Source organism: Labrys sedimenti, assembly GCF_034424805.1.
GTDB classification, from domain to species: Bacteria; Pseudomonadota; Alphaproteobacteria; order Rhizobiales; family Labraceae; genus Labrys; species Labrys sedimenti.
Genome location: NZ_JAXOUF010000007.1, coordinates 114259 through 171230, shown reverse-complemented (window position 1 = coordinate 171230; position 56972 = coordinate 114259). Strand labels below are relative to the sequence as shown.

The window sequence follows — 56972 nt, the reverse complement described above, 5'->3', positions numbered from 1 at the left end:
GTCGACATGAATTCGATTTCATCGCTTGCAACCTCGGAAGACGGTCGACTTGTCACCGAAGCTCTCGTGCCGGCCTGCGTCCGGAATGAAACGCAACAGCTGGGCGCAAAAATCGACGACGATGCCTACCGGAGCGGACAATTCCCGCTGCGATCAGACTGTTCGAACAGCCCTGCCTGCCTCCAGAGTTTCCCGAGTTTCCGACTATTCCCGCCTATCGGCTTATCCAGACAGTAGGGATCGCGCATGAGCGACGAGATTAAGGACACCAATCCGGCCGAAACCCGAGAGTGGCTCGAGTCGCTTGACGGCGTCATCGAGGTCGAGGGCCCGGACCGAGCCCATTTTCTGCTCGACCAGGTCATGGCAGGCGCCCGCAAACGCGGGACACCGGTGCCCTATTCGGCTAACACGCCCTATCTCAACACCATCCCGGCCGACAGGCAGCCCGCCCATCCCGGCGACCGGGCCATCGAGCACCACATCCGCTCGATCATCCGCTGGAACGCGATGGCGATCGTGCTGCGCGCCAACAAGACCTCGTCCGAGCTCGGCGGCCATATCGCCAGCTTCCAGTCGTCGGCGCTGCTCTACGACACCGGCTACATGCATTTCTGGCACGCGCCGACCAAGGATCACGGCGGCGACCTCATCTATGTGCAAGGCCATGTCTCGCCCGGTATCTACGCCCGCTCCTTCGTGGAGGGACGCCTCAGCGAGGAGCAACTGCTTGCCTTCCGCCAGGAGGTCGACGGCAAGGGGCTGTCGTCCTATCCCCACCCCTGGCTGATGCCGGAATACTGGCAGTTCCCCACGGTCTCCATGGGGTTGGGGCCGCTGATGGCGATCTATCAGGCGCGCTTCCTGAAATATCTCCACAACCGCGGCTTTGCCGACACCGCCCCGCGCAAGGTCTGGGCCTTCCTCGGCGACGGCGAGATGGACGAACCGGAATCGACCGGCGCCATCTCCCTCGCTGCGCGCGAGAAACTCGACAACCTCATCTTCGTCATCAACTGCAACCTGCAGCGCCTCGACGGGCCGGTGCGCGGCAACGGCAAGGTGATCCAGGAGCTGGAGGCCCAGTTCAAGGGCGCCGGCTGGAACGTGATCAAGGTGATCTGGGGCTCGGGCTGGGACGATCTTCTCGCCAGGGATACCAGCGGCGCGCTGCTCAAGATCATGAGCGAGACGGTCGACGGCGAATATCAGGACTACAAGTCCAAGAACGGCGCCTATGTCCGCGAGCATTTCTTCGGCAAGTCGCCGGAAACCGCCGCCATGGTCAAGGACTGGACGGACGACCAGATCTGGGCGCTGGTGCGCGGCGGCCACGATCCCCTCAAGGTCTACGCCGCCTACAAGGCCGCCAGCGAGCACAAGGGCCAGCCGACGCTGATCCTGGCCAAGACCGTCAAGGGCTATGGCATGGGCGAGGCGGGTGAAGGCCAGAACATCACCCATCAGCAAAAGAAGATGGGCGAGCATTCCCTCAAGGAGTTCCGCGACCGCTTCGGCCTCACCGAGATCACCGACGAGAAGCTGGCCGAGATCCCCTTCATCCGTTTCGAGGAGGGCAGCAAGGAGCTCGCTTATCTCAGCCAGCGCCGCGCCGCGCTCGGTGGTTCCCTGCCTTCGCGCCGGGCGAAATCGACGGCGCTGGAAGTGCCGCCGCTCTCGGCTTTCGATGCACAGCTCAAATCCACCGAAGGCCGCGAAATCTCGACCACCATGGCCTTCGTGCGCGTGCTCAACACGCTGCTGCGCGACAAGCAGATCGGCAAGCGCGTCGTGCCCATCGTGCCAGACGAGAGCCGCACCTTCGGCATGGAAGGTATGTTCCGGCAATTCGGCATCTTCAGCCAGGTCGGCCAGCTTTACCGGCCCGAGGATGCCAATCAGCTGATGTTCTACAAGGAGGACAAATCAGGCCAGCTCCTGCAGGAGGGCATCAACGAGGCCGGCGCGATGTCGTCATGGATCGCGGCCGCAACGTCCTATTCGACCTCGGACGCGCCGATGATCCCCTTCTACATCTATTACTCGATGTTCGGCTTCCAGCGCATCGGGGACCTGGCATGGGCGGCCGGCGACATGCGGGCCCGCGGCTTCCTGGTGGGCGGCACCGCCGGGCGCACCACGCTGAACGGCGAAGGCCTGCAGCATGAGGACGGCCATTCGCACCTGATCTCGGGCACGATCCCCAACTGCCTCTCCTACGATCCGACCTTCGCCTATGAGGTCGCCGTCATCGTCCAGGACGGCTTGCGGCGCATGTATGCCGAGCAGGAAGACGTCTTCTACTACCTCACCGTGATGAACGAGAACTACGAGCATCCGGCCATGCCTGCCGGTGCCGAGGAGGGCATCGTCAAGGGGATGTACCTGTTCAGGCAGGCTCAGAAGCAGACGCCCTTGCGCGTCCAGCTCCTGGGATCGGGCACGATCCTGCGGGAAGTCATCGCCGCGGCCGAGCTGCTCGCTGCCGATTTCGGCGTGGAGGCCGATATCTGGAGCTGCCCGAGCTTCACCGAGCTGCGGCGCGAGGCCGTCGCGGTCGAGCGCTGGAACCTCCTCAATCCCGAGGCGGCGCCGAGGAGGAGTTATGTCGAAACCTGTCTGGGGGACCGGCAGGGACCGGTGATCGCCGCCACCGACTATATGCGCCTGTACGCCGACCAGATCCGGACCTGGGTGCCCGGCCGCTACCGCGTCCTGGGCACGGACGGCTTCGGCCGCTCGGACTATCGTCGGCGCCTGCGCCACTTCTTCGAGGTCGACAGGCATTGGATCGCGGTCGCCGCGCTCAAGAGCCTGGCCGAGGAGGGGGCGGTGAAGCCTGCGCTCGTCGCCGAGGCCATCCGCAAATACGGGCTCGATCCGTCCAAGGCCAATCCCGCCACCGTCTGAGCCGGGCGCGCGCCGAGACCTGGCAGCCGCACAGGTGGCCGCCAGATCCCGGGTGCACCGCACGCCACTTTGCCGACCCATCACGCGCATCAGCCCAAACGGGCCAACCGTCTTCAGGAGGAACTCCCGTGCCCACCGAGATCAAAGTTCCAGATATCGGCGACTTCAAGGACGTCCCTGTCATCGAAATCCTCGTCAATGTGGGCGACAAGGTGAATGTCGACGACCCGCTGGTGTCGCTCGAATCCGACAAGGCAACCATGGAGGTGCCCTCGACCGCGGCCGGCATCGTCGAGCAGATCCTGGTCAAGCTCGGCGACAAGGTCAGCGAGGGCGCGCCTCTCGTCGTGATCCAGGCCGGGGAGGGGGGGATGGCTCAGCCGCCGTCCCTCGTCGAACAGCAAGAGCCGGCGCCTGCCGCCGCGCCTGCGCCAGCAGCGGCGGCTCCGGTGTCCGCTCCCGCGCCGACCCGCGGCGCCATCGCCGATTTCTCGGGCGTGCATGCCAGCCCTTCGGTGCGCCGCCTGGCGCGCGAGCTCTCGGTGGACCTCAACCAGCTCAAGGGTACCGGCGAGAAGGGACGCATCACCCTCGAGGATGTGCGCGCCTTCCTCAAGGGACCGGCCCCGGCCGCTTCGGCACCGGCGGCGGCCGGTACGGGCATCCCCGAAATCCCCGCTGTCGATTTCTCCAAGTTCGGCCCGATCGAGACCAAGCCGCTCTCGCGCATCAAGCGGCTCTCAGGCCCCCATCTGCATAGGGCCTGGCTCAACGTGCCCCACGTCTCCCACAATGACGAGGCCGACATCACCGACATCGAGGCCTATCGCAAGGAACTGGACACCGCAGCCAAGGAGAAGGGCTTCCGCGTCACCCTGCTGGCCTTCCTGATCAAGGCCTCGGTTTCGGCCCTGCGTGCCTTCCCGGAATTCAACGCCTCGCTATCGCCTGAAAAGGACGCCCTGATCTACAAGAAGTTCTACAATATCGGCATCGCCGTCGACACGCCCGATGGCCTCGTCGTTCCGGTGATCAAGGATGCCGACCGCAAGGGCATCCACGAGATCAGCAAGGAGATGGGCGACATCTCCAAGAAGGCGCGCGACGGCAAGCTCGGCCCCGCCGACATGAGCGGCGGCACCTTCTCGATCTCCTCGCTGGGCGGCATCGGCGGCACCGCCTTCACCCCGATTGTGAATGCGCCCGAGGTGGCCATCCTGGGCGTGGTACGCTCGAAGATGGCGCCGGTCTGGGATGGCGCCGAGTTCAAGCCGCGCCTGATGCTGCCGGTCTCTCTCTCCTATGATCATCGGGTGATCGACGGGGCGCTTGCGGCCCGCTTCGCCCGGCATTTGTGCACCTCGCTCGAGGATGTTCGACGGCTGATCCTCTGACCGGCCGGATTTCGCAACACTCGGGAGAGACAAGATGAGCAATGGAAACGAAGTCCGCGTCCCCGACATCGGCGACTTCAAGGGCGTGCCTGTTATCGAGATCCATGTGAAGCCGGGCGATCAGGTCCAGGCCGACGATCCCCTGGTCTCGCTGGAATCCGACAAGGCGACGATGGAAGTGCCCGCACCGGCGGCGGGCACGATCGCCGAGGTCACGGTCAAGATCGGCGACAAGGTCAGCGAAGGCGACGTCATCGTGACGATGGCTGGCGCGGCGACAGCCGTTGCCCCGGCGGCGGCTCCCAACGAGGTGCCGAAGGCGGCCGCGCCCGCCGCCCAACCCGCCAGCGGCGGCAAGGGCGACATCCATGGCGAAGTCGTCGTGCTGGGTGGTGGTCCCGGCGGCTACACGGCTGCGTTCCGGGCCGCCGACCTCGGTAAGCAGGTGGTGCTGATCGAGCGTTGGCCGCAGCTTGGCGGCGTCTGCCTGAATGTCGGCTGCATTCCCTCCAAGGCGCTGCTCCATGCCGCTAAGGTGATTTCCGAAAGCCAGGAAATGGGAGCCCACGGTATTACCTTCGCGGCGCCCGAGGTCGACATCGACAAGCTGCGCGGCTGGAAGGACAGCGTGATCAGGAAACTGACGGGCGGCCTCGGCGGCCTCGCCAAGCAGCGCAAGGTCACAGTCGTGCATGGCACCGGCCGCTTCACTGCGCCCGACCGCATCGAGGTGCAGGGCGAGGAGGGCACCAAGTCGGTCAGCTTCGAGCATGCCATCATCGCGGCCGGTTCGGAGCCGGTGGTGCTGCCCTTCATCCCGCAGGATGACCGCCGGGTGATCGATTCCACCGGTGCCCTGGCGCTTGATAACGTTCCCAAGCGCCTGCTCGTCGTCGGCGGCGGCATCATCGGGCTCGAAATGGCCACGGTCTACCAGGCACTGGGATCCAAGGTCACCATCGTCGAACTGATGGACCAGATCATTCCCGGCGCCGACAAGGACATCGTCACGCCGCTGATGAAGCGCGTCTCCAAGCAATTCGAGGCGATCCATCTCAAGGCCAAGGTCACCAAGGTCGAGGCCGGGCCGGACGGGCTGACCGTCTCGTTCGAGGGCGGCAGCGCCCCGGCGACCGATCGCTTCGACAAGATCCTGGTCGCGGTCGGCCGCCGCCCGAACGGGCGCCTGATCGGTGCGGAAAATGCCGGCGTCGCCGTCGACGAACGCGGCTTCGTTGCCGTCGACAAGCAGATGCGCACCAACGTCCCGCACATCTTCGCCATCGGCGATGTGGTCGGCCAGCCGATGCTCGCCCACAAGGCCGTGCATGAAGGCAAGGTCGCGGCCGAGAACGCGGCGGGACACAAGGCCTTCTTCGACGCCAAGGTGATCCCCTCGGTGGCCTATACCGATCCCGAGGTCGCCTGGGTAGGCCTGACCGAGAACGAGGCCAAGGCGCGCGGCGTCAAATATGGCAAGGGCGTCTTCCCCTGGGCTGCCTCCGGCCGCGCCCTGTCGCTCGGGCGGGACGAGGGCATGACCAAGGTGCTGTTCGAGGAGGGCTCGGAGCGCATCATCGGCTGCGGCATCGTCGGCACCAATGCGGGCGATCTCATCGCCGAGGCCGCGCTCGCCATCGAGATGGGGGCGGATGCGGTCGATATCGGCGCGACGATCCATCCCCATCCAACCCTGTCGGAAACGATCGGGATGGCCGCGGAGGCCTTCGAAGGCACGATTACCGACCTCTACATGCCCAAAAAGCGCTGAGACCATCGCAGTTGAAGCCAAGCCGGGCGTCCTGACCATGTCCTGACGGCCCGGTTCCCGCGCAAAGGCCCGCCTGAAAGGCGCCCGCTTGGGCGTCAACGGCGGAGTGCGCCCTGAAGACAAGGGCGGGAGCGGGCCGCAAGGCCCTTCCTGCCGAACGCATCGAGTTCAATCAATCGGAGGACGTCGTGGACGAGCAACTGGTCAAAGCTGCCCTGGATTACCATCGCTATCCCATTGCCGGAAAAATCACCGTCCTGCCGACCAAGGACATGACGACACAGCGCGACCTCGCTTTGGCCTATTCGCCCGGTGTCGCGGCGGCGTGCCTCGCCATCAAGGACGATCCGCAGGAAGCCGCCAGCCTGACGGCGCGCGCCAATCTGGTGGCCGTCATCTCCAACGGTACGGCCGTGCTCGGCCTCGGCAATATCGGGGCGCTCGCCGGCAAGCCGGTGATGGAGGGCAAGGGCTGCCTGTTCAAGAAGTTCGCCGGTATCGACGTGTTCGACATCGAGATCGACGAAACCGATCCCGACAAGCTGGTCGACATCATTGCCAGCCTCGAACCGACCTTCGGCGGGATCAATCTGGAGGATATCAAGGCGCCCGAATGCTTCATCGTCGAGACGAAGCTGCGCGAGCGCATGGGGATTCCGGTCTTCCATGACGACCAGCATGGCACGGCCATCGTCGCGGCCGCCGCGATCCTCAACGGCCTGGAAGTGGTCGGAAAGAAAATCGAGGACGCCAGGCTGGTCTGCTCGGGCGCCGGGGCTGCGGCTCTCGCCTGCCTCGATCTGCTCGTCCATCTGGGGCTGCGCAAGGAAAACGCCTTCGTCACCGACAGCAAGGGCGTCGTCTACAAGGGACGCACCGCCTCGATGGACGAGAGCAAGACCCGCTATGCCCGCGAGACGCAGGCACGCACCCTTGCCGACATCGTGGAAGGCGCCGACATCTTCCTCGGCCTCTCGATGGCGGGTGTCCTCAAGCCGGAAATGGTCGCGGGCATGGCCGAGCGGCCACTCATCCTGGCACTCGCCAATCCCGAGCCCGAAATCCGGCCCGAACTGGCCCGCGAGGTGAGGCCGGACGCCATCGTGGCGACCGGGCGGTCGGACTATCCCAACCAGGTCAACAACGTCCTGTGCTTCCCCTTCATTTTCCGGGGCGCGCTGGATGTGGGCGCACGCACCATCAACGAGGCGATGAAGCTGGCTGCCGTCCGCGCCATCGCCGAACTCGCGCGGGTCGAACAGTCCGATGTCGTGGCCGCTGCCTATGGCACCCATGATCTCGGCTTCGGTCCGGACTATCTCATTCCCAAGCCGTTCGATCCGCGGCTGATCGTCAAGGTGGCCTCGGCGGTGGCCGAGGCCGCCGTCGCCAGCGGCGTCGCGGTCAGGCCGATCGAGGATTTCGACGCCTACCGGCGTTCCCTCGAGCGTTTCGTCTACACGTCCGGCACGGTGATGCAGCCGGTGTTCGCGGCGGCGGTCGAGGCCGGCGCCAAGCGCATCGCCTATGCCGAGGGCGAAGATGACGGGGTGCTGCGCGCGGCCCAGATCGCCCTCGACGAGCGTATCGCCTCGCCCGTCCTGATCGGGCGGCCCGATGTCATCGCCCGCCGGATGCAGGAACTGGGCCTGCGCATCCGGCCCGGCAAGGATGTCGAGGTCGTCGATGTCGGCGACGATGCGGCCATGGGCGGTACCTCGACGGCGGCCCGGCTGCTGGCCGCCGGCGAGGTCGAGGGCATGTTATGCGGCATCGCCGGTGCCTATGCCGATCACCTTGCCCCGATCGACAAGATCGTCGGCCTGCGGTCCGATGCGCATGCCTTCGCCGCCATGGGCCTGCTGCAGCTGCCGCGCCACACGGTGTTCGTCTGCGACCCCTTCATTCATCGCGATCCCTCGGCGGACGAAATCGCCGAGATGACGGTGCTTGCGGCCAGGGAACTGCGCCGTTTCGGCCAGGTGCCCCGTGCGGCCTTGCTGTCCCATGCCGATGACGGCGGCAGCGACGACCCGTCGGTGCGCAAGATGCGGGCGGCGCTCGCGCGCATCCTGGAACTCGCGCCGGAACTGGAGGTGGAGGGCGGATTGCAGGCCGATACGGCTCTCAGCCGCGCCGCCCTGGCCAGGGTCCGGCCCGACACGCGGCTGACGGACGCTGCCAACCTCCTGGTCATGCCGAACCGGGATGCGGCCAACATCACCTTCAACGCCTTGAAGGTGATTGCGGGGCAAGGCGTCTCGGTCGGCCCCATCCTGCTGGGAGCTGCCAAACCTGCCCATATCCTCACGCCGGCGACGACGGTGCGCGGCATCGTGAACATAACCGCGCTGGCGGCGGCTGCAGGGTAGGGCGCCACGCGGTTATCGCAGTCTTTCATCCCCTCATCTCGCCCGAAGGTTGGGCGAGATGAAAGCTTCGAGAAGCAGGCGCAACGTCTGCGCCCCCTGGCCCCGCTGCCTGCGGGGCGAGGGTAAGGGTGACGGTTGCCGCATCTTTTTTCGAAAACAGGTACCCACTTTTCGGCGCGGCCCGTCGCTACAGGCGGCACATTTCCCGAAAAACGAAGCCTCCCGTCGCGGGCAGCGGCGGGAGGCCTGGAATTCAGTCGATCCACGAAAGATCAATCAGGGCAGGCGGATCTCGTAAGGCTCGGGGAAGTGGAATTCCTCGAGATTTCTGCCGTCTCCCGCCCGGTCGACGACGAGGAAATCCTGCGGCTCGCCGAGTGGCGTCAGCACGCCATGCCAGAGATTGGCCGGATAGTTCACGCCCTGGCCCGGACTGGTCAGGAAAGCGCGGGGCGCTCCCGGCCGGCCGCCCTCATCCGGCGCGACGACCACCAGGAAAGGGCGCGGTGACAGGGGAAAGAAGGCTTGGCTGCCGAAAGGATGACGTTCCACCATCGTAAGCTTCAAGGGCAGGGCATAGGGCGTGCCCTTGAAGATGTTGATGATGACATGGCCGCCCGGCCCCTTGGCTTCGGCCCGGGCGAGGGCATGATAGCGCTCGCAACGCCCGCCATTGATCGGATAATGCGCGGCACCGTCGGTCTCGATCACCTCGCCGAAGGACGCGAAGGTCTCGCGAGTGAGGGGCTCGACGAGAAGGATGCTCATCGCCGCAATTCCCCACCGAGCTTCATGTGCCGGTTGACGTCCTTGTAGAGCAAATAGCGAAAATTGCTGGGGCCGCCGGCATAGCAGGCCTGCGGGCAGAAGGCGCGCAGCCACATGAAATCGCCGGCCTCGACCTCGACCCAATCCTGGTTGAGCCGGTAGACCGCCTTGCCTTCCAGGACGTAGAGCCCATGTTCCATGACATGGGTCTCGGCGAACGGAATGACCGCGCCGGGCGCCAACGTCACGATGGTCACATGCATGTCGTGGCGCATGTCCTCGGGATCGACGAAGCGTGTGGTCGCCCAGCGGCCCTCGGTATCCGGCATCGGGCTGGGCGCAATATCGCGCTCATTGGCAAAGATCGGCTCGGGCTTTGCAATGCCGGCGACATGCTCGTAGCTCTTGCGGACCCAATGGAAGCGAACGAGCCTGTCGCTCTGGTTGCGCACGCGCCAATCGCTGCCGCAGGGAATATAGGCATAGCCGCCGGGCGTCAGCGTATGCGCCTTGCCGTCGAGCGTAACCGTCAGCTCGCCCTCGACGACGAACAGCACGCCCTGCGCACCCTCGTCCAATTCCGGCTTGTCGCTGCCGCCACCCGGGGTGACTTCCACGATGTATTGGGAAAAGGTTTCGGAGAAGCCGGAGAGCGGGCGAGCGATCACCCAGCAACGAGTCTTGTCCCAAAGCGGCAGATAGCTCGTCACGATGTCGCTATAGACACCTTTTGGGATGACGGCATAGGCCTCCGTGAATACGGCACGGCCTGTAAGGAGTTGAGTTTGGGGAGGCAGCCCGCCAGTCGGGGAAAAATACGATCGGACTGTCATTATTCTATCCTTAGGCCCATTAGTTGATATTTTTTATACTTCAGTACTTGCATCACTTGGGAACGATATCCACCGGTTATGCTTTGAACTACGTTCAGAGCATCTTGATCGCGGACGCGTAAACAAGCGCATACCAATGGTTCGTAATCCGAATATCGGGCAAATGCGAGTCGTCCGTTGCAAAATCCCGACGAATTTCACGATGTGGAATCTGCAAGATCAGGCGAAGTCGAACCCTTTTCTAATGAAGCATTCTGAGTAAGCATAATAGAAATCAATAAGCTCGACTCACAGCATCGAGCGTATTCCAACGTTGGGAGGTTGGGCCGTCGCAGCCGATCGTCTGTCTGCCGGTATATCGGCGTCCATGAAGAGGCGCGGCAGGCCGGCATCTCTTGCCCATGCAGGGCCGGCAATTCCGACCAGTAATCGGTGTTCGTGGCCGACATGGAGCGCACCTTGCGCTACCAGGACATCTCCATGCTGCATGAGGGCGACTATTTCCTCAACGGCAAGCTCTATGACGCCAAGGGCAGCGAGGTGAAGGTCGAGGGCCCGAGCCGCTACTGATGCCAAAGAAAAGTGCCGCCTCTGGTCGCATGCAGGCCAGGGGTCGACGCCGTCCCTTTCAAGGCGGCGCGGTCGCAACGGCTTGATGAATGGCGTTTTATCGTGAAATCCATTTCCTCTCGCGTCCGCGTCGAAGTGTGCTCGACGCACGGGGCGAAGCAGCCTTCTCGGAGGCCACCATCAATCCCTCACCTCGGCACGCGGCGATGGAAGGGGCGGCCGAAGCCACGGGACGTTCGGAGCGGCCCTGTTTCCTATCAAGGGCCGCTTGCCGCAGGGGCCGCAACCCGCCACCCGAGCCTGGATCTTCGACCACCCGAGCAAACTCGGCGCTGGATAAAACCTGGAGGTAACGTCACCGGCCGCATAGTCAAACTTGCTATGCTTGCCTTTCCGCCAGGCGGCAACTCGCGGTCCAAGGCGACGGCTAAACGATGTTTGTCTATCTTTATACGAGCACTTTGGAGAGAAAGGCTTGAGTCTGTGGATGGGATGGGTTGCCCAGTACATCCCCGGGCCCGCCTTCCTCGATGATCTCGCCGCCGGCCATGAAGACGATGTGATCAGCCACTTCGCGGGCGAAGGCGATCTCATGGGTCACCACGATCATCGTCATGCCGCTTTGGGCAAGATCGCGCATCACGTCCAGCACATCGGAGACCAATTCGGGGTCCAGGGCGCTGGTCGGTTCGTCGAAAAGGATGAGCTTGGGCTGCATGGCGAGGGCGCGCGCGATTGCGACACGCTGCTGCTGTCCGCCGGACAGCTGGCGGGGGTAGGCGTTGACCTTCTCCGCCAGTCCGACGCGCTTCAGAATGGCGTGGGCGCGTTCCCTCACCTCCTCGCGCGGTTCCCGCTTCACCCCGACCGGCCCCTCCATGATGTTCTGGAGAACCGTCATGTGGGGGAACAGATTGAAGTGCTGGAACACCATGCCGATGTGGATGCGCTGGCGCGCTATCTCATGCTCGTGCATTTCCTGGAGGTGGCCTTTGTGTTCCCTGTAGCCGATCAGCTCGCCATCCACGCGGATGCGGCCCTTGTCGATACGCTCGAGATGGTTGATGCAACGCAGGAAGGTGCTTTTGCCGGAACCGGACTGGCCGAGCAGGCACATCACCTGGCCGTTCGAAACGGACAGGTTTATTCCCTTGAGAACCTCCAGGGCACCGAAGGATTTGCGCACGCCCGTCGCCTGCACCATGATCTTGGCTGGCGGCTTTGGTTGAAAGGTCATGGCGCGCTTCTCGCTTTCTCGCCAGGATTGATCGGGCTGCTGCGGGACAGCCCGAAGAATGCGCCGATGCTTTGCAGGGGCGTCGGAGGGAGGTCGCGGCTGCTGCCGCGAGCGTAGTGGCGCTCGATGTAATACTGGATGCCGCTCATCACCGAAACGATGATCAGGTACCAGATGACCGCCACCAGCAGCAGCGGAATGGTCTCGAACGTGCGCGTATAGATCGTCTGGGCGGCGAAGAGCAGTTCCGGTACGGCGATGATGCTGACCAGAGCCGACATCTTCAGCATATTGATGGTGTCGTTGCCGAGCGGCGGGATGATGACGCGCATCGCCTGCGGCAGTATCACCCGCCGCAGCAGCCGCCCGCGCGACATGCCGATGGATTGGGCCGCCTCCGTCTGGCCGTGGTCGATGGAAATGATGCCCGCGCGGATGATCTCAGCGCTGTAGGCGGCCTCGTTCAGGCTGAGCCCGAGGATTGCCGCCACATAGGGCGTGATCAGCACATTGGCATCCAGCTCGACGAAGTCAGGGCCGATGAACGGGATGCCCAGCGAGATATGGGGAAACAGGGCGGACAGATTGTACCAGACCAGCAATTGCACCAGCAGCGGCGCTCCGCGGAAGAACCACACGAAAAGCCATGACGCACCCGACAGGATGGGGTTCGGCGACAGCCGCATGACCGCCAGCATCACGCCCAGCGCGACACCCATCACCATGGCGATGGCCGTCAGCTCCAGAGTGCGCCATACGCCCAGCAAGATCGTCTGCGAGGTGAAGTACTGACCGACCACGGCCCATTCGAACCGTGGGTTGGTGAAGAGCGTGTGCACCAGCATCGCCGCCAGAAGGGCGACGAAGGCGATGGCCACCCAGCGCCAGGGATGACTGGCCGGCCTGATGACCAGGTCGATCGTAGGATCGACATCCGCTCCCTTCGAACGGGTCTCGTTGACCGACATGGCTGGCTCCCGAAGTTGCGGCTGCCGGGTGGCGATCTCCATCCCTTATTGGCCGTCGTTGATCATGGCCTTGTCGATGGCGCCGACCTCCTGTCCCCACTTGGCCAGGATCTTGCCGTAGGTGCCTTCGTCGATCAAAGCCTGCACGGAGGCCTGGAGGGCTTTGGTCAATTCGTCGGAACCCTTGGGCAGCACCAATCCGTAGTGACGTGGTGCATAGGAGGTACCCGGCACCTCGAAGGTGCCTTTGTGTTGCTGTGCAATATAGGCACCGGCGGATGTGTCGATCATGGCCACGTCGGCCCGGCCTGCCTGCAAGGCCAGGACGATCTGGCTGGTACCGGGCAGGATCTTGGCGCTGACTTCAGGTTTGCCGGCCTTCACGCAGTCGTCCGAAGCCTTCTTCGCATCGTCGATTTCCGTGGTGCCCTTGTCGATTGCGACGGAGATGCCGCAGATGTCGGCCAGGCTATGGATGTTCTTGGGATTGCCTTGCTTGACCAGGAAACCACCACCCGAGGTGAAGTAGTCGACGAAATCGACCTTCTTGCGTCGCTCCTCGGTGTCGGTCATCGCCGACATCGCCATATCATAGCGGTTGGCGGCGAGAGCCGGAATGATGGCGTCGAAGCTCATATGCTGGAATTCGAGCTTGACGCCGAGCTTCTGCCCGATCGCTTCGGCCAGATCCTTGTCGAGGCCGATGATGGTGGTGTTGTCGGTGTCGAAATATTCGAACGGCGGATATTCTACGTTGCTGGCAACCCTTATCTTGCCCGCTTCTCTCAATTTGGCCGGCAGCATGGCCTGGATCTTGGGATCCGCCTTGGTCGCAATGGCGGTATCGGCATAAGCCGTACCAGCGAGCATTGCTCCGACCAGGAACAATGCGGCTGCGGTCGCCGAAGCGGACCGAGCGTGACGACGACGTTCATTGCCCATGCATTGAGTCCCCTGTTTATCGCGAGGGCCACATTGACGTGGTCTCGAAGCTCGCGGATTTTGGCTCCGGATGGCTTGATGATCAGATGTATATACTAGCTTATACAACTTATCGAAGCCATTCTTGTCAAGTGTGATCCGCCCTAATGGCCCAGGGAAACCCCGGGTTGGTGACATGCTAAGGTCGAGCCGACGCTCTGGCTCTTGCCGACGCGGTGGCGTATCGGGACTGGCAACCATTCCATTTTACTATATAGCTATATACATTATTGGGAATTGTTTCCCGTCGAGCCTGTCTACGGAGAAGCCGTCGGTTTTCGGCTGCTGCCCTATGCAGCTTGTATTAACATGTAGACCTGTTTGATTCAGGCGCATTGGCACATGACGAGATGAACAAGAAAAGAGATGGCGCCTTGAAGGAGATGGTCCGCGGCAACGGCGAGATCGGGGTCTCGCTGGGGCAGCAGGTGCGCAACCATATTCTGGCGAAAATCAATTCAGGCGAATGGCAGGAAGGCTATCGGGTCCCATCTGAAGCGCGCTTTTCGGAACAGTTGGGCGCCTCGCGCATGACCGTCCATATTGCCATGCGCGATCTTGCCGCGGAGGGGGTGCTGGTGCGGCGGCAGGGGGCCGGCACCTTTGTCGCCGCCCGCCAAAGCCAATCCACCTTTCTGGAATTGCGCAACATACATTCCGAGATCGAAGCGCGCGGAAACCGACATACGACGGACGTCATCAAGATGGAGGAGGTCAATAGCGATCTCAATCTCGCTACCGAGCTCAATGTCGTGCCCGGTTCTATGGTATTTCACTCTTTGTTGGTCCACCGGGAAAACGGAAGGCCGCTGCAAATTGAAGACAGATACGTAAACCCGCAGTTTTCTCCGGATTATCTGGAGCAGGATTTCACAAAAATAACACCCTATGTCCACCTGATGGCCGTGGCTCCCCTGGAGGAGGTCGAACATGTCATTCAGGCCGTCCTGGCCGATGAGTTCAGCTGCAAGCTGCTCGAAATGAAGCAGGGCGAACCGCTGCTTTTGCTGCGCCGGCGCACCTGGTCGCGCGGCATGATTGCTACCAGCGCGCGCTTCCTGCACCCGGGGCCTCGCTTCAGCCTTGCGGGGCGAATGCCTGTCGGTCGCTGAAGCGAAGGGAGAGGCGGGTTTCTGACGGGCTCAGCCTTGCCGTCCCTTCGCCGAAGGGCATCGTCTGCCTTGACAGGGGCTCGACATCTGAAAGATATTCAAGTTGCATATACAACTCTATATAACTTGGATGCCGACATGTTGGGGCCAATGTTTGCAATCGGCGATCAGGGAGCTAGCGTACCCAAGCCCAGCGCGCGGCTGACGGAATTGCCCGGCTATGGACGCGGCCGGGCCGGGCCCGGCATCGCGTTTGCGCACAGGCTCGGTTCCAATGAGGCACCGGATCCACCGAGCGCGGCCGTCCAGGCCGCTGTGGCCAAGGCAGCGGCGGGCGCGCACCGTTATCCGGATTTGCGCGGCGAGACGCTGGCGGAGGCGCTGGCAAGCCGGCATGGTCTGCCAGCCGACATGATCGCGGTGTCGGCGGGCTCCGTCACCATGCTGGACCAGCTCATCCGTGCCTATTGCGATCCCGGCGACAGGGTGATCACGCCCTGGCGCTCCTATGAGGCCTATCCGATCATCGTCGGCGGAGCCGGCGCGCGCCTCGTGGAGGTGTCGCTTGACGGCCGTCACCGGCTGAATGCGGCGGCGATCCTCCAGGCCTGCAGGTCCGAGGCGCGGGTGGTGATCATCTGCAACCCCAACAATCCGACCGGTACCATGCTGGCGCCGGGCGAGTTGGAGGCTCTGCTGGATGCCATACCCGCGCAAACGCTCATCATCCTCGACGAGGCCTACGCCGATTATGCCGACGAGGCGGCGATGGTTGCAGCTTCGCCTGCGCATCGCCTGGCCCGGTATCGGAATCTTGCGGTGTTGCGCACATTTTCCAAAGCCTGGGGGCTTGCCGGCATGCGGGTCGGCTATTGCCTGGCGGATCGCAGCATCATTGCCGCGGCCAATGCGGTTGCGCCGCCATTCCCGCTGCCGGCAACTGCGCAGGCGGCGGCGCTCGCGGCCCTTGCCGAGGAGGATGTGGTCGCGGCACGCATAGCTGCCAGTCTCGAGCAGCGAGGGCACATGTATGAGGGGCTTTCGGCCCTTGGATTCGAGGTCGCGCTCTCGCAGGCCAATTTTGTGTGGCTGGCGGTCGGCGCGGAGGCGGAAGCGCTGACCCTTCATTTGTCCGCGGCCGGGATCGCGGTACGCTGCTTTCGCGGCGAGGGCGTGCGCATTACGACGGGGACGGCGGCCGCCACCCAAGCTCTGCTGGCGGCGGCGGCGGCGTGGCTGTCGAGGTGAGGGGGCGAGGGGGAGAGCGATGATCGGCTGAGGCCACGGCGGGCGGCCGGGAACATCGGCATGCCGTTCGCTGGGAAGGGTTGATCTGCCCGATGCTGTTCACCAATGCGGCTATGGCGGGGGCGTCCTATCGACCATCGTGACCGCGACGGGATAGTCTTGCCCCGCCCGCGAGCCGTGGGCGCCTTCGTCCATTCCGCAGACGTCCTGCGGACAACATAGTCAGCGGAGTGCCATGTCGAGAGAAAGCACCCTTCCCAAGGCGTTCGTCCAGACCCTGCGAGAGCGGTTCGCGGATCGTTTCCAGACCGGGGCGGCCATATGTGCGCAACACGGTTCCACGACCACTTGGATCGAGAACCAGCCGCCGGATGGCGTGGTCTTTGCCGAGAATACGGCGGAGGTTGCCGATATCGTCGGACTGTGTGGCGAGGCGGGCGTGCCGGTCATCCCCTTCGGCGCGGGCAGCTCGCTCGAAGGCCAGCTCAATGCGCCAAGAGGCGGTATATCCGTCGACCTGACGCGGATGGACCGCATTCTTGCGGTCAACGCCGAAGACATGGACTGCGTGATCCAACCGGGCGTGACACGCAGCCGCCTGAACGACTATCTGCGCGATACCGGCCTGTTCTTCCCTCTCGATCCCGGCGCCGATGCGACTCTCGGCGGCATGGCCGCCACCCGCGCTTCGGGCACGACCGCGGTGCTCTATGGCACCATGAAGGACGCGGTGCTGTCGCTCGAGGCCGTGATGCCGGACGGCCGGGTGATCCGCACCGGCCACCGGGCGCGCAAGAGTGCGGCGGGCTACGATCTGACCAGGTTGCTGGTCGGTTCCGAAGGCACGCTCGGCATCATCACAGAGCTGACGGTTCGGTTGCGAGGCATTCCTGAGGCGGTGTCGGTGGCTCGCTGCTCCTTCCCCACCGTCGAAGATGCCAGCAATGCCGTTATCAGCGGCCTTCAATTCGGCCTGCCCTTTGCGCGGATCGAGCTGTTGGACGCAACCACGGTCAAGGCGGTCAATGCCCATTCGCAGTTGAGCCTGCCGGAGACGCCGCTGCTGCTGGCCGAATTCCACGGCACGCCGGACACAGTCGCTGAATTGTCGGTGCGTTTCGGGGAAATCGCCCGCGAGCACGGCGCCAGCGCACTGGACTGGACGACCGATCCGCAGGAACGGACGCGATTGTGGAAGGCGCGCCACGACCTGTTCTGGGCGGTCCTGGGCCTGCGGCCCGGCGCCAAGGGCATCAGCACCGATGTGTGCGTGCCGATCTCGCGATTGGCCGAATGCATTGGCGCTGCCGCTGAGAAGGCCCGGTCGCTGGGGCTGCTCGCTCCGATTGCGGGGCATGTCGGCGACGGCAATTTCCACAATCTGATCGTGCTCGATCCGGAGAACCCGGCGGAGCGGGCCACCGCCAAATCCTATATCGGCTGGCTGAACGAACTGGCTCTTTCCATGGAAGGAACCTGCACGGGCGAACATGGCGTGGGGCAGGGCAAACGTTCCTATATGGAGCGCGAGATGGGCCCGGCGCTGGATGTGATGGCGGCCATCAAGGCGGCGATCGATCCGAAGAACATCATGAACCCGGGAAAGATCCTGCCCGAACGGTTCGAAGCGCCAGACTGACGCGGCATATCGAGATGAACTCTTATTCAGAAAAACGCTGCAAAAACTATAGTTTATAAAATTATTCTTATCTAATAGATTAAGTGTGCCGCTGCAGCACTTCTCCAAGCGTTGCGGAATGGCCGGCTCATCCGTGGCCGAACGCCTCGACAATGGCTTGCGAGGCGGGGGGCAGGATCGCGCTCTTCGCACCGTCGAGCGGACATGCGAGGATGACGGACTCCTGGGCGAAGCCCTCGGCAATCGGGACACTGGCCAGGGGAGACCCGTCATAGGCACAGCTGCTTTTTGACCCGGCATAGGTGATGCCAATGCCTTCGCCATGAGCGGCAAGGCTGCGCATGACCTCAAATGCCTGCACTCTGTGGCGAACGACCGGCTCCGCGCCGATCCGCCGGAAGAGGCCGAGGACGTGTCTTACCGACAGGCCCTCTTCGAAGAGGATCAGTGCGCGTTGGCCGAGGTCCCGGAGGCTGACCTGCCGCAAGCCGGCAAGGGGGTCGTCGACGCGCATCAAGGCGTGGGGCTGGACTGAGGCGAGCGGTCGGCGCAGGAAGCTTGCGTCGAGACCGAGGTCGAACGTCACGGCCAAGTCGATGCGCGACTGCAGCATGTCGCGGGCGAGCGTCTCGAAATCGGCGATGCGATAGCGGATTTCCGCACCCGGCAATTTGCTGCGCAGGGCATTGAGCAGGCGGCCGATATGAAGCGGTGCCAGATCCTCGAACAGCCCCAGTGTCAGGCGACCGACAGTAGCGTGTTGGTTGCGGGTGGGGTCGTCCAACTGCCGGGCGAGGGAGATGATCTCCTCGACCTGGGCAAGATAATCCTGGCCGAAATCGGTGAGCTCGACCGGGGCGCCTCGGCGCCTGATGAAAAGCTTGCGTGCCAGGCGCCGCTCGACCTGCGTGATGGCGACCGAAAGCGAGGGCTGCGACACGTTGAGTTGCGAGGCCGCGGCCGAGAGACTGCCGGAGCGGGCCACGGCGGAAACATACTCGAACTGGCGAAGCGTGAGATATAGCATGAGCCTAAGAGTAGTTTAGGGACTTATTATTTGAAACTATAAATAATTGCCTGTTTGGTGGTTCCGTCAAGCAGGGAGGAACGCAATGACACATCCGCTCGTCACGCAGGAACAGATCGAGGCCTATCAGCGCGACGGCGTCGTGCTGGTGCGCGGATTGTTCAAGGATCACGTGGAGAGACTGCGGGCGGGTGTGGCCCGCAACATGGCGGAGCCCAGCCAATATGGCGCCGAGAACCTCAAGCCTGGCGAGGCAGGCCGCTTCTTCGACGACTATTGCAATTGGGAGCGCATCCCCGAATTCGAGACCGTGATCCGTCACTCCGCAGCCGGCGAGGTCGCGGCTGATCTGATGGGGGCGAATTCGGTCCAGGTCTTCCACGACCATGTCCTGGTCAAGGAACCCGGCACATCGAAGCCAACACCCTGGCACCAGGACGGCCCCTATTATTTCGTCGAGGGGACGCAGACGGTGAGCTTCTGGTCGCCGCTGGATCCGGTGCGCGAAGCGTCCCTGCGCTGCGTCGCCGGCTCGCACCGCTGGCCGAAGCCGGTCCTGCCGACGCGCTGGCTCTCGGAAGAGAATTTCTACGCCGACAGCGATGCCTATATCCCCGTACCCGATCCCGATGCGGAAGGCATGGATATTCGCGAGTGGGAGATGGAGCCGGGCGATGCCGTCGCCTTCAACTACATGACGCTCCATGGCGCTCGCGGCAATGAGGCGGCGACGCGCCGCAGGGCTTTCTCCCTTCGGCTCGTGGGAGATGATGCCCGCTATGTCGAGCGACCCGGACGCACTTCGCCTCCCTATCCTGGCCACGGCATGTCGGCGGGCGAAAAACTGCGCGAAGACTGGTTCCCGACGGTTTTCCAACGCGGAGCCGCGCGCGGCGTGGGCTGACACATTATCGGGGGGCGGGCGGGTGTCGATCTGTGGCGGCCTACAAACCTCGCCTGCCATTTGCGCATCATGTGGACCATATCGATGCCGGACAGGATCGTCTCTGCGCATATGGGCGATTTGAATCCGGCCTTCATTCACATTTGCGGAATATTCAACGCCCTATGATACCAAGGGACGGAATCCCGCTCGTCCCCGGCCCGGCGGCAGTCACGGAATATAGTTGTGCGCCTTGTCCAGCCAGGGCGGTTCTTCGGCATACATTTCCTGGATGAGCTTCTTGACCAGGTCGATATAGGGCGAGCTATCCCCGACCCTCTGGTTGAGAATGACGGGAGAACTGGCGTCCTTTTCCTCCAGCAGCCTGTAGTGAACGTCCGACCGCATCTGGCGGGCGGAGGCGGGCACGAGGCACAGGCCCGCATCCGCCGCGACCAGCCCGAGGGCCGCCTGGATTTCCCGCACCTCCTGAACCTCTGCTGGACGCGCGTCATGGCCGTGCAGCAGACCCAGGACATGGTCGGCATAGCTGGGGCGCGGTTCCTTGGGATAGACGATGATCTTCCGGTCGGCCAATGTCCTGATCGGCAGCGGTGCGTTGCTTTCGGCCAGCGGCGTGCCCTTGGGAATGGCGACGACCAGCCGTTCCTCGCGCAGCACGATGCCGGTGACATTGGGATCGCTGTGGCGAAGCCGGCCGAAGCCGATGTCGATGCGGCCTTCCTTCAGGGCGGGGATCTGCTGCACCGACACCATTTCCAGGAGCTGGATGTCGAGCTCCGGCGCATGCTGGCGCAGCTTGCGCACGAGCGCGGGGAGGCCGCCATAGAGAGTGGAAGCGACGAAGCCGATGGAAAACACGCTATTCTGGTTCAACCCGACCCGGCGGGTTGCCGTCAGCATCTGGTCGACCCGGCCGAGAACCTGGAGAGACTGCTCGTAGAAAAGCCGGCCTGCATCCGTCAGGCGTACGGGCCGGCTCTTGCGAATGATCAGGGCCACCCCCAGTTCCTCCTCCAGCAGCTGGATCTGCCGGCTCAAGGGCGGCTGTGCCATATGCAGGAGCTCCGCCGCGCGGGTGAAATTGCGCTCGCGCGCCACCGCCACGAAATAGCGGATCTGGCGAAGGTCCATTTTACCCTCCCTAAGAGGTATATTGCACTGCGGTAAGTGTCGTTATTGCAGGGCTTTTTCCAGTATCATACCTGTAAGGTATCATGTCCAACACAAATGGTGTTGGACCGAGCGTCATGGCTGCCGCAGGATCGCAGCATGAACACGGTTTTCGCCCCCCTCGCTCCGGCCGCAATCCTCGCTCCCGTCATCGAACGGATCGAGACACTGCTCGTCGACCTGCCCACCATCCGGCCGCACAAGCTGTCGGTCGCCACCATGGACGGCCAGACGCTGATGCTGGTGAAGGTTCATTGCAGCGACGGCATCACCGGCATCGGCGAGGGCACCACCATCGGTGGGCTCGCCTATGGCGGGGAAAGCCCGGAGGGCATGAAGCTCGCCATCGACAGATATTTTGCGCCGGTCATGATCGGCGAGGACGCGACCCGCGTACAGGTCTTGATGGCGCGCCTCGGCAAGGTGGTGAAGGAAAACCGCTTCGCCAAGAGCGCGGTGGAAACGGCCCTGCTCGATGCGCATGGCAGGCGGCTCGGCCTTCCGGTCAGCGAATTGCTCGGCGGGCGCCGCCGCGACCGGCTGCCGGTGGCCTGGACGCTCGCTTCCGGTGATACGGCCAGGGATATCGCCGAAGCCGAACATATGCTGGATCTGCGCCGGCATCGCATCTTCAAGCTGAAGATCGGTGCCAAGGGGCTGAAGGAAGACATCGCCCATGTCGCCGCGATCAAGCGGGCGCTCGGCGAGCGCGGCGCAATACGCGTCGACGTCAACATGGCCTGGAGCGAGACCGAGGCCGCCTACGGCATGGCTGCACTGGCCGACGCCGGCTGCGAACTGGTGGAACAGCCCGTCGCCTCGACCGCCGCGCTGGCCCGGCTGGTCCGCCGTTTCCCCGTGGCGCTGATGGCCGATGAGGCGCTGACCGGGCCGGAATCCGCTTTCGAGATCGCCAAGGCTGCCGGCGCGGACGTCTTCGCCGTCAAGATCGAGCAGAATGGCGGCATCTGCAACGCGCAGCGCGTCGCCGCCATAGCGGACGCGGCCGGTATCGGCCTCTATGGCGGCACCATGCTGGAAGGCGCGGTCGGCACCATCGCCTCGGCGCAGGTCTTCTCGACCTTTGCCGCTCTGCAATGGGGCACGGAACTGTTCGGCCCGCTGCTGCTGACGGAGGAGATCCTGCGCCGGCCGCTCGATTACAGCGACTTCGAGCTGACCGTTCCGGACGGGCCGGGGCTCGGCATCGAACTGGACGAGGAACGCGTCGCCTTCTTCGCCCGCAACGGTTCGCGCAAGACGATCAGCGCCGGTTGAGGAGAGAGCCATGCTGTTCCACGTCAGGATGGATGTGAACATCCCCCACGACCTGCCCGAAAGCGAGGCGGCCGAGATCATCGCGAAGGAAAAGGCCTATTCGCAGGCGCTGCAGCGCAGCGGCAAGTGGCGGCATATCTGGCGCATTGCCGGTGCCTACGCGAACTACAGCGTTTTCGACGTGAAAGACAATGCGGAATTGCACGAGATTCTCTCGGGCCTGCCGCTGTTCAAGTTCATGCGTATCGAGGTGGCGCCGCTGCTGCGACACCCCTCTTCGATCCGCGACGGTGATGGCTGACGTCACCGCGTCCCGGGGCAACCGCGATGGCGGGGCCCCCATAAATTCAAAAGCAATAAGTGGAGGATTGAAATGAGCGTGAAGATCTTCGCAAGGCCCGACATCCAGGATTTCCTGAAGGTCCTGAGCGGGCTCGACAAGGACGGCGGCAATCCGCGCGTCAAGCAAATCGTCCATCGGATCATGTCGGACCTCTTCAAGGCGATCGACGATCTTGACGTCACCCCGGACGAATACTGGACAGCCATCGCCTGGCTCAACGACATCGGCGCGGCCGGACAAGCGGGCCTGATTTCACCCGGCCTCGGCCTCGACCACTTCCTCGACGAGCGCCTCGACGCGATCGACGCAGAACTCGGCATCGACAACCCGACGCCGCGCACGATCGAGGGACCGCTCTATGTCGCCGGCGCGCCGGTCTCGCACGGTTTCGCCCGCCTCGACGACGGCACGGATAAGAACGGCCACACGCTGATCATGCATGGCACCGTCCACGGCGCCGACGGCCGGCCGCTGCCGGGCGCGACCGTCGAGGTCTGGCATTGCGACACCCGCGGCTTCTACTCGCATTTCGATCCGACCGGAAAGCAGGCGCCCTTCAACATGCGCCGCACCATCGTTGCCGACGACAAGGGCCGCTACAAGTTTCGCAGCATCGTCCCGAACGGCTATGGCGTACCGCCGGGCAGCCCGACGGAAAAGCTGCTCTCCGCCCTCGGCCGCCATGGCCAGCGCCCGGCCCATATCCACCTCTTCATCAGCGGCGAAGGCCATCGCAAGCTGACGACCCAGATCAACATCGAGGGCGATCCGCTGGTCAACGACGACTTCGCCTATGCCACCCGCGACGGCCTCGTTCCGGCCGTCGTCGAGCGGACGGATGCGGCCAGCATCGCGGCCAACGGCTTGGAAGGGGCCTTCGCCGAGATCGTGTTCGACATCCATCTGACCGCATTGGTCGACGGCGTCGACAACCAAATCAACGACCAGCGCAAGCGCGCCGCGGCCTAGCTGGCGGCTGCCTCTTTCAAGGTGTTGAGGCCTGAGGTCTGGATAGCACAGTGCGACCCCTCATCCGGCGCTTCGCGCCACCTCCAGTCAACTCAAGCGAGTTGACGACACCCGCCGGGGGAGAAGGCCGTTGGCGAGTGCGGCACCTTCCAAAATGACAGCCTTCTCCCCCTTGCGGGAGAAGGTGCCGGCAGGCGGATGAGGGGTTGCACCACTCCATCTCAGTCTCTCCCCGGCTGTTCGAAAGACCTTGAAACGAGCGGCCCTGAGGGCCGTCCCACCCCGATCATCGACATCGTTGCAAGGACCGCGCCGACCGCCGTTCCTTGCGGGAGAGAAGTCATGTCCGCAATCATCGACAAGGCCCGTGATCTCGATCATCTGCTCGCCACCGCCGTGCAGGATGATCACGAGGCCGGCGTGTTTCGCTGCCGCCGCGACATCTTCACCGACGCCGACCTGTTCGCACTGGAGATGAAGCACATCTTCGAGAGCAACTGGGTCTATCTGGCCCATGAAAGCCAGATCCCCGACAACAACGACTATTACACGACCACAATCGGCCGCCAGCCGGTAGTGATCACCCGCGACAAGACCGGCACGCTCAACGCCGTCATCAATGCCTGCGCCCATCGCGGAGCGATGCTCTGCCGCCGCAAGCATGGCAACAAGGGCAGCTTCACCTGCCCGTTCCACGGCTGGACCTTCTCCAACACCGGCAAGCTCCTGAAGGTGAAGGACGAAAAGACCACGCAATATCCCGTGCAGTTCGCCAAGAACGGCTCGCACGACCTGACGCGCGTCGCGCGCTTCGAGAATTATCGCGGCTTCCTGTTCGGCAGCCTGAAGGAGGACGTGGCGCCGCTGACCGAATTCCTCGGGCAAGCGCGGATCATCATCGACCAGATCGTCGACCAGGCGCCGGACGGGCTGGAGGTGCTGCGGGGCAACTCATCCTACATCTATGACGGCAACTGGAAGCTCCAGATGGAGAATGGCTGCGATGGCTACCATGTCTCCTCCGTCCACTGGAACTATGCCGCCACCATGGGCCGCCGCAGCGAGGAAGGTACCAAGGCGGTCGACGCCAATTCGTGGAGCAAGTCGGTCGCCGGCGTCTATGGCTTCGAGAACGGCCATATCCTGTTATGGACCAACACGATGAATCCGGAGGTCCGCCCCGTCTACGGCCAGCGCGAGAAGATCCGTGAGCGCGTCGGTGAGACCAAGACCGATTTCATCATCAACCAGACCCGCAATCTGTGCGTCTATCCCAACCTATTCCTGATGGATCAGTTCAGCACGCAGATCCGGGTGACGCGTCCCATCAGCGTCGACAAGACGGAGGTCAGCATCTTCTGCTTCGCCCCCAAGGGCGAGAGCGCGGAAGACCGTACGCTGCGCATCCGCCAGTACGAGGATTTCTTCAACGTCTCCGGCATGGGCACGGCCGACGACCTCGAGGAGTTCCGCGCCTGCCAGTCCGGCTATGCCGGTACGGCGGCTTTGTGGAACGACCTGTCGCGTGGCGCGCCGCTGTGGATCGAGGGTCCCGACGACAATGCCAGGAGGATGGGCCTCGAGCCGCTGCTCTCGGGCGAGCGTAGCGAGGACGAGGGGCTGTTCGTCCGCCAGCACGAATATTGGGCGACGGTGATGCGCGAGGCGCTCGCCGCCGAGAAGAAGGGAGTGGTCGCATGAGCATGTCCTACGATGCCGTCCGCACTTTCCTGTTCCGCGAGGCGCGGCTTCTCGACGATCGCCAATGGGATGAATGGCTGACCTGCTATGCACCCGACGTCACCTACTGGATGCCGGCCTGGGACGACGATGATGCGATCACCGAGGATCCGCATGCGCAGATCTCGCTGATCTACTATCCAAGCCGGGAAGGCCTGGAGGACCGCGTCTTCCGCATCAAGACCGAGCGGTCCGGCGCTTCGACGCCGGAGCCGCGTACCAGCCACAGCGTCACCAATGTCGAGCTGGTGGCCGACCGGGGTGGCGAGGTGGACGTGCGCTACAACTTCCACACGCTGAACCATCGCTACAAGGTCACCGACCAGTTCTTCGGCACCATGTTCGTCACGCTGCGCCAGGACGGCGACAAGATACTGATATCGAACAAGAAAATCGTGCTGAAGAACGACTATATCCGCCAGGTCATCGACGTCTACCACATCTGACGGCCCCGGCCGCACAGGAACGAAGAGGAGGGTTCCATGACCTTCTACAGGATCGCATTGAACTTCGAGGACGGGGTGACCCGCTTCGTCGATTGCAAGCAGGGCGAGAAGGTTCTGGATGCCGCCTTCCGCAACAAGATCAACCTGCCGATGGACTGTTCCGACGGCGTGTGCGGCACCTGCAAGTGCCGCGCCGAAAGCGGCGCCTATGATCTCGGCAATGATTTCATCGAGGATGCGCTGACCGAGGACGAGGCGGCGGAGGGCCTGGTGCTGACCTGCCAGATGGTGCCCTCGAGCGATTGCGTGCTCGCGGTGCCGACGACCTCGCTGGCCTGCAAGACCGGCCACCAGAAGTTCCCCGCCACGGTGGTGGCGGTGACGCCGCACCACGACGCGGCGATCGTACTGGAATTGGAGGTGGATGCCGCCGCCGCGCCCGCCTTCCTCCCCGGCCAATATGTCAATATCGACGTGCCGGGCAGTGGCCAGAACCGCTCCTACTCCTTTTCCTCGGCGCCGGGTGACCGGCGCCTCGGCTTCCTGATCAAGAAGATTCCCGACGGGGTGATGAGCGGATGGCTCGCCGGTGCAAAGCCCGGCGATCGGCTCGACCTCACCGGACCGCTGGGCAGCTTCTATCTCAGGGACGTGAAGCGCCCGCTCCTCTTCCTGGCCGGCGGCACGGGGCTTGCGCCCTTCCTGTCGATGCTGGAGGCCCTTGCCCGCACGGGGGCAGGGCAGGCGGTCCATCTGATCTATGGCGTCACCCGCGATCTCGACCTCGTCCTCGTCGACGAGATCGAGGCCTATGCTGCCCGCCTGCCGAACTTCAGCTTCACCACGGTGGTGGCCGAGGAAACCTCCAGCCATCCGCGCAAGGGTTGGGTCACCCAGCACATGCCCGCCGAGCTTCTGCATGGCGGCGATGTCGACGTCTATCTGTGCGGCCCGCCGCCGATGGTCGATGCGGTGCGCTGGCATTTCGACGAGAACGGCGTGAAGCCCGCCAGCTTCCACTATGAAAAGTTCACGCCGAACGCCCCGGCGAAGGAAGCGGCATGAATCCGGCGTGCTTCACCGACCGCTTCGCCGGCAAGGTGCTGGTGGTGACCGGGGCGGCGCAAGGCATCGGCCGCGCCGTGGCGATCCGCGCGGCTCTGGAAGGCGGCCGGGTGCTGTTCGTCGACCGTGCCGATTTCGTCGCCGAGGTGGCGGCGCAAGCGGGCGGGGAGGCGGCCGCCTTCAGCGCCGACCTCGAAACCCATGAGGGGGCCGCGGCGGCGATGCGCTTTGCCGCCGACAGGTTCGGCGGCATCGACATCCTCATCAACAATGTCGGCGGTGCCATCCGCATGCGGCCTTTTCTCGAATTCGAGCCGCAGCAGATCGACGCGGAAATCCGCCGTTCGCTGATGCCGACGCTCTATTGCTGCCACGCGGTGCTGCCTTTGCTGGTCGCCCGCGGCGGCGGCACCATCGTCAACGTCTCCTCCAATGCGACGCGCGGCATCCATCGCCTGCCCTATTCGGCGGCCAAGGGCGGCGTCAACGCCATCACGCAGGCGCTGGCGATGGAGATGGCCGGCTTCGGCATTCGCGTGGTCGCGACCGCGCCAGGCGGTACCGAGGCGCCGCCGCGCCGCGTTCCGCGCAACGCGGCGGGCGATACGGACCGGGAGAAGGCCTGGATGGCCGAAGTGGTGAGCCAGGTGAAGCAGTCGAGCTTCCTGAAACGCTACGCCACCATCGAGGAGCAGGCGGCGCCCATCCTGTTCCTCGCCTCGGACGAGGCATCCTACATCACGGGCAGCGTGTTGCCGGTCGCCGGCGGAGACCTGGGTTGAAACGACCTGGGCTGAGAGAGCTGGGCTGAGATTTCAAAAAAACCGGGGGGATGACAATGCGCAAGATCGACGTGACCGAAGCGAGCGACAACAATCCGTTCGGGCGGTTCCAATGGGCGGTGGTGGCGCTTTGCGCATTGCTGCTGATCGTCGACGGCTACGACGTCTTCGTCGCTGGCACGGTGCTGCCGACGCTGATCGCCGAATGACACCTGAGCAAACCGCAGGCCGGCGTGCTGCAGGCCTGGGCGCTGTTCGGCATGATGTTCGGCGCGCTGGTCCTCGGGCCGCTCGCCGACCGGATCGGCCGCAAGAGGGGCATCGCGATCAGCTTCCTGCTGTTCACCCTCGCCACCCTGGCGACCGGTCTTGCCACCTCACCGGACCAGTTCAAGGCCTTCCGCTTCATCGCCGGCCTCGGCTGCGGCGGCCTGATGCCCAATGCCGTGGTGGTGCCACTCCTCCTCTTGCCCTTCATCCTGTGGAAACTGCCGGAATCGCTCTGCTTCCTGATCCAGCAGGGCGAACAGCAAAAGGCGGGGTCCTTTACGCGAGCTTGACCACCTTGGTCAGATGCCGGGGTGCCACCGTATCGACATTGCGGCGCTGGGCGACACGCTCGCCCAGGAGCTGAAGCGCGGGCAGACAGACCAGGCCGCGCAGCTCGTCGGCGACGTCGAGATCGAGGGAGATGTCGCCCGGCCCACCCAGGCCGACCACGAGGGCGCCCTTCTCGCGCAGCTCCGCTACGAGCTGGGCCTCTTCCTGGGCGGTGCGCGGATCGTAGAGCGTGACCACGAGTGTGCGCTCGTCGAGCAGGCTGACAGGCCCATGCCTGTATTCGAGCGGATGGAAGGCCTGGGTGTAGCTCTGGCTCATCTCCTGCAGCTTGAGCGAAGCCTCCAGACAGATCCCGTAATGCGCGCCGCCGCCGAGATAGACGAAATGGCTGCGGTCGGCGAGCCGCCCAGCCAGCCGTTCGTCCAGGGCTTTCGCCAGGCTTTTGGCCTGTTCCGTCACGGCGGTGGGGATTGCCACGCCTGCCATCCTCAGGCCGAGCAGCAGCATCAGCGAGGCCGAGCTGGTCATGACGATGCCCTCTTCGCCATGGGTCGGCGTGAAGGCGAGATGATCGGCTTCGCGCGCAAGGGCGCCCTCGCGTTCGCAGGTCAATGCCGTCACCACCAGCCCGGCCGCGCGGCTGGCGGCCGCGGCAGCCACGGTCTCGGTGGTCTCGCCGCTGCGCGAGAGCGCGATGACATGCGCTCCGGCGGGATCGGGCAGATAGGCTTCCGGGCGCCTCAGCCATTCCCCGCCCGGCACGGCGATGGCCCTACGGCCATGGGCGTTGAACACGGCGGCAAGCGAGACGGCAAGGTTATACGAGGTGCCGCAACCGATGATGATGGTGATCGGCGCGTCGATCGCGGGGAGCGATGCCCCAAGGCCCTGCTGCCAGAACGGAAATTGCTCGAAGATGACACGCTCGGTGACGTTCATGACTGTACTCACTGGGTTGGATGGGTTCGATGGCCGGTCACTTGACCGCACCGGCGACGAGGCCGCTGACGAGGTACCGGTTGAGGAAGATGACGATCAGCGTCGGCACGATGATCGCGACCGAGCCGGCCGCGTTGATCAGGCCGTAGTCGACGAAGTTCTTCGTCGCGAATTCGGGGACGAGGATGGTCAGGGGCTTGGTTGCCATGGTGGGCGAGAAGATCAGGGGCACCATGAACTGGCCCCAGGCCCCCAGGAAGGTGATGATGGCGGCGGCGACCAGGCCCGGAGCCGCCATCGGCAGCACGATCCTCACCAGGATGTAGAGCCGGCTTGCCCCGTCGATCTGGGCCGCCTCCTCGATGGAAAGGGGCAGGGACTGATAGACGCTGCGCATCAGCCATAGCGACAGCGGCAGGAAGGCCGAGACATAGATCAGCGTAACGCCGAGATAGGTGTCGACCAGGCGCAGCGTCGTCATGATCCGATAGAGCGGGATCAGGACCGTGTATCCCGGTATGGCAAAGGTGGCGACCACAAGGATGAAGATCACCGTGCGCCCCGGGAAGTTCAGGCGCACGAAGGCATAGCCACCCGCTGCCGCCAGGGCGACGCACAGGATGGTCGCGCCCAGGGAGGTCACGGTACTGTTGATCAGCGCGGCCCGGAATTGCTGCCAGACCATGGTGTCATTGGCCATGGTGGTGCCGATGCCGAACAGCTTGGCATAGTGATCCAGGGTGAGCGTCTGCGGAAAGAAGTGCACCGTGCTGGCGGTGAGGTCGGGCGTGGGCGTCAGGCTGGTGGCGAAGGCCCAGTAGACGGGCACCAGCGACCACAGCACCAGGACGGCGCAGGCCAGCATGAGACCGAAACGGGACAGGAGGGCGCGCATGGTCAATCGAGCCTGGTTTCGCGATAGATGCGTGAGACGAAGACGAGCGAAACGGCCAGCGAAATGAACATGACCAGCACCGACAGCGCCATGCCCCGGGAAAAGCGCAGGTTCTGGAAAGCCTCCAGATAGACCTGGACCAGGATGGAGCGGGTATCCAGGCTCGAGCCGGCCAGGATCCACACCTCGTCGAAAAGGTTGAAGGCCGTGACCGTCGATTGCGCCAGGGCGATCGCCAGGCCGCTGCGGATGAGAGGCAGCGTCATCATGCGGAAGAGCTGGAAACGATTGGCGCCGTCGATCCGCGCCGCCTCGTAGATATCCTTGGGGATCGACTGCAGGGCCGCCAGCACGATCACCACCGTGAGCGGCATGGTCCGCCAGACATGCACGACGGTGACGAGGATCAGGGCCGAGTTGCGATCGTTGAACCAGACATGCCTGTCGAAATCGAAGCCGATGGCCGTGAGGAGGCCGTTGAGCAGGCCGTGGCTGGGATTGTAGATCCATTGCCAGACGATGGCGTTGACCACGCCCGGCAAGGCCCAGGGCAGGATCACGATCGCCAGGATCCAGCGCCGGCCGATCGTCAATCGGTTGAGCAGCACGGCCGCAGCCACGCCGCCGACGGTCTCCAGGACGACGGCGAGGACGACATAGAAGAGCGTGTTGGCCCAGGCCGTCAGGGCATTCTTGTCGGTGAACAGGGCCGTGTAGTTGGACAGGCCGACGAAGGGCGTGCCCGCCTGCATCGGATCGACCCGATGCAGGCTCTGCCACATGGTGGCGATGACCGGCCAGATCACCAGTCCGATCATCGTCAGCACGATCGGAGCGGCGAGCAGCAGCCCGAGCCAGGCGTCGTTCCGGGCGCCGCTGTTCCGCTCCGTGCCGGCCCGGGTCAGAGCAGTCACGCTCATTGCTGCATGGCTCGCTCGGTTTCATCCGCGATCTGCTTGAGCGCATCGTCGACGCTCAGCTGGCCCTTGGCAGCCTGGTTTATGGCCGTATACACGGCGGAGCTGAACTGGGGATACCAGATCGGCGTTCCCTGCGGGAACAGGCCGCCGGCCGTGGAAGCCTGCTCGATCAGGACTTTGCCGCTCTCGAGCTTGCCGGCCTTGTTCAGGTCTTCGAGCGCCGAAGTCCGCGTCGCCAGTGTGCCGGCCTCGGTATAATTCTTGAGCTGTTGTTCCTTGGCGCTCATCCATTTGACGAAGGCCAGTGCCGCCTCCTTCTTCTGGGAGGTGACGGGAATGCCCATGGCCTCGGGCAGGCCCAGGCTGCGCGTCACGCCGCTTGCTGTCGGGAAGAGGGCAGCCACGGCCTTGCCGGCGACCTTGGATTTGCTGGCGTCGTTGAAGAGCGCGAGCCGGCCGACCTCGCCGCAGATCTCCATGCTGACCTGGCCGTCCATGAAGAGCTGGTGGACGTCCATGTCGATCAGTCCGGGCGCGGCGGGATCGATCAAGCCCTGCTTGAGGGCGTCGATCTCGAAGGCCAGGGCCTTGTGCCCTGCCGATGACGGGTCGGTGAACAAGGGTTTGAAGTCCTTGTCGAAGAGCTCGCCGCCAAAGGCCTTGGTGAGGAGATACCAGGCGGTCGAGGTGCCCTCCGCCGGCGAAAGGGGAATACCGATCGGGTATTTGGAAACGCCCTTTTCCTTGAGGGTCCGGGCGGCAGCCAGCAGTTCGTCGAGCGTCTTGGGCATGGCCGAGATGCCGGCCTTGTCGAAGTGCTCCTTGTTGACGATGAGGACGCGGAAATCATTGTTGTAGGGCAGGGCGATCAGCTTGCCGTCGTAACGAAAGATCGGGCTGGTCGCGATATCCCTGACCGTGGCCTCGTCGAGCAGGCCATCGAGCGGGGCATACCAGCCGGCCGCGCCGAACTGGCCGGTCCACGACCAGTCCACCTCCGTGACGTCGGCCGGCGCGCTGCCGGCGAGCAGGGCCGTGACGAGCTTGGCGCGGATGTCGTTCCAGGACAACGACTGGAGGTCGACGTGAATGCCGGTCTCCTTCTCGAAATCCTCCGCCAATCCCGGCCGTTGCCCGGAGGGCAGCAATACCGAAATCGTCTGTCCTGCCAGGGGCTTGGCCGCGTCCGCCCAGACGGGTTGGGCCAGCATCAGGGTCGAAAGTGCGACGAACGCACGCAATCCGTGCCGTAACATGTCAATGATCCCTCTTTGTATGGTCAGGTGCGGCCATTCCTCGCGCGGCTTACATGTTCTGTGATCGAGGCGCCCAGGCGCTCGACCCATGCTTGATCCACGGGCCAGTCGAGGTCTTGCGCGGCGCGCAGCAGCGCACCGCCAATCGGGGGAAGCCGTGGCGGCATGGGAGCGGCCCCCAAGCGAGCCGTAACCCTCCTCAGCATGTGTCTGCTGGCGAACACGCCGCCGGCATAGCTCCAGCATCGGCGTGGCCCTGCATCCAGGCGGCGCCAGGCCGCCTCGACGTGGCGGGCGAGATGGTCGGCTGCTTCGTCGAGGATGGCCGCGGCGGTCGCGTCGCCTGCTTCGGCCAGATGGTCGACCAGGACCGACAAGGCTGCGATCTGGGAACGGGGATGGGACAGCTCGACATGCCACTGCAGTAGGGCTTGCGGAGGATCGGCTCGGTCGAGCCCCAGGAAAGCGAAGAAGGCGTCGGCCAGTGCCGGCGCCATGAGGCGCCCGTCGAGGGCCTGGCTGGCGCGGGCGATCACCTCCCGCCCGATCCAGAAGGCGCTGCCCTCGTCGCCGAATGCATCGCCCCAGCCCCCGACACGCAGGCTGTTGCCATGCTCGTCGCGGGCCCAAGCCATCGACCCCGTTCCCGCCAGGATCAGGACGCCAGGCCCGCCGGCGAAGGCCGCGACATGCGCCGCCTCGACATCGTTGAGGATCGCGTGGGATTGCCCGAGCGCCGACGCGGCCGCCTGATTCTGGGACTGCGTTACCGCTGCAATCTCGCCATAGGCCGGGAGGGCCAGCACGGCATGGTCGCAGGCCCGGGCAACCGCACCGGCTGCCCGAATCTGCGCCTCGAAACCGGCGAGCCAACCGGGGTTGTCGACCGGGTTGATGCCGGCGCCTTCCAGCCAAACGCCGATCAAGCCATCCCTGTTCGCCGTCGCCAGGATCGTCTTGGAGCCGCCGCCGTCGAGTGCGAGGACCCCGGCCATCAGGAAGCACCCGCCGGTACATCCACCAGCGCGAGCGGCACGCCGATCTCATGCAGCTGCGTTTGCCAGTCCGAAGACAGGTTGGCATCGGTCATGATGCTGATCGAGGGGGCGAGCGGGGCCACCGCGTAAGTGGACATCACCCCGAACTTGCTCGAATCTGTGACGATGAAGCGCTTCTCGGCGCGCTTGAGCATGCGCGCATTCAGGCTCGCCTCGGCGCTGTCGACGCTGTAGATCGTGGCATCCGGGCCGATGGCACTGACGCCGAGGAAGAGCTGGTCGAACCATAGCCGCTCCAGCATCGCCTCGGCCTCCGGCCCGACCAGCGAGGCATTCTCGTTGCGCAACTGGCCGCCGATGACGACCACCCGCAGCTTGGGAACATCCAGGAGTTCCTGGGCCACCAGGAGGCCGTTGGTGAACACGGTCATGGGTATCGGATTGATGCGCAGGAGCCTTGCGAGCTGGCGCACCGTGGTGCCGGCATCCAGGAAGATGGTCGCGTGCGGGGCGAGCTTTTCATAAGCGGCTGCGGCAAGCGCCCGTTTGGCTGCCAGGTTCCGGCCCTCGCGCGCACTGAAGGCAACCTCGACGCTCGACCCCTCCGCAATGCGGGCTCCCCCATGAGCACGGTCGATGATGCCCTGCTCCTCGAGGATCTGCAGGTCACGGCGGATGGTGGCGAGCGAGGCGCCAGCGGCATCGGCCAGGGCCTGAATCGTGGAGGGCCCATGCGTGTAGAGATGGCCGCGGATCGCATCGAGGCGTTCCAGTTTGCTCGACCCCTGAGACATGCATTCCCCGCTGCGATGGCAGGTCAAAACCCGCTCTGATAAAATCAATGAATGCCAATAAAACGACAGAGTCAATCATGATTATGATTTTTTATGATCTTATTGAGTTCCGATGGCAACGATCGAAAGCGCTCGGCAACGCTTCTGCGCAGCGCAGGAGCCGCGGTAAGCTTGCTGGGGCCGGTCGCGCAACACCTCGATCGATGGCGGGAAAGCAGTCGAACGCCGCGAGGACAAGGCCTTGGCCTGTTGCCCATGGCTCGGATGGATCCTTCAGCCTTGTCGTCAGTGCGGGAAGAGCTGGCTGCGGAACTGGCGGGGCGTCACCCCGGTGCGGAGCTTGAAGACGTCATAGAACCGGCTGGCCGAGCCGAAGCCGCAGGCATAGGCCACGTCCAGGATCGGCTGATCCGTGTCGGCCAGCAGATGCAGGGCCCGGCTGAGGCGAAAGCGGATGATATATTCGTTGATCGACATGCCCAGGACCCGTCGGAACGCCGCTGTGGCGGTGGTCTGATGGATTCCGAGCTCTGCGGCGATCGCGGCGATGGAGAGCTCCTTGCCAAAGCGCAGATTGATGATCTCGATCATCCGCTCGGCGTGATCGAGCGACGGAGACCGGCCTTCGCGGCGCTCGCCGCCACCGTCGCGCAGGGCGGAATCATCGGCTTCGAGCGGATCGAGCGCCAGGCGGCGCACGCGCAGGCAGGCCTCGTCCAGGAGCAGGCGCTGGCGGGCGGAGTCGGCGGCGGGCCATTCGTCGACCCAGCGCTGGAATGTGGCCGTGTCCGTTGGATCGATCTGCGCTGCTCTCAGGAAGGCGCCATGCATGACGGCTTTCCGGATCGAGCCTGCGATGGGCAGCGCCATGAAGTCCTGGAAGGGGATGTAGAGGCAGATCAGCCTGGACCCCGGCGCGACCTCGATGGCCCGGTGCGGGATCGCGGCCCAGAACAGCGCAAGCCGCCGCGTTTCCACGGTTTCCCGCCGTCCCTGGAAGAGGTAGCTCATGCGCCCTTCCAGCAGCAGGTTGAGCTCGACATGGTCGTGCCAGTGCGCCGCCGCCATCGTGCCGGCTACATGGCTCTCGACATGGAAGGAACCGCCATCGAACAGGTCGGTCCAATCGGCATGCTGGTCTCGAACGGCGCGTGATTGCTTCGCCATGGGTGCAAATTCGATGCTTTGATTCAGGAATAAATTGCCAGAAGGACGGAAGACATCCTGTTTCGATGAATGAAATAAATGCGGCCTTCCAGTCAACCGGCAAGCAGCACCCACCCTGCGCAGCCCGGTGATGCCCCAACCAGCAAGGATGTCCTCCCTTGACCAAGATCTGCCTCGTCGGTGCCGGGAGCACGGTTTTCGCCCAATCGATCCTGAGCGACGTGCTCAGCAACGCCGTGTTTGCCGACTGTGTGATCAGCCTGCACGACATCGACGGCGAGCGCCTGAAGACCTCCGAGATCGTCGCCCGGCGCATCTGCGAGGGGCTGGACCTGCCGCGGGTGCGCATCGAGGCGACGACCGAGCGGCGCGTAGCGCTTGCCGGCGCGAATTTCGTCATCCTGATGATGCAGGTCGGGGGCTATCGACCCGCGACAGTGGTCGATTTTGATATCCCCAAGCGCTATGGCCTGCGCCAGACCATTGCCGACACGCTCGGCATAGGCGGGATCTTCCGTGGCCTTCGCACCATTCCGGTCCTGGAGGAGATCTGCCGGGACATCGAGGATCTGTGTCCCGATGCGCTCCTGATGAACTACGTCAACCCGATGGCGATCAATTGCTGGGCCATCGGCGAGATCGCGCCGGAGCTGCGCACGGTCGGGCTGTGCCATAGCGTACAGCACACCTCGGCCCATCTCGCCCGCTGCTTGGGCGAGGATACCGGCGATATCGACTATGTCTCCGCGGGTATCAATCACGTCGCATTCTTCCTGAAATTCAACAAGCGCCGCCGGGACGGCAGCACCGAAGACCTCTATCCCCGCCTCAAGGCGCTGGCGGCGGATGGCAGGGTGCCGCCGGACGATCGCATCCGCTTCGACGCGCTGCAGCGCCTCGGCTATTTCGTCACCGAGTCCTCCGAGCATTTTTCCGAATACACATCCTGGTACATCAAGCGCGGGCGCGACGATCTGATCGAGCGCTACGGCATTCCCCTCGACGAATACATCACCCGCTGCGAGGACCAGATCGGAGGCTGGAACAAGCTGCGTGCCGAGCTCGAGGGCGGGGCGCCTGTGGAAATCTGCCGCAGCAACGAATATGCCGCCGGCATCATTCATGCGCTGGTGACGGGCCAGCCCGGGCTGATCTACGGCAATGTCCGCAATCGGGGGCTCATCGACAATCTGCCGCCCGACTGCGTGGTCGAGGTGCCCTGCCATGTCGACCGCAACGGCATCCAGCCGATCAAGGTCGGTTCTCTCCCACGCCAGCTCGCGGCCGTGATCAGGTTGAGCACCAATGTGCAGGAACTGACGGTGCATGCGGCCCTGGAACGACGCCGCGAGGCGGTCTACCAGGCCGCATTGCTGGATCCACATACCTCGGCGGAACTGTCGCCGGACCAGATCTGGCATCTGGTCGACGATCTCTTCGCGGCGCATGGCAATCTGCTGCCAGCCTATCGCTGATGTCGAGTCCCCGGAAGAGTCGCCCGGACGGGCTTCACCACCGAGCCCATCAATTCGGTTCTGCCGCCGTTTCCGCGGAGCGCGTCGGAACGTAAACCTTTTTAGGTTGGCGTCTTGGACTTGCGCAGCGCTTCGGTGATCTCGTCACGAGCCACGTCGATCAGCCGCATCATCGCCTGCCGGGCCGCCTCGGGCTCGCGCAACCGGATGGCATCGAACACGGCCCGATGCTTCGTGATGGCATTCTCGTGTGACTGGCTCGCCCGGTTCGTCAGGCGGAAGCTCGCCAGCAGGGCGGCGCGAATGGCGGTGGCGAACTGGCGATAGACCCAGTTGCCGCTGGCATTGATGATGGCGGTGTGGAAATCGAGGTCGGCCCGGCTCCAGGCTTCGTTGTCGCGGGAATTGGCCTCGACCATTTCCTCCAGGGCATTGGAAATATGCAGCAAGTCCCGGGCGCCCGCATGGGCGGCGGCGAGCGCTGCGGCCGCCGGCTCCAGCAATTGGCGCGCCTCGATCAGGGAGACGTAGAACCGCTCGTCCGTGCCGAATTTCAGCACGGCATCCAGCACGAGCGGATCGAGATAGTTCCAGTTCTCGCGCGGCAGCACCGTGGTGCCGGCCCGGGTTCGCGAACGGATCATGCCCAGTGCGGACAGATATTGCATGGTCTCGCGCAAGCTCGTGCGGCTCACGCCCAGCTGCTGTGTCAATTCGGCTTCGTTGGGCAGGGTTGCGTTCTCGGGAAACTCGCCTGAAACGATCTTCTCGACGAATTGCCGCAACAGGGCTTCCCGGACGCTGCGCTTGCCGTGGGCGGCGATCGGATTGCCATTGTCGGTCAGTGCCGAGCCGATCCTGATGTCAGTCACTTCCAGTTCCCCCCACGCCGCGGCTTCGGCACCGGCAAGGCTATGCGAGGCGAGCTGGAAAACAAAATCACCCCAGACGCAACGCCGCTCGCCTCACCAAGGCCATCCGGCCACACATTTTTCACGGAGCCGGGTGCGAGTCGAAAATAAATAGTATTTATATTGACAATAATATGATTATTTTTATGGTGCCGCAACCAGGCGCGCCGCGGTTTTCAGGCACGATCCGCCGCCGCAGGGCTGGTCAATGATCAAAAGACGGGGAGGAACCGATGAAGCTCTCGAAATTCGCCGCGATGACGACCATTGCTGCCTCCATCTGCGCTGCGGCGGGCAGCGCGATGGCTGAAGGCAAGGATCTGAAGGTTGGCGCCATCTATATGGATGCGCAGGGTTTTTACGCCGGCGTGCGCAAGGGTATTCAGACCGGCGGTGCCGACGCCGGGCGCAAGCTCGACATCATCGAGACCAATGCCCAGGGCGACGTGACCAAGGAAGCTTCCTTCATCGACTCGCTGATTTCGGCCGGCGTCCAGGCCATCATCGTCTCCCCGGTGTCGGCCGATGGTTCCTATCGCGCGATCCGTCGGGCACACGATGCCGGCGTTCCCGTGGTCTGCTACAACACCTGCCTGAACGAGGCCGACATGAAGGAGTATGTCTCGGCCTATGCCGTCGGCGATCCCTATGATTTCGGACACAAGCTGGGCGAGGTCGCGGGCGACTATTTCATCGCGCAGAAGAAGGATGCTCCCAAGATCGCGGTGCTCAACTGCGAATTCGTCGAGGTCTGCGTCACGCGTCGCAAGGGCTTCGAAGAAGCCCTCAAGGCCAAGGTGCCCGGCGCCCAGATCGTGGCCAACCAGGAAGGCGCGATCCTCGACAAGGCCGTCTCGGTCGCGAGCACCATGCTGTCCTCCCATCCGGATCTCGATGCCTTCTTCGGCGAGGCGGGCGGGGCTACGCTCGGCGCCGCGCGCGCGGTCAAGAGCCAGGGGCGCGTCGGCAAGACCGTGGTGTTCGGGGGCGACATGACCACCGAGATCGCCCAGGAACTGGCCGACAACTCCGTCATCAAGGGCGTCGTCGATATTTCCGGCCAGGGGCTGGGCAAGCTTGCCCTGGCCCAGGCGATCAAGTCGATCGACGGCCAGCCGCCGGCAGGCATCAAGGTCGCCTACGATATCGATGTCTACAAGAGTGCAGCGGACGGGCAGGCCTGGCTCAAGGCGCATGCCGACGGCATCCCCTAAAGCGTTTTGCGATTTGGTGGAATCACCAAGAAACGCAAAGACGCGTCAGAACAAGGAGTTAGAGCAATTAAGCGTTCACGCTTGAACGCGCTTTGCTCTAGGGATCGCCTGAGGTCTTCCCCGTTGCGGCCAGGCAAGGATAGCGACATGACGCCAGCCATTTCCCCAGGCCCGTTGGCCGACGCCGAACGGGTTGCCTCCATCCGCAATTGCACCAAGCGCTATCCCGGCGTGCTGGCGCTCGACGACGTCACCTTCGAGGTGGCGGCCGGCGAGGTGAGGGCCCTGCTGGGCAAGAATGGTGCGGGCAAGTCGACCCTGATCCGCCTGCTCACCGGTGCCGAGCTGCCCGACAGCGGCCTGGTCGAGATTGCCGGCCAGGCACTGGGCCAGACCGGCTCCGCCCGCGCACAGGCCGCCTTTGCCAGCGGCGTGCGCGTGGTCTATCAAGAGCTCAGCTTGGTGCCCGGCATGTCGCTGGCCGAGAATTTGTTCCTCGGCCGCTGGCCGCGCCAGGGCGGTGTGATCCAATCCGCACGGATGGAGGCCGAGGCTGCTGAGGCCATGGCAAGGCTGGGGTTGGACCTGTCGCCCAGGCGGCTCGTTGCCAGCCTTTCGCCGGCCGAAAGGCAATTGCTGGAGATCGCACGCGTGCTGATCGGCAAGCCCCGGCTGGTGATCCTGGACGAACCGACCAGCTCGCTTGCGGCCGCCGAGGCCGAGCGGGTGATGGCGGCGGTGACACGCATTGCGGCGGAAGGCATCGCCGTGATCTATGTCAGCCACCGCATGAACGAAATCCGCCGGGTCGCGCACAGCGCCACGGTGATGCGCGATGGACGGGTGATCGATACCGTCGACGTGAAGGGGGCGGACACACGCCAGATCGTCCGCCTCATGCTCGGCTCGGAAAGCGGGCCGGCTGCACAGCTGGAGAACCGGGTCGCAGACAACATCCTGCTCGAAGTGAGGGATCTTGCTTTGGCGCCGAAACTGTCATCCGTGTCCTTTCGCCTGCGGCAAGGCGAGGTCCTCGGCATTGCCGGGCTCCTGGGATCGGGGCGCACCGAATTGCTGCAAGCCATCATGGGCGTGCGCGCGGCCGACCGTGGCGAGATCCATGTGGACGGCAAGCCGGTGACGGGCGCACGCTATCGTCACATGGTCGAGCGCGGTTTCGGCTACACCCCCGAGAGCCGCAAGGAGGAAGGCATCGTTCCCCTGCTCGGTGTCGATGAAAATACGCTGGTGACGGATCTTGCGGCTGTCAGCCGCCGCGGCGTGCTCTCCGCCGGCCTGATGGCCGCCGCCACGCGCCGGATCGTCGAGCATCTCCACGTCAAGACCGCCCGCACCGACACGCCGATCGGCACTTTGTCGGGCGGAAACCAGCAGAAGGTGGTGATCGGCCGCTGGGTCCATGCGCGCAGCCGCGTGCTGCTGCTCGACGAGCCCACCCGCGGCGTCGACGTGGAAGCCAAGTCCCAGATCTACGCCATCATAAGGCAGCTTGCCGCCGAGGGGCGCGGCATCGTCTTCGTCTCCAGCGAGATCGAGGAATTGCCGCTGGTCTGCGATCGCGTGCTCGTGCTGCGCGAGGGCCGGCTTGCCGAGGAATTCACTGCGCCCGAGATTGATCAGGATGCCGTCATGGCCGCCTGCATCGCCGGACACTGACGAGGATACGCGATGTCACAGGACAGAACCGCAGGGGGCGCTGTTTCGGATCGAGGCGTCCGTGCAGGCTTCGATTTCTCTCGCCACATGAACGAATTGAGCCTGTTCGCGGCGATCATCGTGCTCTACGTGGTGTTCACGGCCAGCGCCACCGGCTTCCTTTCGTTCAACAACCAGATCAACATCCTGCGCGACGCCGCCACGATCGGCATCGCCGCTTGGGCGGCGACGCTGATCATCATCGCCGGCGAGATCGATGTGAGCGTCGGTCCGATGGTGGCCTTCGTCTCGGTGGTGCTGGCCTATTTCCTGCAGTGGGGCGTGCCGACAGTGCCGGCCTTCGCCCTGGCCATCGTGGTCGGCGGTCTCTTGGGCTCGATCGCCGGCGTGCTGAGGGCGTTCTTCGACGTGCCGTCCTTCGTGGCCACGCTGGGCCTGTGGAGCGCGCTGCGCGGCATTGCCCTGTTCATCACCGATGCCCTGCCGGTGTCGATCGGGCGCAATGATATCGTCGACGCGCTCGACCGGCCGGTCCTGGGGATTCCGCCTGCTGCGATCATCATGCTGGTGCTCTTCGGCGTCTTTGCCTTCGTCAGCCGCAAGACCGCCTTCGGCCGCAGCGTCTTCGCCATTGGGGGCAATGCGCAGGCCGCCTTCCTGAGCGGTATCAACGTCGTGCGCATCCGGGTCATGCTGTTTGCCATCGGCGGCGCCATGGCCGCCGTCACCGGCATCCTCCTGGTCTCGCGGCTGGGCTCGGGCAATGCCACCGCCGCGAGCGGCCTGGAGTTCGACGTCATCGCCGCCGTCGTCGTGGGCGGCACCTCGCTCTCGGGCGGACGAGGCTCGATGCTCGGCACGCTACTCGGCGTCCTCGTCATCACGCTGATCGGCAACGGCCTGGTGTTGCTGGGCATCAACCCCTTCTTCCAGCAGGTCGTGCGCGGATTGATCATCGTCATCGCCGTGCTGGCCAACATCCAGGCCATCAAGCGCTCCATGGCGCGAAACAAGGGCTAGGACATGCCGGTTGTCGATCTCCAGCACGGCTGCCTGCGGGCGCAATTGTCGACGGCGGGCGGGCTCGTCCTCGGCCTGTGGTGGGAGGAGGACGGCGTGCGCATTCCTCTCCTGCGCCCGGCGTCCTCGCCGGACGCCGACGCCCTGTCCTCGGCCTGCTATCCGCTGGTGCCGTTCGGCAATCGCGTCAGGGACAACCACTTCCGCTTCGAGGGGCGGGACCATGTCCTGGAACCGAACACGGGTTGGGACAGGCACTATCTGCACGGGGAGGGCTGGCAGGCCGATTGGCGCGTCACTGCGCAGGAGCCGACAGGCCTCGCCATGGTGTTCTCGCATGCGGGAGGCGGCACGCCCTATGTCTACGAGGCCGAGCAGCGTTTTGCCCTCGTCGACGGTGTTTTCGAGATGCGGCTGGCGGTGACCAATCGCGGCCGCGCGCCCCTGCCGTTCGGGCTGGGATGGCACCCCTATTTCCCCCTCACCCCGGCCACGACGCTGATGGCGAAGGTGAACGCGCTGTGGACGGAAGTGGAGGAATGGCTCCCCGGCGAGCCCGTTGCCATTCCCGAGGAGCTCGATTTTTCCGCGCCACGCACTATTCCGGATCGATGGGTCAATAATGGCATGCAGGGCTGGAACGACCTTGCCGCGATCACCTGGCCGGAACGGGACATGCAGCTCCGCCTCGAGGCCGACCCGGTGTTCAGGCACGCCTTCCTCTTCGTTTCCGACACGCAATTCGATCCCTCCTTCCAGCGGGACTATTTCTGCTTCGAGCCGATGTCGCACCTGGCCAATGGCCACAACCTGCCGGATCTCGGAGATCTCATGGTTCTCGGGCCCGGGGAGACATTGGCCGGCAGCGTCCGGCTTCGACCGCAACGTCTTTCCGGCCGGCCGCTTCAGGGCGGCGACCATCTCCGTCAAAGCGCCTGAGCCCTGGAGGCCGCCATGTCCGACAAGGGGCAGTTCGATTTCATTATCGTCGGGGGCGGCAGTGCGGCCTGTGTCGTCGCCTCCCATCTCGTCAGGCGAGCCAAGGCGCGCGTGCTGCTGATCGAGCGCGGGCCGGCGAAGGCCAGCCCGATCATCGATTTTCCGGCCGGCTATATGAAGTTCCTGGCCAAGGATACCTACCTGGCCATGCACCACACCGCGCCGCAGCCCCAGCTCGACGGGCGAGGGCCGATCGTTCCGCAGGGGCGCGTGCTCGGCGGCGGCAGCACCGTCAACGCCATGGTCTATATGCGCGGCCAGCCCGGCGACTATGCGCGCTGGAACGCGGCGGTGACCGCACCCGGCGCCGCCAATGACGGCGCCTGGTCCTATGAGGACATGCTGACCTATTTCAAGGCGCAGGAGGACAATGACCACCTGGCCGATACTTTCCATGGCGTCGGCGGCCCGCTCAAGGTCTCGCATCTCGGCCATACCAGCCCGATGACGCGGACCTATGTGAAGACGCTGCAAGGCATGGGTATTCCCTATAATCCCGATTTCAACGGCGCTTCCCAATTCGGCGTCGGCTTCATGCAGCACACCATCGACTGGACCACCCGCCGGCGCTGCAGCGCCGTCACGGCCTTTCTCGCCCCGGTGATGCGTGATCCCCGCCTGACCATCGTGACCGATGCGACGGTGACGGGGATCCGCATCGAGCAGGGCCGTGCGGTCGGCGTCGACTATCTGCAGGGCGGGAGCCGCCATAAAGCGGAGGCCGGCATTGAAGTGATCCTGGCAGCCGGGGCCTACCAGACGCCGAAGCTTCTGATGCTGTCGGGCGTCGGCCCCGAGGACGAGCTCTCCCGTCACGGTATCGCCGCCAAGGTTGTACTGCCCGGCGTCGGGCGCAACCTCCAGGACCATTACGAGTGTCCCGTCGTCGCCACGACGCGGGGAAGCTTCGGCTACTATCGCCAGGACCGCGGTTGGCCGATGATCAAGGCCGGCCTGCAATATCTGCTGTTCGGCACGGGGCCGGCCTCGACCACCGGCGTGGAAACCTGCGCCTTCTTCGATCCGACCGGGAGCAGTGCCGAACCGACCATCCAGATGTTCTGCGTGCCGACAGTCTATCTCGACAGGGACGTGATGGGCACCGACCCTGGCGACGGCGTCACCATCAATTCGCTGCTGCTGCGGCCCAAGGCGCGCGGCCGCGTGACGCTCGCCAGCGCCGATCCTCTCGCCGACCCCATCATCGACACCCAGATCTTCGGCCATCCCGACGACCTTGCCACGACGATGGCCGGATTCCGCTTTGCGCGGCAGGTGCTGGCTGCCGCGCCCCTGCGCGACCTGATCGACAAGGAGATCTTCCCCGGCCCCGCCGTGACGAGCGACGAGGCGATCGCCGCCCATTGCCGGCGTACGGTCAAGACGGGATATCATCCCGTCGGGACCTGCAGGATGGGCCACGATGCCGATCCCGAGGCGGTTCTCACGCCCGATCTGCGGGTGCGCGGGATCGAGGGCCTCAGGGTCGTCGACGCCTCGATCATGCCGGCCATCGTCAGCGGCAATACCAACGCCGCCGTGCTCGCTGCGGCGGGGAAGGCTGCGGATCTCATCCTTCATTCATGAATTGCGGCGGGCGGCCGGGCCAGGGCCCCGGGCCGATCCCATAGAAATCATTGGATAGCACCATGAAGATCACCAAGCTGACCACTTTCATCGTCCCGCCGCGCTGGATGTTCGTGAAGGTCGAGACCGATGAGGGCCTGTCCGGCTGGGGGGAAGCGGTCGTGGAAGGCAGGGCATTGACGGTCGAGGCGGCTGTGCACGAACTGGCCGACTACATCGTCGGCAAGGATCCCATGCTGATCGAAGACCACTGGAACGTGCTTTATCGCGGTGGTTTCTATCGCGGCGGAGCAGTGCATATGAGTGCGCTCGCCGGCATCGACCAGGCCTTATGGGACATCAAGGGCAGGGCGCTGGGACAGCCCATCCACGCTCTGCTGGGCGGCCAGTGCCGCGACAAGATCAAGGTCTATTCCTGGATCGGCGGCGATCGCCCGGCCGACATCGCCAGCAATGCCAAGGAAGCGGTGGCGCGCGGCTTCAAGGCGATCAAGCTCAACGGCTCGGAGGAGATGCAGATCGTCGACACGCATGACAAGATCGACAGGGCGGTCGCGACCATCGCCACCGTGCGCGAGGCGATCGGACCCCATGTCGGCATCGGCGTCGATTTCCATGGCCGCGTTCACCGCCCGATGGCCAAGGTACTGGCCAAGGAGCTCGACCCCTACAAGCTCCTGTTCATCGAAGAGCCTGTCCTGTCCGAACACAAGGAGGCGCTCAAGGAGATCGCCAATCATTGTTCCACGCCGATCGCGCTGGGCGAACGGCTCTATTCGCGCTGGGACTTCAAGGGCGTGCTGGCGGACGGCTATGTCGACATTCTCCAGCCTGATCTGTCGCATGCCGGGGGCATCAGCGAGTGCCGCAAGATCGCCACCATGGCCGAGGCCTATGACGTGGCGCTTGCGCCGCATTGCCCGCTGGGTCCGATCGCGCTCGCGGCCTGCCTGCAGGTCGATGCCGTCAGCTACAATGCCTTCATCCAGGAGCAGAGCCTCGGCATCCATTACAACCAGGGCAACGACATTCTCGACTACATCTCCAACAAGGAGGTGTTCCACTACGAGGATGGCTTCGTCTCCATCCCGCAGGGACCGGGCCTCGGGGTCGAGGTCAATGAGGACTATGTGGCGGAGCGGGCCCGGCAGGGCCATCGCTGGCGCAATCCGGTCTGGCGCCACGAGGATGGCAGCGTGGCCGAATGGTAGGGGTGAAACGGCGATGGCGGGTCGGCTGACAGGCAAGCGTATTCTGGTGACGGGTGCCGCCCAGGGCATCGGGTTGGCGATGGTCCGGGCTTTCCTGGACGAAGGGGCCGGCGTTTTCCTGATCGATCGGGACGAGGCGCTTCTTGCCGCTGTGAGTAACGAATTGGCGGGGCAGGGCGCGCCGATCGCTCACCGGGCCGTGGATATCACCGACGAGCAGGGTATTGCGCGTGCCGTTTCACAGGCCGCCTCGACGATCGGCGAGATCAACGCCCTCGTCAACAATGCCGGCATCAATGTTTTTGCCGAGCCGTTGCAGACGACGGACGAAGAGTGGCAGCAATGCTTCGACGTCAACCTCAAGGGAGCCTGGAACTGCTGCAAGGCGGTCCTGCCAGGGATGATTGCAGACGATGGCGGCGTCATTCTGAACATGGCCTCGACGCATGCCTTCACCATCATCCCCCACACCTTTCCCTATCCCCTGGCCAAGCATGCCCTGCTCGGCATGACCAAGGCGCTGGCGCTGGAATATGCCGGCCGCAACGTGCGGGTGAACGCGCTCGCGCCCGGCTATGTCTCGACGCAGAAGGTGATCGATTACTGGAACAGCTTCCCTGATCCCGAGGCCGCCAGGGCGCAGACGTTGAAGCTGCATCCGGGGGGCCGCATCGCCACGCCCGAGGAAATCGCGCTTGCCGCGGTGTTCATGATCTCGGACGAATGTCCCTTCATGAACGCAGCCTGCCTGACCGTGGATGGCGGCCTCAGCGTCCAGCAGCATCCCTGACCATCGAGCTTCCAACGGTATCAATTGGGTTCCGGTGAGGGCCCCCTGGGGCGTTCATGCACCACAATGAAGAGTCGAGCACTGCCCCGAACCGCTTGATACGGACCCGCATGGAAGAAAGTGGCAGGTGAAAAGCTCCCCCTATCCCTATGGCGGGCGCTGGCCAATTGCGCTTAAGAAGTGGCAGGAAATTACATATCGGCCTTATCAAACGGGCACTTGGAGTGAATGTCGGCATGGGTGGTCGTGAGCCCCGCAACCAAATTGCAGCACGCTGACCACGTTAAACCAACGATACTCTACGACGCGCTCTATCCCGTTGAATCGATAGGCTCACTTCAGGTTCGGGTCGTTTTTGATTGGCAACGGCCCAGCTTTGTGCGTCTCCAGAGACGCATTGGACAGCTTGGGGGGCTGCCGCAGGCCATCCGGTAAGATGTTGGCGCCGACCTGCCAGCCACGAGCATCACCCTGGACCATCTCGCGGGGCAGGTCACTGGTTTCGGCAAGTACCTTGTTGGCGATCTGCGCCCAGACGGGGTTCGAGTCGGCGCTGTACTGGACGCATTCAATGATGGCCCACAATGCGTATCGATAACGGGCCAAGATATCCAATGCGTTGTTTAAATGTATTTTCAACTTGTCGACAGTCGCGTCCCGGCGGGCGATGCCGTCTTCCCTCAATAATCGATTTTCCATTGGTGCCGCGACACGGGGAATTGATGCGATAGCCAAGTTCGCCGAAGAGTTAGTCCTGCAGGAACGAGCTCTGCACCAGGGTATCGAAGCCGATGAGGAAGCCGCCGGTATCATGGTCGATGCGGGCATTGCGTCCGCCGCCCAGATGGCCCAGGAGTCGAAACCCTGACGAAGGGGACATTGTCGGTGACCCTGTCGAACTGCCCGGTGATGCCGCCATTGGCGGTCAGGATCTTGTAGTGCCGACCGATCTCGTAGGTGCCCTCGACGGGAACGACATAAACGGTGCCGCCATTGACGGTGGCAGTACCGGTGGCATGGATGAAATCACCGCGGCCGGCCGCGCATCGAAATCAGGCCGCCGCCCGACGAGAACACGCTGTGGGTCGGACCCGTGACGGTAATCGTGCTGCCGCCATTGAAATAGATGTCGCCGGCGTCGGCATGGGCGAAGTCGAGCCACACCCCGCTTGTCTTGATCGGGCCGGCTGTGAGTTTTTCGAGGACGGTAGATATCGGCGCTTTGCGCCCATATCGGTCCCGGCCGTTGCCGATCGAGGCGAGGTTCTTGCGACGCCCACGTGCCACGTCCCAAGACAGCTCCCGCGTCAGCCATCGATTGCTTTGGGAACCGGATCTCATGGGCTCGGGGTCCGCATGCCTCGCGCGGGGTGAGGCTCAGGAGGATCTGCGAGGAACGGCCGATTGCATGGCCGCCCAGGCATTTGCGGCCGCCGTCGAGTTTATCTCGATAACAGCCATCTTTGAGGGAACTGATGGTGAGTTGCGTATCCGATCAAGTTTCCGGTCAGCGAATGGCCTTATTCGCCGATGCTGTTCGGCGCATTGCGAATCTTCAGGCAACGAACTTGCTTACCCGAGTGTCGAGCGAGTTCCGGTGTCGGGGAGCTGCACCGCCTTCAACCAGCCAAGTCCTTCCTCGGTTACACCGGCGGGGCGGTATTCGCACCCGACATAGCCCTGATAGCCGATTGCGTCGATCTCGTTGAACACCAGTGGGTCATTGAGTTCGCCGGTTGTCGGCTCGTTGCGTGTCGGCACGGCGGCGATTTGGATATGTCCGATCTTCGGTGCCATTCGTCGCAGGGCCATGATGACGTCGCCGTGCAGGATCTGGCGATGGTAGACATCGAACTGCAGGCGGACATTCGCATGATCGAGGTCGTCGATGAACTCGAGTGCCCGATCGAAGTCGTTCAGGAAGTATGCCGGCATGTCGCGTGTGTTGATCGGCTCGATAACGAGGCCAATGCCTGCCTGCGCCGTCGCATCCGCGGCTCTGTGCAGATTGTCCTTGTAGGCCGCAATCGACGCAGGGGAATCCCAAGCAGCATTGCCCGCCATCATGTGCAGCAACGGTGTTCCAATCGTCTTGGCGTAGGATACCGCGAGGTCCAGCCCTTTGAGGAACTCCGCGCGCCTGTCGGGCAGGCTGGCCAGGCCGCGATCGCCCGCTACCCAGTCGCCGGGTGGCATATTGAAGAGCGCCTGTTTCAGGCCGGCCGTCGCCAGCGCGTCCGCGACGATCTCTGCGGGATGGTCATAGGGAAACAGATACTCCACTGCACCGAAACCCGCGTCGGAGGCCGCCTGAAATCTCTCCAGGAAGGGGCGCTCGTTGAACATCATCGATAGATTGGCGGCAAATTTGGGCATCTCGATCAAACCTCTTCCGACATGCCGGGCAGGTGGAGGCCGGCGATCTTGGCGAGCAGTCGAGCGACGGAACTGTCGTCGTCCCGGCCCATGCCCGCCGCTTCCGTCATGATGAACAGCTGCAGTGCTGCAGCTGTGATCGGGAGCGGAAACTTCCCCTTCCTCCCAATGTCAGAAACAATTCCAAGGTCCTTGGTGAAAATGGAAACCGCACTATGGGGGGTGTAGTCTCCAGAAAGGACATGTGGAATACGGTTCTCGAACATCCAACTATTGCCGGCGGATTTGGTGATCACCTCGAAGACGCGCGAAATATCGAGGTCTAGGCTCTTGGCGAATGCAATTGCTTCGCAAGCCGCGGCGATGTGGACGCCCGCAAGCAACTGGTTGACGACCTTGAAGGACGAGCCGATGCCCGCTTGGTCGCCCAGCTCGTAGACAGTTCCGGCCATCGCCTCCAGCGCTGGCCGGGCTGCGGCAAAGGCCTGGGCGGAGCCTGATGCCATGAAGGTCAAGTCGCCGGAAGCTGCTTTCTTGGCGCCACCGCTAATTGGGCCGTCGAGATAAAGCAGGCCTGCGGCTTCAGCGCGTGATGCAAATCCCTTCGCCTCCGAGGGTGAAATGGTGGCGCACGAGACGATGACCGTCCCAGGCTGCAGGGCAGATACGATGCCGCCCTCGGCGAAAAGCACAGCTTCTGTCTGGACTGCGTTCACGACAACGATGACGGCAATGTCGGCGTCGGCAGCCGCCTCTTGCAGGCTGGTGGACGGCAGACCGCCATCCTGGCTGAACGCCTTCAATGCATCTGCATTGACGTCATACCCTCTTACAGTCCGTCCGGCCCGGAGCGCCGAGCGCGCCATCCCCAATCCCATCGAGCCCAGACCGATTACGGCAATCGTCGATTGGTCGCTCATCTTGGACGGCGCCTCCCAGTTTCAACACAGCTCGAATTTGCTTATCTCAGCGCTAACATTTCCTAATCACATCCTATTGCAAGGATCAAGCGAATGATGTTAGCGCTTACACATAGAGCCCGGGCATTCGTCGTGGGGCGCTGATCTTGCGGTGAGGTCGTCCTTTGACAGCGCTTGAAACGCCAACCCTCGCCCACGTGGCGAGACTGGCAAACGTCAGTGAGAACACGGTCTCCAGGGTCATCCGAGACAAGGGGCCGATTGCGCCGGAGACGCGCCGACGAGTCATCGAAGCCATTGATGCCCTCGGTTATGTGCCAAACCGTGCAGCCGGCTCGCTCGCATCTTCCTCCTCGATGATCGTCGGGGTGATCTTGCCCTCGCTGTCGAACATCGTCTTTCCGGAATTGCTTCGCGGCATTCATGCCGGGCTGGCGGGAACATCGTATCAGCCGATGATTGGTGTGACCGACTACGACCTCGAGAAGGAACAGCAACTGATCTCGTCGCTGCTGGCGTGGCAGCCGGCGGCGATCATCACCACGGGCTTCGATCATACCGATGCCGCGAGGCGGATGCTGGAGGGAAGCAAGGTTCGTATCGGCGAGTTGATGGACATCGACCGCAGGCCGATCGACCTTGCCGTCGGCCTTTCTCACCGCGAGGCGGGGCGTGCCATGGCTCGCCACCTCAAGGGTCGCGGCTACTCGAAGATCGCCTATGTCGGGCATGATTGGGACGCGGATCGCCGGGCCCGTGCGCGCTATCTCGGGCTTTGCGAAGGCTTGGGGGACGCCGGACTGGCACTGGTCGCGGAACATAGAGTCGATGAACCGAGCTCGACCTTGAGCGGCCGGCGGGCCCTGGCGGCAATCCTCGCCGACGGGGCCGAGATCGAGGCCGTCGCGTTTTCCAACGATGACATGGCCGTCGGCGGCTACATGCACTGTTTGGCTGCTGCTGTACCAGTGCCGGACCGGCTCGCCCTCATGGGATTCAACGGGTTGGAGATTGGCCAGGCGCTTCCGAAGCCTCTCACGACGGTGCTTTCCAATCGTTTTGCTATCGGCAAGACGGCGGTGGAGACCCTCCTGAAATCTCCCGACCGCGCATTTGAGCCTGCAGTTATCGACACAGGGTTTTCCATCATTGAAGGCGCGACCGCCTAGTCGGGCCGCCTTTTCGCAAACAGGAGAAGGGGATGTTACTCGGCGCTATCGCTGACGATCTTACCGGGGCAAGCGACCTCGCCCTCATGCTTTCCCGAGAGGGAATGCGAACCATTCAAACGATTGGCATTCCACCGGGAGACGTCGATCTCAGCCATATCGACGCGGTCGTGGTTGCCCTCAAATCCAGGACCAACCCGGCCGAAGAAGCCGTCGTAATGTCGCTTGAGGCCTTGGCGTGGCTTCGTGCGGCAGGCGCTCGGCAAGTCATCTTCAAATATTGCTCGACCTTTGATTCAACGGCAAAGGGCAATATCGGGCCGGTGACCGATGCGCTCGTTGCCGCGCTCGACGTGGATCTCACCATCGTTTGCCCGGCTTTTCCGGCAAATGGCCGAACCATCTATAAAGGCCATCTCTTCCTCGCCGAGAAGCTCCTCTCAGAGAGCCCGATGCGGAATCATCCGCTGACCCCCATGACGGATTCCTCCCTGGTACGGCTGATGGCCGCGCAGTCGTCCCTCAAGGTGGGGCTGGTTGGACAAGAGATTGTTGCACGGGGCGTAGACGCCCTGCGTGAGGCCTTTGGGGCGGCGCGCACGCTCGGCGATCGAGTGCTGGTCGTCGATGCGATATCCGACCAGGACTTGCGGACGATCGGGGAGGCCGTTGCCGATTTTCCATTGATCACCGGAGGATCCGGCATCGCGATCGGCCTGCCGGAGAATTTTCGCCGTGCCGGATTGCTATCCGGCAATTCCGAACCCGGTCCCTTTACGGTACCACGCGGCGGCGCTGCCGTCTTGGCTGGCTCATGTTCGGAGGCAACGAGGGGCCAAATACAGGCTGCCATTGCCGCCGGCATGCCCTCTATGCGGATCGATCCGATCGACATAGCGGAGGGGCGTGTCACCGTCGGCGGCGCAGCGGATTGGGCATTGGAGCAGGGGGAGAACACCCCCCTCATTTACTCGAGCGCCGACCCCACCGAAGTTCGCGCCGCGCAGGATGCCCTCGGACGGCAGAAGGCCGGTGAAATCATCGAGCGCTTCCTGGCGGAAACTGCGGTCATGCTGCGTGCGAATGGTGTTCGACGCCTTATCGTCGCCGGTGGCGAAACGTCCGGGGCGGTGGTTGGCGCCCTTGCACCCGCCGCCCTCTATGTCGGACCGGAAATCGACCCCGGCGTTCCCTGGACGCTGACGATGGGGGAGGCGGAACCGATGGCTATGGCGCTGAAGTCGGGAAACTTCGGTGCAGCCGACTTTTTCCTGAAGGCCTGGGAGTTGCTGCAATGACAGCCATGATTTCCGAGACAACCCGCGTTCGAGATGAGATCGCGGCTGTTGGCAAGTCCTTGTTCGAGCGCGGCTTCACTTTTGGGTCCACCGGAAACATCAGCGCAAGACTCTCGAATGGCGATCTTCTGATGACGCCAACCAACGCCTCCCTTGGAGCGCTTGATCCGGGGCGGCTTTCCAGATTCACCGCGGAAGGTGTTTTCGTCGATGGCGACAAGCCCACGAAAGAAGCGTTTCTGCATCAATGCATGTACTGCGCGCGCCAGGGGGTAGGGGCGGTCGTCCACCTCCATTCGACGCATGCGGTGGCTGTCAGCGTGATCGACGGCCTGGATCCCGAAGATCTGCTGCCACCACTCACCGCATACTATGTCATGCGAGTTGGGAAGCTGACGCTGGCGCCCTATTTTGCCCCCGGAGACGTCGCTTTGGCAGAGGCGGTTCGCGAGAGGGCACGCACGAGTCACGCGGTACTGCTCGCCAATCACGGTCCGGTCGTCGCAGGAAAGTCGCTGCGCGAGGCCCAATACGCAAGTGAGGAACTGGAGGAGACCGCGAAGCTGTTTTTGATGCTGAGAGGAGAAAGGATCAGACCGCTCACTTCAGATCAGCGCAACGACCTCATGAGAGCTTCAGTATAGAATCTGCTTGGATCGCATCAAGTACTGGGCTGATCCATTCGATCAGCGCATTGTCGTGGAAATATCCTGGCAGGTGTCGTGAAGGCCGCTACAGCTCAGAAGCGCACGCCGCCGGCGCGCGATCGAGGGGTAGTATCCCTCCCGCTGTGTGCGTTTTGACACGCTGCCCGAGCACCATCCGCTTTATTCAAGAAGCGCCGTGGTCAAGCTCAGCGGCTCTGTCATATCCGACAAGACTGCCCGGTGTGTAGCGTATCGCCGGGCTTTTCCCTGTATGCCTGCGTTTTTCGCATTGAAGCTTCAGGTGTGTTCGTTGCAATGCAATCTTTATTGACGCTCGCAATCCAGCCTCCGGAACATACGATGACGCGGTGATCCTGGCGCGATATTGGGATACGCTGGAGGATCTGAATCAGAACAATGCCCAGTGTGACGCACTACATCATTTTCCCCTTCGTTCGAGACAGCCAGGGCAACCTGGTCGCCGGACAGGGGCAAAGGGCCTATTCGAATACGATGGCGCGTTTCCGTGCTGCCTTCTGCGTGGGAATCGGGCAAGGCGACGAAACGATCGTGGGGGCCGTTGCGTTTATGCGCACTGGCGATAGTCGGCCGGTGATCCTGGCAAAATATGGGGAAACACCGCAGGGCCTTGCGGAGATGGAATGATGCTGCTTCTGCCACCCTTGCGCACCATAGGGGTGCCCGGCGGGAAGCGCGATAGCGTATGGTGGCTAGCCGCACCCAAGGGCGAGGAAGTCAGCTTGGCCGACCCGTCTTCCGCGGGTCGCGGCCATAAACGCAACCAAAATGCAATGCTCGAAGCGGCGAGCCCGTCGATGATGCCCTTGGCGGGTCGACCTTTCCCTTGATGCTGCTTCCACAGGAGTTGGAAGGTGCCGTTGCACTGGGGTTCGGTCTTCTGACCTTTGCGTCAGGTCGAATTCTCGAATCTCTCGTCGAGATCAGAAAGGTGCTCGACAAAAATCTGTCTTTTTGATCGAGCGCAGTATCTTGCCGCCGGCGAGTTGATTCACGCCATTATTCACCTAGCCTGGAATTCGCGCTGTGCTTCCAGTGACGGACGCGGGTTATCGGCAAATCAGGCGTGTCGTCTGTGCATCCCATGGATCAATTCGATGCTGAGGGCATGGCCTCGACCCTTGCCATTGACTTGAAACCGAGCACCGGTCGGATGCATTGCTTGACGCCTCGGTGATCCTGTTCAATCCGGTTATTGAGGTATTGGCCCGCGCGGAACCGCATCGGCTTCAAAGCCCATCGTGATGGCTCATGCGTAAGCAACGTTCAGCGTCACAAGATTCGTTCACTTCGAGACTGGTCTGGCTGCCGCCGATGACAGGCAGTCCCATCGTTTATGGCGGGCAAGCGCCTTGTGCAGCCCTGCATGGGATGTTGGCACCACACTTTGCCGCTTGATCGGATCGATGCAGGCTCCGATTCACATCTCGGCCGCTGCAAGAATTCTATTTGTGAGTTGGATCCTGCCAGGGGCACCTAGTGTGGCTGGGCGCGTTTGTCGAGTTGCATAGCCGCGAGATCCGACTCCAGCCGGCTCAGCCGATCATGGATGTCCACGGAACGGTAAGCGTGCTCCTCCAGGATAGAATTGATCAGCATGTTCATCGACATGCCTTTGAAACTTGCCTGGCCTTCGAGAAGCTTCCGCATTTCCGGTGCCAGGCGGATGACCAGCGGCTTGAAGGATCGGGTAAGGCCTCTGGTTGCATTCATGATCGGTAACTACCTCTGTCGGGCATGTTGGGTGTATTGTGAGCATCTTCGCTACTGTGCCTATCTATTGTTTCGTGTGACATAAACGTGACTCGGTAATGGAAACAAAAACACTTGCTTGTTCATCGGAGCTTCCGACTCCGATGTGCTGGATCGAGATTTGGCCAGGGCTGGCCGTCCATGACCTCGGCCGGGGGGATTAGCCTGGGTTGCGGACGCGCTTCTCCAGTTCGAGCGTGCGCTTGGCGATATCGTCCAGCTCGAAGCTTTGTGAGATCATGAAGGCGCCGGAGCCGGTGTCGGGATCACTCGCAAGGCGCTTGGTCTCGCTGAGGTGATGGACAAGCCAGGCTTTTTGTTCCGCCTGCAGCTTTATCCGTTTGCTGCCGCCTTCTCTGTGCAGCAAGGCCCAGTAGGCGATATTGAGCCTGGCATCCCACTTGGCAATTTCCGCCTTTCCGCATTCAAGCATGTTGGTCGAAACGCCATCCGCGCGATCGACGCAGGCGGTCATCTCGGCATCCGATTGAGCATTTGCGGACTGGGTGACGAGCAGCAACAGGCCGGCAAGGGCATGTTTCGAGATCATAGATGGCACCTCCTGCTTTGCACGGTCATTGCACCGAGACGACGAAGTGGCCTTGATGAAGGGCGAGCTTGCCTTCCAAAGAGACCATGTCGGCTGAAAAATCGCCTTCGATCTTGCCGGTTTCCATCTTCGTGATGGTCAATGCGGCCTCTGCGTTCGGACTCTCATCGGTCTTGTAGCGGTTGTCATTGGTGCTGAGCTCGATGCAGGGGGCATTCTTCTGGCAGTTGCGGGTGAGCTTCTGGGTGCCGGTGGCGCTTGCGTCGAACTGCAGCCGCAGTGTCGTCGCATCGATCGTCTTATCCGGCTTGATGATGGGGGCCGTGTTGACAAGAACGGTGCTGCCCAACTTCACAACGATAAGCGAGGAGCCGCCTGCCGACCAAGTCCTATCACCGATCTCAGCCGAAACCCGATCGCCTTCCTGCGTGCTGGCAACGATCTTGGGTGGCTGGCTTTGAGAGGACAGGCTCGTTGCGGGTCGTGGCTGAGTGGCATTTTGTTGAGCGACGCCGGGCATCTGGAGGGTAAAATTGAAGACTTGCCACGCGCCTGCAGCGTTCTTGGTCAATTCTACCCTGGCAGGCAGAGACACGTCCCCATCCAGCAACAGCGTCCCCGACACGCTGCCCCGGCCGTTCTCGATCTCTCGTTCGGGCCATGACGCGCTCTTGAAGCGTCCCAGACCTGCCCGGTTGGCGAGTGCGGCGAAACTGCTTTCGCTCATGGCCTGCTGGAATGCCGGGGAGGCGCTGCGATAGGCGCTCTCCGGCCCGCTGGCAGCGATGGTCGCGAAAAAGACGGTGGCTGCGTCGGCCACGCCCTTGATGAAATAGTAGACGCTCGTGCCGACGGCCACTCCGATCACGACCACGGTGCCTAAAGCCAGCAAAATCTTGCGCATTGTCGACATGTCGGATCTCCATAATCCCAAGAAGGATCAATATGGCTCCTCGTTTTCTACCACCGGACTCGGCGGCCTGGGACTGCTCGGGCGGCCGGTTGCTAAGCCGTCAGGCCATTTCTCGGGTGCATGGGCTGTCGGAGGGCCGCCCTTTTTCCGAGGAGCAAAATACCTCTCAAAATGCAATGGCTCGGCGACCGATCTGCCGAGAACGATACCCGCTAAAACGGAACAATAGCTGAAACGACGGTAACACAAGATGATATCGAATGCGTGTTATCGAGACGTCGGTCACCAATCGGATCGTGAAGTACGATGCAATAGCGCTGCGCCGTAATTCCTGTGATCGTTTGGGTAATATTGGAAATTTTCGTATTATTTTTTTATTGAATTTAATTATATTTTTCTAGGAATTTTTCATTTATTTTTAAATATAATTCAAATTATTGATATAATTTCCTAAAAAATTTGACTAAATAATATAAATTACTCTTTGGAATGAAGCGTTTCCTTTTGTCCATGTGATGACACAATCGCAGTAGAGCTTTTTGGGAAGAATCCAACGATGCGTGGCATCTGGCTACTGGTGGGGTGCGTCACAGCGATCGCTACGCCAAAGCATTGACAGGCAAACCAGCTGAAGTAGCGACTGCCAAATTATGCTTTGACGATGATACTTCGGTGCAGAGGGAAGCCACGGCTTGTAGCGCTGCAGTTGAATGCAGGAACCTGGCCATGGATGCTTTCACAGTAAGATCACGCTCGTTTTCGTATGAAGGCCCGGATCGGGCAGCCTCGCAGGCCTTTCCATCGAGCGATCCGGCTTCTTAACCCGCCATTCTTGAACGGACGTCGTATTCCTCGCCAATCGCACAGGATGCAAGCATGTCTGCCGATGATCTCCACAACAGCGCCAACAGGTTCGACGCTTCATCGAAGCGCTCAACATTCCCATCGTTTCAATTGGAGATTGCCGAGGTCCCGGCCCAGGACGCGATGTCCATGCCGGCAGACGGCGTCCAGAAAGCCCTGGGTCGATTGGAGGCGATCGTCGACGCCGTCAAGGCGAAGTCTGGCGTGCCCGGCATCGCCGTAGGCGTCATCCACGGTGGGCAGCCCTATTATTACTGCGTCGGCGATCGCGATCTTTCTCTGCCGAAGGACAAGCGGGAGAAAGTCGACAAGGCAACCGTGTTCCAGATCGCCTCGATCTCCAAGTCGATTTCGGCGACGCTCGCGGCGCGGATGATGACCTACTTTCAGGAACAGGGAAATGCAGCGGCCATATGGGAGGACCCCGTGGTCCAATTCCTGGGTAACAGTTACCACCCGACCAGCGACTATGTGTGGGAACGCGGCACGATAGGCGACTA

At 63.1% G+C, this 56972-nt stretch carries 55 protein-coding genes (2 of these 55 only partly in view); 32 read left to right on the top strand and 23 right to left on the bottom strand.

Annotated features, from left to right (window positions below; translation table 11 throughout):
- The 5 genes from U1R88_RS21090 to U1R88_RS21070 form a co-directional block, all read left to right on the top strand.
- Positions 1–237, top strand: partial view of a hypothetical protein gene (locus U1R88_RS21090; protein ID WP_322432998.1) — the 3' portion only. 135 nt of this gene lie to the left of the window's left edge; 237 of the gene's 372 nt are visible here — the last part of the coding sequence; its start codon lies beyond the left edge, outside the window; the stop codon is at positions 235–237.
- A 9-nt stretch (positions 238–246) separates the two neighbouring features.
- Complete coding sequence (aceE, locus tag U1R88_RS21085) at positions 247–2910, top strand: pyruvate dehydrogenase (acetyl-transferring), homodimeric type (RefSeq protein ID WP_322432997.1); 2664 nt, start codon at positions 247–249, stop codon at positions 2908–2910.
- Positions 2911–3038: 128 nt separating this feature from the next.
- Entirely contained in the window at positions 3039–4304 is a 1266-nt protein-coding gene (gene aceF / locus U1R88_RS21080; RefSeq protein ID WP_425545461.1) for a dihydrolipoyllysine-residue acetyltransferase, read from the top strand.
- 34 nt (positions 4305–4338) lie between these two features.
- A complete protein-coding gene (gene lpdA / locus U1R88_RS21075; RefSeq protein ID WP_322432996.1) occupies positions 4339–6075 on the top strand; it encodes a dihydrolipoyl dehydrogenase in 1737 nt (578 codons plus the stop codon).
- Positions 6076–6263: 188 nt separating this feature from the next.
- Positions 6264–8447 carry an NADP-dependent malic enzyme gene (locus tag U1R88_RS21070; RefSeq protein WP_425545460.1) on the top strand — a complete coding sequence of 728 codons (2184 nt, stop codon included), beginning with the start codon at positions 6264–6266 and terminating at the stop codon, positions 8445–8447.
- Positions 8448–8723: 276 nt separating this feature from the next.
- Here the strand turns inward: U1R88_RS21070 and U1R88_RS21065 are convergent, their stop codons facing one another.
- Both U1R88_RS21065 and U1R88_RS21060 read right to left on the bottom strand, forming a co-directional pair.
- A complete protein-coding gene (locus tag U1R88_RS21065) occupies positions 8724–9215 on the bottom strand; it encodes an ureidoglycolate lyase (RefSeq protein WP_322432995.1) in 492 nt (163 codons plus the stop codon).
- The gene (locus tag U1R88_RS21060; RefSeq protein WP_322432994.1) at positions 9212–10048 is read right to left on the bottom strand and encodes a bifunctional allantoicase/(S)-ureidoglycine aminohydrolase; all 837 of its coding nucleotides are present in this window, start codon (positions 10046–10048) and stop codon (positions 9212–9214) included. Before U1R88_RS21060 ends, U1R88_RS21065 begins: the two co-directional genes overlap by 4 nt.
- 432 nt (positions 10049–10480) lie before the next feature.
- Between U1R88_RS21060 and U1R88_RS21055 the strand changes: the two genes are divergently transcribed.
- Entirely contained in the window at positions 10481–10618 is a 138-nt protein-coding gene (locus tag U1R88_RS21055) for a hypothetical protein (protein ID WP_322433088.1), read from the top strand.
- A gap of 448 nt (positions 10619–11066) precedes the next feature.
- Here the strand turns inward: U1R88_RS21055 and U1R88_RS21050 are convergent, their stop codons facing one another.
- Genes U1R88_RS21050 through U1R88_RS21040 form a run of 3 tightly spaced genes read right to left on the bottom strand, consistent with a single transcriptional unit; the run spans position 11067 to position 13765 of the window.
- Entirely contained in the window at positions 11067–11855 is a 789-nt protein-coding gene (locus tag U1R88_RS21050; RefSeq protein WP_305773770.1) for an amino acid ABC transporter ATP-binding protein, read from the bottom strand.
- Positions 11852–12823, bottom strand: a complete 972-nt coding sequence (locus U1R88_RS21045; protein WP_322432993.1) for an amino acid ABC transporter permease — start codon at positions 12821–12823, stop codon at positions 11852–11854. The genes U1R88_RS21050 and U1R88_RS21045 overlap by 4 nt, the downstream gene beginning before the upstream one ends.
- Positions 12824–12868: 45 nt before the next feature.
- Complete coding sequence (locus tag U1R88_RS21040; protein WP_322432992.1) at positions 12869–13765, bottom strand: ABC transporter substrate-binding protein; 897 nt, start codon at positions 13763–13765, stop codon at positions 12869–12871.
- A gap of 389 nt (positions 13766–14154) precedes the next feature.
- Here U1R88_RS21040 and hutC point away from each other — a divergent pair, with 389 nt between their 5' ends.
- The 3 genes from hutC (at position 14155) to U1R88_RS21025 (ending at position 17803) form a co-directional block, all read left to right on the top strand.
- On the top strand, positions 14155–14916 hold the full coding sequence (gene hutC / locus U1R88_RS21035; RefSeq protein WP_245314491.1) for a histidine utilization transcriptional repressor HutC: 762 nt from the start codon (positions 14155–14157) through the stop codon (positions 14914–14916).
- Between the two features lie 138 nt (positions 14917–15054).
- Positions 15055–16164: an aminotransferase class I/II-fold pyridoxal phosphate-dependent enzyme gene (locus U1R88_RS21030; RefSeq protein ID WP_322432991.1), complete on the top strand. Its 1110-nt coding sequence runs from the start codon at positions 15055–15057 to the stop codon at positions 16162–16164.
- A 235-nt stretch (positions 16165–16399) separates the two neighbouring features.
- A complete protein-coding gene (locus U1R88_RS21025) occupies positions 16400–17803 on the top strand; it encodes an FAD-binding oxidoreductase (RefSeq protein ID WP_322432990.1) in 1404 nt (467 codons plus the stop codon).
- A 127-nt stretch (positions 17804–17930) separates the two neighbouring features.
- On the opposite strand, the gene U1R88_RS21020 is transcribed toward U1R88_RS21025, so the two are convergent.
- Positions 17931–18830 (bottom strand): LysR family transcriptional regulator, encoded by a 900-nt coding sequence (locus U1R88_RS21020; protein WP_322432989.1) that lies wholly within the window; start codon positions 18828–18830, stop codon positions 17931–17933.
- A gap of 85 nt (positions 18831–18915) precedes the next feature.
- On the opposite strand from U1R88_RS21020, the gene U1R88_RS21015 reads away from it, so the two are divergent.
- Positions 18916–19734, top strand: coding sequence for a phytanoyl-CoA dioxygenase family protein (locus U1R88_RS21015; protein ID WP_322432988.1), 819 nt, complete (start codon positions 18916–18918; stop codon positions 19732–19734).
- Between the two features lie 210 nt (positions 19735–19944).
- Here U1R88_RS21015 and U1R88_RS21005 read toward each other — a convergent pair whose 3' ends face one another.
- A complete protein-coding gene (locus U1R88_RS21005) occupies positions 19945–20868 on the bottom strand; it encodes a LysR family transcriptional regulator (protein WP_322432987.1) in 924 nt (307 codons plus the stop codon).
- Between the two features lie 138 nt (positions 20869–21006).
- Between U1R88_RS21005 and U1R88_RS21000 the strand changes: the two genes are divergently transcribed.
- From U1R88_RS21000 to U1R88_RS35700, 9 genes are all read left to right on the top strand, one after another.
- The gene (locus tag U1R88_RS21000) at positions 21007–22185 is read left to right on the top strand and encodes a muconate/chloromuconate family cycloisomerase (protein ID WP_322432986.1); all 1179 of its coding nucleotides are present in this window, start codon (positions 21007–21009) and stop codon (positions 22183–22185) included.
- Between the two features lie 10 nt (positions 22186–22195).
- On the top strand, positions 22196–22486 hold the full coding sequence (catC, locus tag U1R88_RS20995) for a muconolactone Delta-isomerase (RefSeq protein ID WP_322432985.1): 291 nt from the start codon (positions 22196–22198) through the stop codon (positions 22484–22486).
- Between the two features lie 72 nt (positions 22487–22558).
- Positions 22559–23497: a catechol 1,2-dioxygenase gene (catA, locus tag U1R88_RS20990; RefSeq protein WP_322432984.1), complete on the top strand. Its 939-nt coding sequence runs from the start codon at positions 22559–22561 to the stop codon at positions 23495–23497.
- A 342-nt stretch (positions 23498–23839) separates the two neighbouring features.
- A complete protein-coding gene (locus tag U1R88_RS20985) occupies positions 23840–25198 on the top strand; it encodes a Rieske 2Fe-2S domain-containing protein (RefSeq protein ID WP_322432983.1) in 1359 nt (452 codons plus the stop codon).
- Entirely contained in the window at positions 25195–25683 is a 489-nt protein-coding gene (benB, locus tag U1R88_RS20980) for a benzoate 1,2-dioxygenase small subunit (protein WP_322432982.1), read from the top strand. The genes U1R88_RS20985 and benB overlap by 4 nt, the downstream gene beginning before the upstream one ends.
- Before the next feature lie 36 nt (positions 25684–25719).
- Positions 25720–26748, top strand: a complete 1029-nt coding sequence (benC, locus tag U1R88_RS20975; protein WP_322432981.1) for a benzoate 1,2-dioxygenase electron transfer component BenC — start codon at positions 25720–25722, stop codon at positions 26746–26748.
- On the top strand, positions 26745–27530 hold the full coding sequence (gene benD, locus U1R88_RS20970) for a benzoate diol dehydrogenase BenD (RefSeq protein WP_322432980.1): 786 nt from the start codon (positions 26745–26747) through the stop codon (positions 27528–27530). The genes benC and benD overlap by 4 nt, the downstream gene beginning before the upstream one ends.
- A gap of 56 nt (positions 27531–27586) precedes the next feature.
- A complete protein-coding gene (locus U1R88_RS35705; RefSeq protein WP_425545459.1) occupies positions 27587–27739 on the top strand; it encodes a hypothetical protein in 153 nt (50 codons plus the stop codon).
- A 3-nt stretch (positions 27740–27742) separates the two neighbouring features.
- A complete protein-coding gene (locus U1R88_RS35700; protein ID WP_425545465.1) occupies positions 27743–28090 on the top strand; it encodes an MFS transporter in 348 nt (115 codons plus the stop codon).
- Here the strand turns inward: U1R88_RS35700 and U1R88_RS20960 are convergent.
- The 7 genes from U1R88_RS20960 to U1R88_RS20930 all read right to left on the bottom strand — a co-directional run bounded on the left by U1R88_RS20960 (position 28077) and on the right by U1R88_RS20930 (position 35060).
- The gene (locus tag U1R88_RS20960; protein ID WP_322432979.1) at positions 28077–29030 is read right to left on the bottom strand and encodes an SIS domain-containing protein; all 954 of its coding nucleotides are present in this window, start codon (positions 29028–29030) and stop codon (positions 28077–28079) included. The genes U1R88_RS35700 and U1R88_RS20960 overlap by 14 nt on opposite strands.
- 37 nt (positions 29031–29067) lie before the next feature.
- On the bottom strand, positions 29068–29925 hold the full coding sequence (locus U1R88_RS20955; protein ID WP_322432978.1) for a carbohydrate ABC transporter permease: 858 nt from the start codon (positions 29923–29925) through the stop codon (positions 29068–29070).
- Between the two features lie 2 nt (positions 29926–29927).
- The gene (locus U1R88_RS20950; protein ID WP_425545464.1) at positions 29928–30839 is read right to left on the bottom strand and encodes a carbohydrate ABC transporter permease; all 912 of its coding nucleotides are present in this window, start codon (positions 30837–30839) and stop codon (positions 29928–29930) included.
- A 2-nt stretch (positions 30840–30841) separates the two neighbouring features.
- Positions 30842–32101, bottom strand: coding sequence for an ABC transporter substrate-binding protein (locus U1R88_RS20945; RefSeq protein WP_425545458.1), 1260 nt, complete (start codon positions 32099–32101; stop codon positions 30842–30844).
- 23 nt (positions 32102–32124) lie between these two features.
- Positions 32125–33096 (bottom strand): N-acetylglucosamine kinase, encoded by a 972-nt coding sequence (locus U1R88_RS20940; RefSeq protein WP_322432976.1) that lies wholly within the window; start codon positions 33094–33096, stop codon positions 32125–32127.
- Entirely contained in the window at positions 33096–33893 is a 798-nt protein-coding gene (locus tag U1R88_RS20935; protein WP_322432975.1) for a DeoR/GlpR family DNA-binding transcription regulator, read from the bottom strand. Before U1R88_RS20935 ends, U1R88_RS20940 begins: the two co-directional genes overlap by 1 nt.
- Positions 33894–34178: 285 nt before the next feature.
- Positions 34179–35060 carry a helix-turn-helix domain-containing protein gene (locus U1R88_RS20930; protein ID WP_322432974.1) on the bottom strand — a complete coding sequence of 294 codons (882 nt, stop codon included), beginning with the start codon at positions 35058–35060 and terminating at the stop codon, positions 34179–34181.
- Positions 35061–35218: 158 nt separating this feature from the next.
- Between U1R88_RS20930 and U1R88_RS20925 the strand changes: the two genes are divergently transcribed.
- Positions 35219–36535, top strand: a complete 1317-nt coding sequence (locus tag U1R88_RS20925) for an alpha-glucosidase/alpha-galactosidase (protein WP_322432973.1) — start codon at positions 35219–35221, stop codon at positions 36533–36535.
- A 101-nt stretch (positions 36536–36636) separates the two neighbouring features.
- On the opposite strand, the gene U1R88_RS20920 is transcribed toward U1R88_RS20925, so the two are convergent.
- Complete coding sequence (locus U1R88_RS20920) at positions 36637–37407, bottom strand: FadR/GntR family transcriptional regulator (protein WP_245314489.1); 771 nt, start codon at positions 37405–37407, stop codon at positions 36637–36639.
- Positions 37408–37679: 272 nt separating this feature from the next.
- Between U1R88_RS20920 and U1R88_RS20915 the strand changes: the two genes are divergently transcribed.
- The 7 genes from U1R88_RS20915 to U1R88_RS20885 all read left to right on the top strand — a co-directional run bounded on the left by U1R88_RS20915 (position 37680) and on the right by U1R88_RS20885 (position 45944).
- Positions 37680–38660 carry a substrate-binding domain-containing protein gene (locus U1R88_RS20915; protein ID WP_068281742.1) on the top strand — a complete coding sequence of 327 codons (981 nt, stop codon included), beginning with the start codon at positions 37680–37682 and terminating at the stop codon, positions 38658–38660.
- A gap of 147 nt (positions 38661–38807) precedes the next feature.
- The gene (locus tag U1R88_RS20910; protein ID WP_322432972.1) at positions 38808–40337 is read left to right on the top strand and encodes a sugar ABC transporter ATP-binding protein; all 1530 of its coding nucleotides are present in this window, start codon (positions 38808–38810) and stop codon (positions 40335–40337) included.
- A gap of 12 nt (positions 40338–40349) precedes the next feature.
- Positions 40350–41357, top strand: coding sequence for an ABC transporter permease (locus tag U1R88_RS20905; protein WP_425545457.1), 1008 nt, complete (start codon positions 40350–40352; stop codon positions 41355–41357).
- A gap of 3 nt (positions 41358–41360) precedes the next feature.
- Positions 41361–42296 carry an aldose 1-epimerase gene (locus U1R88_RS20900; RefSeq protein ID WP_322432971.1) on the top strand — a complete coding sequence of 312 codons (936 nt, stop codon included), beginning with the start codon at positions 41361–41363 and terminating at the stop codon, positions 42294–42296.
- A 15-nt stretch (positions 42297–42311) separates the two neighbouring features.
- Complete coding sequence (locus tag U1R88_RS20895; protein WP_322432970.1) at positions 42312–43943, top strand: GMC family oxidoreductase; 1632 nt, start codon at positions 42312–42314, stop codon at positions 43941–43943.
- A gap of 62 nt (positions 43944–44005) precedes the next feature.
- Entirely contained in the window at positions 44006–45154 is a 1149-nt protein-coding gene (gene dgoD / locus U1R88_RS20890) for a galactonate dehydratase (RefSeq protein ID WP_068281732.1), read from the top strand.
- 13 nt (positions 45155–45167) lie between these two features.
- On the top strand, positions 45168–45944 hold the full coding sequence (locus tag U1R88_RS20885; protein ID WP_322432969.1) for an SDR family oxidoreductase: 777 nt from the start codon (positions 45168–45170) through the stop codon (positions 45942–45944).
- 333 nt (positions 45945–46277) lie between these two features.
- On the opposite strand, the gene U1R88_RS20880 is transcribed toward U1R88_RS20885, so the two are convergent.
- The 5 genes from U1R88_RS20880 to ltnD all read right to left on the bottom strand — a co-directional run bounded on the left by U1R88_RS20880 (position 46278) and on the right by ltnD (position 49240).
- A complete protein-coding gene (locus U1R88_RS20880) occupies positions 46278–46643 on the bottom strand; it encodes a hypothetical protein (protein ID WP_322432968.1) in 366 nt (121 codons plus the stop codon).
- Positions 46644–46692: 49 nt separating this feature from the next.
- The gene (locus U1R88_RS20875) at positions 46693–46824 is read right to left on the bottom strand and encodes a hypothetical protein (RefSeq protein WP_322432967.1); all 132 of its coding nucleotides are present in this window, start codon (positions 46822–46824) and stop codon (positions 46693–46695) included.
- Positions 46825–46970: 146 nt separating this feature from the next.
- Positions 46971–47231 carry a hypothetical protein gene (locus U1R88_RS20870; protein ID WP_322432966.1) on the bottom strand — a complete coding sequence of 87 codons (261 nt, stop codon included), beginning with the start codon at positions 47229–47231 and terminating at the stop codon, positions 46971–46973.
- Positions 47232–47516: 285 nt separating this feature from the next.
- Entirely contained in the window at positions 47517–48320 is an 804-nt protein-coding gene (gene otnI / locus U1R88_RS20865) for a 2-oxo-tetronate isomerase (RefSeq protein WP_322433076.1), read from the bottom strand.
- A 5-nt stretch (positions 48321–48325) separates the two neighbouring features.
- The gene (gene ltnD, locus U1R88_RS20860) at positions 48326–49240 is read right to left on the bottom strand and encodes an L-threonate dehydrogenase (protein ID WP_322432965.1); all 915 of its coding nucleotides are present in this window, start codon (positions 49238–49240) and stop codon (positions 48326–48328) included.
- Positions 49241–49404: 164 nt separating this feature from the next.
- Between ltnD and U1R88_RS20855 the strand changes: the two genes are divergently transcribed.
- From U1R88_RS20855 to U1R88_RS20840, 4 genes are all read left to right on the top strand, one after another.
- A complete protein-coding gene (locus U1R88_RS20855; RefSeq protein WP_322432964.1) occupies positions 49405–50409 on the top strand; it encodes a LacI family DNA-binding transcriptional regulator in 1005 nt (334 codons plus the stop codon).
- Positions 50410–50441: 32 nt separating this feature from the next.
- Complete coding sequence (gene otnK / locus U1R88_RS20850; protein WP_322432963.1) at positions 50442–51707, top strand: 3-oxo-tetronate kinase; 1266 nt, start codon at positions 50442–50444, stop codon at positions 51705–51707.
- Positions 51704–52351 carry a 3-oxo-tetronate 4-phosphate decarboxylase gene (gene otnC / locus U1R88_RS20845; protein ID WP_322432962.1) on the top strand — a complete coding sequence of 216 codons (648 nt, stop codon included), beginning with the start codon at positions 51704–51706 and terminating at the stop codon, positions 52349–52351. The genes otnK and otnC overlap by 4 nt, the downstream gene beginning before the upstream one ends.
- A 420-nt stretch (positions 52352–52771) precedes the next feature.
- Positions 52772–53020 (top strand): hypothetical protein, encoded by a 249-nt coding sequence (locus U1R88_RS20840; protein ID WP_322432961.1) that lies wholly within the window; start codon positions 52772–52774, stop codon positions 53018–53020.
- A gap of 849 nt (positions 53021–53869) precedes the next feature.
- Here the strand turns inward: U1R88_RS20840 and U1R88_RS20830 are convergent.
- The 3 genes from U1R88_RS20830 to U1R88_RS20820 form a co-directional block, all read right to left on the bottom strand.
- The gene (locus U1R88_RS20830) at positions 53870–54106 is read right to left on the bottom strand and encodes a hypothetical protein (RefSeq protein WP_068281713.1); all 237 of its coding nucleotides are present in this window, start codon (positions 54104–54106) and stop codon (positions 53870–53872) included.
- 199 nt (positions 54107–54305) lie between these two features.
- Positions 54306–54620 carry a lysozyme inhibitor LprI family protein gene (locus tag U1R88_RS20825; RefSeq protein WP_322432960.1) on the bottom strand — a complete coding sequence of 105 codons (315 nt, stop codon included), beginning with the start codon at positions 54618–54620 and terminating at the stop codon, positions 54306–54308.
- A 100-nt stretch (positions 54621–54720) separates the two neighbouring features.
- Positions 54721–55608: a hypothetical protein gene (locus U1R88_RS20820; RefSeq protein WP_322432959.1), complete on the bottom strand. Its 888-nt coding sequence runs from the start codon at positions 55606–55608 to the stop codon at positions 54721–54723.
- A 993-nt stretch (positions 55609–56601) separates the two neighbouring features.
- Here U1R88_RS20820 and U1R88_RS20815 point away from each other — a divergent pair.
- Positions 56602–56972 carry the 5' portion of a serine hydrolase gene (locus U1R88_RS20815; RefSeq protein ID WP_322432958.1) on the top strand. The gene runs 1141 nt beyond the window's last position, so the window shows 371 of its 1512 coding nt (coding positions 1–371); its start codon is at positions 56602–56604; the stop codon falls past the right edge of the window.

Bases quoted from the DNA above. Each gene is read 5' to 3' on its own strand.
- U1R88_RS20930 (WP_322432974.1), bottom strand. From the start codon at position 35,060: ATGGCGAAGCAATCACGCGCCGTTCGAGACCAGCATGCCGATTGGACC.
- U1R88_RS21020 (WP_322432989.1), bottom strand. From the start codon at position 18,830: ATGCTATATCTCACGCTTCGCCAGTTCGAGTATGTTTCCGCCGTGGCC.
- U1R88_RS20880 (WP_322432968.1), bottom strand. From the start codon at position 46,643: ATGGAAAATCGATTATTGAGGGAAGACGGCATCGCCCGCCGGGACGCG.
- U1R88_RS20840 (WP_322432961.1), top strand. From the start codon at position 52,772: ATGCCCAGTGTGACGCACTACATCATTTTCCCCTTCGTTCGAGACAGC.
- hutC (WP_245314491.1), top strand. From the start codon at position 14,155: ATGAACAAGAAAAGAGATGGCGCCTTGAAGGAGATGGTCCGCGGCAAC.
- ltnD (WP_322432965.1), bottom strand. From the start codon at position 49,240: ATGAGCGACCAATCGACGATTGCCGTAATCGGTCTGGGCTCGATGGGA.
- U1R88_RS21030 (WP_322432991.1), top strand. From the start codon at position 15,055: ATGTTGGGGCCAATGTTTGCAATCGGCGATCAGGGAGCTAGCGTACCC.
- U1R88_RS20875 (WP_322432967.1), bottom strand. From the start codon at position 46,824: ATGTCCCCTTCGTCAGGGTTTCGACTCCTGGGCCATCTGGGCGGCGGA.
- otnC (WP_322432962.1), top strand. From the start codon at position 51,704: ATGACAGCCATGATTTCCGAGACAACCCGCGTTCGAGATGAGATCGCG.
- U1R88_RS20915 (WP_068281742.1), top strand. From the start codon at position 37,680: ATGAAGCTCTCGAAATTCGCCGCGATGACGACCATTGCTGCCTCCATC.
- dgoD (WP_068281732.1), top strand. From the start codon at position 44,006: ATGAAGATCACCAAGCTGACCACTTTCATCGTCCCGCCGCGCTGGATG.
- U1R88_RS21050 (WP_305773770.1), bottom strand. From the start codon at position 11,855: ATGACCTTTCAACCAAAGCCGCCAGCCAAGATCATGGTGCAGGCGACG.
- U1R88_RS21040 (WP_322432992.1), bottom strand. From the start codon at position 13,765: ATGGGCAATGAACGTCGTCGTCACGCTCGGTCCGCTTCGGCGACCGCA.
- U1R88_RS20830 (WP_068281713.1), bottom strand. From the start codon at position 54,106: ATGAATGCAACCAGAGGCCTTACCCGATCCTTCAAGCCGCTGGTCATC.
- U1R88_RS20910 (WP_322432972.1), top strand. From the start codon at position 38,808: ATGACGCCAGCCATTTCCCCAGGCCCGTTGGCCGACGCCGAACGGGTT.
- benD (WP_322432980.1), top strand. From the start codon at position 26,745: ATGAATCCGGCGTGCTTCACCGACCGCTTCGCCGGCAAGGTGCTGGTG.
- U1R88_RS20825 (WP_322432960.1), bottom strand. From the start codon at position 54,620: ATGACCGCCTGCGTCGATCGCGCGGATGGCGTTTCGACCAACATGCTT.
- U1R88_RS20935 (WP_322432975.1), bottom strand. From the start codon at position 33,893: ATGTCTCAGGGGTCGAGCAAACTGGAACGCCTCGATGCGATCCGCGGC.
- U1R88_RS21000 (WP_322432986.1), top strand. From the start codon at position 21,007: ATGAACACGGTTTTCGCCCCCCTCGCTCCGGCCGCAATCCTCGCTCCC.
- U1R88_RS21045 (WP_322432993.1), bottom strand. From the start codon at position 12,823: ATGTCGGTCAACGAGACCCGTTCGAAGGGAGCGGATGTCGATCCTACG.
- U1R88_RS20820 (WP_322432959.1), bottom strand. From the start codon at position 55,608: ATGTCGACAATGCGCAAGATTTTGCTGGCTTTAGGCACCGTGGTCGTG.
- U1R88_RS20985 (WP_322432983.1), top strand. From the start codon at position 23,840: ATGTCCGCAATCATCGACAAGGCCCGTGATCTCGATCATCTGCTCGCC.
- lpdA (WP_322432996.1), top strand. From the start codon at position 4,339: ATGAGCAATGGAAACGAAGTCCGCGTCCCCGACATCGGCGACTTCAAG.
- catC (WP_322432985.1), top strand. From the start codon at position 22,196: ATGCTGTTCCACGTCAGGATGGATGTGAACATCCCCCACGACCTGCCC.
- U1R88_RS21015 (WP_322432988.1), top strand. From the start codon at position 18,916: ATGACACATCCGCTCGTCACGCAGGAACAGATCGAGGCCTATCAGCGC.
- U1R88_RS20940 (WP_322432976.1), bottom strand. From the start codon at position 33,096: ATGGCCGGGGTCCTCGCACTCGACGGCGGCGGCTCCAAGACGATCCTG.
- otnI (WP_322433076.1), bottom strand. From the start codon at position 48,320: ATGCCCAAATTTGCCGCCAATCTATCGATGATGTTCAACGAGCGCCCC.
- U1R88_RS20945 (WP_425545458.1), bottom strand. From the start codon at position 32,101: ATGTTACGGCACGGATTGCGTGCGTTCGTCGCACTTTCGACCCTGATG.
- U1R88_RS21005 (WP_322432987.1), bottom strand. From the start codon at position 20,868: ATGGACCTTCGCCAGATCCGCTATTTCGTGGCGGTGGCGCGCGAGCGC.
- U1R88_RS21060 (WP_322432994.1), bottom strand. From the start codon at position 10,048: ATGACAGTCCGATCGTATTTTTCCCCGACTGGCGGGCTGCCTCCCCAA.
- benC (WP_322432981.1), top strand. From the start codon at position 25,720: ATGACCTTCTACAGGATCGCATTGAACTTCGAGGACGGGGTGACCCGC.
- U1R88_RS20960 (WP_322432979.1), bottom strand. From the start codon at position 29,030: ATGAACGTCACCGAGCGTGTCATCTTCGAGCAATTTCCGTTCTGGCAG.
- U1R88_RS20955 (WP_322432978.1), bottom strand. From the start codon at position 29,925: ATGCGCGCCCTCCTGTCCCGTTTCGGTCTCATGCTGGCCTGCGCCGTC.
- U1R88_RS21065 (WP_322432995.1), bottom strand. From the start codon at position 9,215: ATGAGCATCCTTCTCGTCGAGCCCCTCACTCGCGAGACCTTCGCGTCC.
- aceE (WP_322432997.1), top strand. From the start codon at position 247: ATGAGCGACGAGATTAAGGACACCAATCCGGCCGAAACCCGAGAGTGG.
- U1R88_RS20905 (WP_425545457.1), top strand. From the start codon at position 40,350: ATGTCACAGGACAGAACCGCAGGGGGCGCTGTTTCGGATCGAGGCGTC.
- U1R88_RS35705 (WP_425545459.1), top strand. From the start codon at position 27,587: ATGCGCAAGATCGACGTGACCGAAGCGAGCGACAACAATCCGTTCGGG.
- otnK (WP_322432963.1), top strand. From the start codon at position 50,442: ATGTTACTCGGCGCTATCGCTGACGATCTTACCGGGGCAAGCGACCTC.
- catA (WP_322432984.1), top strand. From the start codon at position 22,559: ATGAGCGTGAAGATCTTCGCAAGGCCCGACATCCAGGATTTCCTGAAG.
- U1R88_RS20895 (WP_322432970.1), top strand. From the start codon at position 42,312: ATGTCCGACAAGGGGCAGTTCGATTTCATTATCGTCGGGGGCGGCAGT.
- benB (WP_322432982.1), top strand. From the start codon at position 25,195: ATGAGCATGTCCTACGATGCCGTCCGCACTTTCCTGTTCCGCGAGGCG.
- U1R88_RS20885 (WP_322432969.1), top strand. From the start codon at position 45,168: ATGGCGGGTCGGCTGACAGGCAAGCGTATTCTGGTGACGGGTGCCGCC.
- U1R88_RS20900 (WP_322432971.1), top strand. From the start codon at position 41,361: ATGCCGGTTGTCGATCTCCAGCACGGCTGCCTGCGGGCGCAATTGTCG.
- U1R88_RS21025 (WP_322432990.1), top strand. From the start codon at position 16,400: ATGTCGAGAGAAAGCACCCTTCCCAAGGCGTTCGTCCAGACCCTGCGA.